We start from the raw sequence: 57671 nt of genomic DNA on the forward strand, positions 1-57671 counted from the left end.
ACGGCCAGGCGATCAGCCTCGACGGCAAGCGCCTGGACAACAGCAACGGCCAGCTGACCAGCCGCGCGAAACTGCGCATGACATTGACCGAGGCGCTGCTCAACGGCAACGGTGCCCGGTTGACCAGTGGCGGCGACCTGCTGCTCACCGCCGCCGAAGTGCACAACGGCGCTGGCAAGCTGATCAGCCAGGGGTTGCTCACGCTCAACGCCGACCTGCTGGACAACCAGCGTGGCGGCAACCTGGCCAGCCAGCAGAACCTGGTGCTGCGCCTGAAGGGCGACCTGCTCAACGGCGAGGACGGGCTGGTGTTCAGCGAGCGCGGGGGGCTCGATATCCAGGCCCAGGGCCTGGGCAACCAGGCGGGTACGCTCAAGAGCCAGGGCACCATCAAGGTGACTTTGGACGATGCGCTGGACAACGCCGCTGGGCGTATCGAAAGCCTGCAAGGTGACCTCGACCTGAATGCCGCCCGCCTGGGCAACAGTGCTGGCGGCACGCTCAGCGCCGCCAAGGGCAAGCTCACCGGCGTGATCCGTGGCAGCTTCGACAACCAGAGCGGTGTCGCCCAGGCACAGTCGCTGTCCATCGAGGCCACGGGCGGGGTGAACAACCAGCGCGGCTACCTGTCAGCGCTTGAAGGCGACAGCCGCATCGTCACCACCGACTTCGACAACCGTGGCGGCGGCCTGTACGCGGCCGGCCTGCTCAAGCTCGAAGGCCAGCAACTGCAGAACCAGGGCGCGGCCCCAGGGCAGGGCGGCAAGATCGGTGCCGGGCGTTTCGATTTCAGCCTGGCCGGCACACTGTTCAACGGCTTCGGCCAACTGGAGAGCGAAAGCGACCTGCTGCTGCGCGCCGCGCAGATCGACAACCGCAATGGCAGCCTGCGGGCACTCGGCAAGACCGGCACCAGCCGCTTCATCGTCACCGGCAGCCTGCTCAACGACAACGGCGTGCTGGCCAGCGCCAACCAGGACCTCGACCTGCAGATCGGTGGCCTGAGCAACAGCGGCGGGCAATTGCTGCACACCGGCCAGGGCACGTTCGGCCTGGCCTCGGACAAGGTCATGCAGGCCGGTGGCCTGCTCCACACCGACGGCTTGCTGAACATCAATGCCGCCAGCTGGACCAACAGCAGCGTCTTGCAGGCGCGGCGCCTGGAGCTGGATATCGGGCGCTTCGTGCAGACCGCCAGCGGCAAGCTGCTGGCCGTGGAAAGCTTCAAGGGCCGTGGCGGCAGCTGGACCAACCATGGCCTGCTGGCCAGCGACGGCAGCCTGCAGCTGGACCTGAGCGGCACCTACGACGGCAATGGCCGCCTGAGCAGCCTGGGCGACCTGGGGCTGACGGCCAACGATGTCGTGCTGTCCAGCGCCGCCAGCCTGGCCGGTGGTGCCAGTACCGGGGTGACGGCCCGCAACCTGCTGAGTAACGCCGGCCGCCTGACCTCACTGGGTGGCCTGACGGTGAATGCCGCCACGCTCGACAACAGTGGCACCCTGGGAGGTGCCGCCACCGTCAAGCTCACGGCCAACAACCTGAGCAACCAGCGCGGCCTGCTGTTCAGCGGCAACGACATGACGTTGCGCGTGGGCAGCTTCACCAACAACTATGGCGACCTCTACAGCCTGGGCGGCCTGGACGTGGCCGGTAACGGCAGCGCCCGCGCCGCATTGCTGGAGAACATTTCCGGCAGCCTCGAAAGCGCTGGCAACATGACGCTGGCCGTCGATGAACTGCTCAACCGCAAGGAACACCTGAACGCCAAGCTGAAACTGGTCGGCGGCAACGTCAATGTCTACTCCGACGACTTCTGCGACGGCAAAGGTTGCGAGTTGTACTTCACCGCGACGGAAACCTGGCAAGACGTCATCGACGCGGACAGCCCCACCGCGTTCATCACCGCCGGCGGCAAGCTGAATTTCACCGGCAATGCGCTGCGCAACCACTACAGCAGCATCTCCGCTGGCGCCGACATCAACGTCAACACCGGCGTGTTCGAGAACAAGGGCGCCGGTGGCGGCGAACAGCGCAACCTGAGCGCCAGCATGTACACCCGTAATCGCGGGCTGTACAACGCCTTCATCAGCGCCAGGAACCAGTTCAACCAGAACCCTGGCTCCCTGACCCTCGACCAGGTGATGGCGGCGGCGGGGTATCCGAGGGAAAGCATCTACAACGTCATCGACAACCGCACACCGATCGCAGGTGCGGTGGTCGCCCCTGCGGTGGTCCAGTCGGCCGGCGCCGTGACCATCAACGCCACCCAGCGCATCGACAACAGCGTGGTGCGTGCTTACCAGGCCGGCGCGGGTAGCCTCCAGGGGCGCGGTAACGCCAACGCCGACCCACGCCAGGCCCAGACCCAGGTGCGCGCGCTCAATCCGCAACTGCCACCGGACCTGGCCCAACGCCAGGTCAATCCGGTCACGCTGCCGAGCTTCAGCTTGCCCCAAGGCAGCAATGGCCTGTTCCGCATCAGCAGCCAGGCCGGGCAGTCCGCGGCCAGCGCCGGCGCCCTGGCGGCGGTTGGTGATCGCACCCAGGCCGGCAGCGGCATCTTCATCGCCCCGCTGGCGGGGGCCGCCAGCGCCGACGGCAGCCAAGCGCAACCCCTCGCAGTCGACGGCACGACTGCGGCGCCGGGCGCACAAGGCAATGCCGGTGTCGGGCTGACGGGCCTGGCCAGTGGTGTGCGCCTGGTCCAGGGCGTGCCCGAGCGCAGCGCGCCGAGCGTCGCCCACAAGTACCTGGTGGAAACCAACCCGGTGCTGACCGACCTCAAGCAGTTCCTCAGTTCCGACTACCTGCTGGGCGAGCTCGACGTCAAGCCGGACCAGGCCATCAAGCGCCTCGGCGACGGCCTGTACGAGCAGCGCCTGATCCGCGAGGCCGTGGTCGCGCGCACCGGCCAGCGCTTCATCGACGGCATGACCAGCGATGAAACCCTGTTCCGCTACCTGATGGACAACGCCATCGCCAGCAAGGACCAGTTGTCGCTGCGCGTGGGCGTGTCGCTCAGCGCCGAGCAGGTGGCGGCGCTGACCCACGACATCGTGTGGATGGAAGAGGTGGAGGTCAACGGCGAGAAAGTCCTCGCCCCGGTGCTGTACCTGGCCCACGCCAACGGCCGCCTGGCGCCCAATGGCGCGCTGATCCAGGGCCGCGACGTCAACCTCATCAGCGGTGGCGAGCTGGTCAACGTCGGCACCCTGCGCGCCACCAACAACCTTGCCGTCAGCGCCACCCACATCGGCAACAGCGGGCTGATGGAGGCCGGCGGTCGCCTGGACATGCTGGCCACCGACTCGATCCGCAACGCCCAGGGCGGCGTCATCGCTGGCCGCGAGGTGAGCCTGACCGCGCTGACCGGCGATGTGATCAACGAACGCAGCGTCACCCGCCTGGAAGGCCGCGCCGGTGGCGAGCACGTGACCAAGGACCTGGTCGATGCCGCCGCGCGCATCGAGGCGGCGAACGACCTGACGATCACGGCTGGGCGGGATATTGGTAATGTCGGCGGCACGATCAAGGCTGGCCGCAACATCGAACTGGATGCCGGCCGTGACCTGTACATCGCCAGCCAGGAAGGGATCGACAGCCACGAGTATCAACGTCGCCGTGTCAGCGGCTACGACACCGCGATCACCCAATACGGCAGTGAGGTGACGGCCGGAGGCAACCTCACCGCTACTGCCGGCCAGGATCTGAGCATCGTCGCCAGTGAGATCGAGGCTCGCCGCGACCTGGCCCTGCAGGCCGGCCGTGATGTGACGCTGGCCGCCGCAGCCAACGAGGAGCACAGCTACTCGAAAGGCAAGAAAGGCAATACCAAAACCACCCGCCAGGAAGATGAAGTCGAGCAGCAGTCCGCCGTGGTGAAGGCCGGTGGCGACCTGAACATCGATGCCGGGCGCGACCTGCGCCTGGTGGCGAGCAAGGCCAGTGCCGGCGACGAAGCCTACCTGGTGGCAGGTGACAAGCTGGAACTGCTGGCCGCCAATGACAGCCAGTACTCGCTGTACGACATGAGCAAGAAGGGTGGCTGGGGCAGCAAGCAGACTCAGCGCGACGAAGTGACCGACGTCAAAGCAATTGGCAGTGAGGTTACCAGCGGTGGCGACCTTACCCTCAAGAGTGGCGGCGACCAGTTGTACCAAGGGGCGAAGCTGGCCTCTGGAAATGACCTGACCCTTGATAGCGGTGGCTCGGTGACCTTCGAGGCGGTCAAAGACATGCATCAGGAGAGTCACGAGAAGTCCAAGTCCAATGCTGGTTGGTTCAGCATGCAGGGCAAGGGCAGCACTGATGAAACTGTGCGTCAAAGCGAGTTGGCGGCCAAAGGCGATCTGGTGATCAATGCCGTTGGCAAGATTCATGTGGATGTACGCCAGGTCAATCAGCAGACGGTGAGTGAATCCATCGATGCCATGGTCAAGGCCGATCCGAAGCTGGCCTGGCTCAAGCAGGTAGAAGCCCAGGGCGGTGTGGACTGGCGTCAGGTCAAAGAAATCCACGACTCGTTCAAGTACAGCAATTCGGGGCTGGGACCGGCTGCCCAACTGGTCATCGCGATTGTCATGGCGGCAGTAGTGGGGCCTGCGGCTGCAGCCTGGGCAGGCGGTGGTGCCACGGGGGCCGCCGTAGGGGCCATTGCCACAGGTGCCTCGACCAACGCTTCGGTAAGCGTCGTTAACAACCGAGGCAATCTCGGGGCGGTGTTCAAGGATGTGACATCGTCCGAGGCAATGAAGGGTTATGTCATCTCTGGTGTGACAGCTGGGTTGACGGCTGCTTACTTCGATGGTTGGACAGGCACCAAAACCGATGTTGCCACAGGCAAAGTCATTGGACCGAAACTCTACACCCTTAAAGGCATAGGTCAGTTCGCGGCCAATCAAACGCTGCAGAACGGCACATCCATGTTGCTGGGCAAGGCGCTTGGACAGGGTGGCAGTGCCAGCGATGCACTGAAAGGGGCGCTGTTCAATACCCTGGCTGCGGCCAGCTTCAACGCGGTTGGCGACTACACGCATCAATTCGGTATCGAGAACGGTAGCCTATCCAAGATCGCGATCCATGCGATGGTCGGAGGCTTGCTCTCCAAGGCTACGGGAGGCGATTTCAAGACTGGTGCGTTGGCGGCAGGTGCCAACGAGGCGTTGGTTGTACAGCTCGACAAGCTCGCTGGTGGCAACGAAAGCTTGTTGACCATGAGTTCGCAGATCGTCGGTGTGCTGGCTGCGGCCAGTCAGCAGGATGCCGATGCCGCCTCAATGAACAAGGCAGCGTGGGTCGCAAAAAATGGCACACAGTACAATTTCCTGGGTGACCATTCGGCCAAGCAACGCGACGAGGCACGCGACAACTTCCGCAAGGAAGGCGGGCTGAATGCTGCACGTGAGCTGGTCAAGCTTGAGGGTGCAGACCAGCGCAGTGACAAGTTGCTGGAAGTGTACAAGCGTGATCCGTCGTTACTTTCAAAGGATGATCTGGTCGAACTCACCGCTTACCTGCAGGTGTATGCCTTCGAAAGAATGAATGCCAAAGGCCCGGCCGCTGCCCAGGCCAGTCTGACCAGCCTGCTCGGCGGTGAACAGGTTCAGGGATATGGCTATCCTTATGCGGGCAGCAGTCAGGACAAGCTCGCCTGGGCCGATGCGCAGCGCAGTCAAATGGGGTTTGTTGAAAACCTGGCGTGGACGCGCGACCGCAGTGGTGACGAGCAGACCTATCTGGATGCCAAGGGTACTCTGCGTATCGGGGACGAGCAGCAAGGGCTGGCCAATCTTGGCGATCCGGCCATCTACTTCCTGACGGGGTCCATCGGCAGCACAATCAGGGCTGTTGCTGCGACTAACGGGGCGCTGCAATTTACCCAGGGTACCAAGCAGGCATTCGAAGGGGATGGTTGGAATGCTGCTGGTAATCTGGTTGCTGGTTTGCTGGGTATGGCCACGCTGGGGGCTGGTGTCAAGGGCGGGGCAGGGTCTGTCGTAACAAGTGACCCTGGTTCAATCAAGCCAGTGGTTTCGAGTACAACCAGGAAAGACCCGGTCCCACCGGTGCAACCGAATACGGGGAAATACCTGGAGGATTTCACTCCTTCACCAACCCCAATGGAATTGCTTCAGCAGCAAGCAGGAGCGCAATTCAGCACGGCCTACATCCGCTTTGACCACATTCTCGATGGCGGAGTAAACACGTTGAGGAGCGGTGAGCGAGTAGGAACCGGAGGGCATTATTTAAGGTCTCCTAATGTAACGGTTACCCGTATCACTGGCGAGGCGGATGAATTTGGGGTTTCAAAAGGGTATGTTTCGATACGTGACCCTCAGACGAACAGTTGGGCAAACAAAAAAGCTGAGACGACATTCTTCCCTGAATCTTGGAGCAAGCGGCAAGTGCAAACAGAAATTGAGGGCGCGTTTAGAAACTCAACACCGATCGCGGGTAGTGAGCGCTGGCGTGGGATCTCACCTAGCGGTGTAAGAATAGAGGGCTATTACGGTAAGCCCGATGGCACCGGGGCAACAGCATGGCCTGTGTGCGGGAAAGATAGAAAGTTATGAATGTAGGTATTATTTATCCGAGTTGGTCGAGCTTTGGTTTTTATGATCTGTCGGCCAATGAGCCTGATGCCAAGGTTAAAAATGAGCGACCTCCTTTCGGTGTGCGTGAGATTGTGGGGTGGTTGAGTGATGACGTCAGTGGGAGTGCCAGTGCAAAAGCACTGATCACTCGGCTAGCGGCGTGTGAGCTTCGTGGTCAACCTGAGTACTTGGGGTTCGGTAATGCACACCATATGGCATATGCGGCAGGTCATTTCTATCTGGAGTGTGAATACAGCGAGGGACATCAGGTGTTAATGACCCTTGAGCAAGCCGTTTCCGTATTGAACGAGTATGTGGGCTTTTTACACGCTGGCGTTCGGAATAAAGAGGTTCCGCCTCAGCCGTTCATGGTTGAATACCTCGCCGAAGGGGAGGAATCTTATACGCGCTTTGAAGCGTTAGGTGGTCGTTTGGGGTTTTCGGTGGAGGAAGTTAAAGAGATGAGTCGGGTTGAGCGGCAAGAAAATAAACGGAGAGTATTGGTCGATAAATCTCGTGCCTCCAAGAAGTCGTGAGTGGGTCCGCTGGTTGAGAGCTTTAGGACGGGATGAATGATTCAGTATGAAGATGCCTTGAAGGTGGTGTTGGCGTACCTGCCTGAATTTTATATTCCTGTGGAGACGCAGTTGTGGCTGGAAGATAAGCATGAAAGTGGGTGGGGTGGTTGTCTCTTGTGGTTGGTTGGTGATCATCGATTATAAGCTATATATTGTTCCGGAGGATTGCCTGGAAAATTATGAAGTATCTGATAGATTTGAGGTTTCCAGTCCGGAATTAATTTTTTCTGTTGAAGATAAAATACTTCCATTGGGTGGGGGTAAAAGCTTTATTTTCCATAGGGCTGAATTTTCCGGCGTGATTTTGAATGTCAGTCCGGTGCGGATTGAATTGACTGAATTGGCGGTGCAGGAAAGAGGGGGTGATCTTGTTTCTATATGTCTTGATCCTGCAAGCGTCGCTGGCTATAAGGGGAGGTATGAAAGCTTTGTTTCGAAGGGGCGTCGCAATCCTTCAGGTGAGTGGCTAGATTTACTATAGATAGTAGTAGGGCTGAGGCTTGTTATTTGTAAGATATTTATTTCGATTTTTTGTTGAGGTCTGTCTGAAAGGGGAGCAGGTGGATTGCACATTGAAAGGCTTCCTGGCTAGGCGTCGTTCCGAAATTTGCTAGAGGGCAAGTTGTTGGGATTGATGCGGAGTGATTGTTGTTTGAAGGTGTAAGTTGTTTTAAGGGTTCGATAGTTTGCGTGTTTGTGTAGAGGCTGTGCTCGGGGATTCCATTGATCGTATTGAAGTTGAAATGGTTGCCGCCTAGGGAGAGGGGTCTTGATGAAATCTTCCGATTTTTATTGCGCCGGTAGCGGCAAGAAAATTCTCATGGATTCCGTGCGAAGGAAATGTTCGTGATTATCAAGGAAAATGCGATAGGAAATCAGGGCGGGTTGTGGGTTTTTCGAGGTGTGCCGTACACCGGGCGGGTGTTGACGTTCGCAAATGGTAAGTTGGTTGAAGGAAGGGTGTATGAGGATGGTTGCTATGTAGATGTCATTCGTAGCGATTTTTTTCTTGAGAGGGGGCGCGACGGTATCGAAATCGAGCGCGACTATACGGGGGAGCAATTTTACTGGGAGGGCAGGGTCTATGATGGATTTTGCTATGAGTTCATCGGCGATATTTGTGTCAGCGAGCGCTTGTATGAGTTTGGTTGGGTGATTGAGGAAGTCACGTATTTTTCAGATGGCCAACTGCATACCGTCGAGGTCGGGGAAGAGGTTCCACAGAGCTATGAGTGGTTCGAAGGCGGTGGACTGAAGGCGATGACGGCTCATCAAAATAATATTTTTATGCTCTCCTTGAAGTTTTCGTTGGAAGGGTTGGAGCGTTTGACTTTGATGGGTGACTATTTCGGCAATTTACCGAAAGTTGCCGAGCACATTAGGTTTCCTGTGTTGCGTGACAAAATAGAAATCGCCACGCTGCGGTGTGCTGGTCAGGTTTCACTCAATGGGAGTGGGATTGATGATGGTGTGGTCGATTATCTTTTCCGTGGCGAGAATGAACGGCGTATCCAAAAATTGGAGTTTGATGGTGTCAACTGCTCATCTGCGCTGCTGCAGTGCTTAAAGCGCCTTGAGCAGTTAAACGATTTGAAAGTTGTTGCGGCTGAGCGCGGGTTTGATTGTTGGCGTGATGGGTGTGCACAATTGCAGATGCTTCGCCCTGGTTGTGATGTGTATCTCAATGGAAAGGTATTGCTCCCACAGGCGTAGCCCCCATGACGTGCAGACATGAGAAATTGTCATGGAAAAAGTTTTTACGTTTGCGGAAATGACAGGGCTTGAAAAGTTTGAGACTTGGCGAACCGGCTGGCAGGAGCCTGAGTCTATTGACATATTTTCTTATGTCGGGGATGTCGTGAGTCCAGAAGATTGCTTGATTTTTTGCAAATGGCTTTTCCCGGATTTCGTTGTATTTGAGGATTCGGTGATACTGGCCATGAAGTTTGACGAGGCCGCGTTTCACGTATGGCTTGATCACTGTTCAGGCGATAAATCTGGCGTTGAAAGGATGTTGAATCATACTCATCTGTACGATGTATTTTCCGGGTGTGGATCTTCGGTCAATGAGGCGGTTTTCGAGCAACTGTCCAAGGTGCTGGCCATGTCCTGGCGAATGGTATTGAAGGATCGATTCCCTGATAGAACGTTTCAGGTGGAGGCCATCAACTCCGACCAAGAGTATGGCCCAGTGGTCGTGTTTCTTCAGGTACGAGTATCGGGCGAGTAGGTACGCATAGCGTCATCAGCTCGGAGTGGCGCCAAGGACTCAATTCTGAGTGCTGTGAATGATTGAATTATTCGGCGCTGCATTGGGCGAACCGATGAGCAAGCTGTTTTGCTCATGAAACTGCCTACCGTAGCGATCCGCCAGTCGTGTTGTTTCCGGTAGCCGGTAGTTGGGCGTCGCTTTCAAAACCCATTGGCAGGCCGTTGCCAATGAGATCCGATGGCCAATCGAAACAAACACAGGTTTGATGTTGTGCTGGGTTCGGAGCGCGGCGCCGATGATCTCGGGCCCATCGATCAAGTCTGATCTCGCCCCCCGCTCGGCGGCGGGCGTGGTGTACTCGCCGATATAGCGGCTCTTTCCACAGCCAATGGTGGGGATATCGAAAAGTACACCCAGGTGTGAGGCCAGGCCAAGCCGACGAGGATGCGCTATACCCTGGCCATCGCAGATGATCAGGTCTGGCTGGTTTTCTACCGTGGATAACAGTTTTATTATCGATGGCAGTTCGCGGAAGGAAAACAGCCCAGGGACATAGGGGAATGTGCTCGTGTCTTCCCAGGCACGTGCTTCGATGATCTCCAGCGTTTCAGCGTCCAGCACGACAATTGTGGCGATCAGGGTGTCGTTGTTTTTGTGGTAGGCCACATCTATTCCGGCAATGCGAGAAATAGCCCCCAGTTGATCTGTTTTGATGACTTGCTTCGCTAACGCTTGTTGAAGCGTGATGGCGTCGCTCGGGCTGATATCCCAGCGGTGCTGTATGACGGGATGCATGAGGATTGCCCTTGCTGATGTCCTGGCCTTACTGGACCCATGCCAGAGGTGCATCAGATTATGGCACTCGAAACGCGCTCAACATAGGCACACCTTCAACCTCCTCGCCGTCAGTGTTACTTAAGTCGGCAGCGCCAGGCCGGCGGGGTGGGCAGTAGATTGACGCCAGAATGATGGCGAATTAATATCGCGCCTCCCTGGCCACCCTGCGCCAATGACGACCCTTTCCGTACGCAAGGAAGACCCTGTGATCAAGACCCTGTTCAAAGCTGCCGCCGTCCTTTCCGTCGCCCTGCTGTACGGTTGCGCCTCGGCCCCTTCGGTGGACAAGATGCAGGCGGAAGTCGCGCATTACACGCTGCCCAAGGCCGCGGTAGCCGACAAGGGCCTGGTCTATGTGGTCCGCCCCAGCACCACCGGGATGATGGTGCGCTTCAATGTCTTCCTCGATGACAAGGAAGCCGACTCGGAAATGGGCTACAACCGTGGCAACCAGTACATCTACTTCTACGTGACGCCGGGCAAGCACGTGATCAGCTCCAAGGCCGAGAACTGGGCTGACATGACGGTCAACGTGAAGGCGGGTGAAGTCATCTACCTCAAGCAGGAAGTTGAAATGGGCCTGGTCATGGCGCGCAACAACCTCAAGGTGCTGAGCGATCTCGAAGGTCGCTACCTGGTCAAGGACGCGTCGCTGGGCACCATCGCCAAAGAGAGCAAGTAAGCGTTCCCGTCCCGCAAGGTGACTGGCAATTCAACAAGGGCGACCCTCGGGTCGCCCTTGTTGCTTGCGCGCTATCGTCATCCAGGCGGCCAGTTGCGGCACAAGCGGTTAGAATGTCGGTTTTGCCTGACCCAAGCCGACCATGACCCCGACCATCGCCACCCTCGAGCAGCACCTGCTCGCCGCCCTCGATCCCGCACCCCAGGAAACCCGCCGCCTGTTTCATGGCCGTGGCCGTTGCTGGCCGGGGCTGGAACAGATCACCGTCGACTGGTTGGATGGCGTGCTGCTGGTGGCGCTGTTCCGCGAGCCGCCCGAGGGCCAGCTGGCTGAGCTGGAGGAAATGCTCAAGGCCCTGGCGCAACGCCCGCAGTGGGCAGGCCAGGCCATTCTCCTGCAACACCGCTACTTGCCCGACAGCCCCGGCCAATGGCTGCTGGGCGAGCCCTGCCAGCAGCGCGAGGTGGTCGAGGATGGGCTTGCGTACCTGCTCGACCTCGGCGTGCGGCAGAACAACGGCCTGTTCCTCGACATGCGTTATGGGCGTCGCTGGGTGCGCGAGCAGGCGGCGGGCAAGCGGGTGCTCAACCTGTTCGCCTATACCTGCGGTTTCTCCGTGGCGGCGATCGCCGGCGGCGCCGAGCAGGTGGTCAACCTGGACATGGCCAAGTCGGCATTGTCCCGTGGCCGCGACAACCACAGGCTCAACGGCCATGACGCTTCGCGGGTCGCCTACCTGGGGCATGAGCTGTTCAAGTCGTGGGGCAAGGTACGCAAGTATGGGCCGTACGACCTGATCATCATCGACCCGCCGACCTTTCAGCGCGGCAGCTTCGTGCTGACCCAGGACTACGGCAAGATCCTGCGGCGGTTGCCGGAGTTGTTGAGCGAGGGTGGGACGGTGCTGGCCTGTGTCAACGACCCGGGGATCGGGCCGCAGTTCCTGATCGATGGCATGGCCGAGCAAGCGCCGGAACTGGCGTTTGTCGAACGGCTGGAGAACCCGCCAGAATTTCCGGATGCCGACCCCGAGGGTGGGTTGAAGGCATTGGTGTTTCGTTCGCAGGCTTGAAATGCTGTTCGCCAGCAAGCTGGCTCCTACAAGAGGTTGCTTGGGCCTGCAGGGGCCGGCTTGCTGGCGAAGGCGTTTACTTGTTGGTGTAGATCTGGTCGAACACGCCACCGTCGTTGAAGTGGGTCTTCTGCACGGTGCGCCAGTCACCGAAAGTCTTCTCCACCGACAGGAAGTCGACTTTCGGGAAGCGGTCGGTGTACTTGGCCAGCACTGCGGCGTCACGTGGGCGCAGGTAGTTGTTGGCGGCGATCTCCTGGGCCTCCGGCGACCACAGGTACTTCAGGTACTCCTCGGCCACGGCCTGGGTGCCTTTCTTCGCCACCACCTTGTCGACCACGCTCACTGGCGGTTCGGCTTCGGCCGACACGCTCGGGTAGATCACTTCGAACTGGTCGCGGCCGAACTCGCGGGCGATCATCTCGGCTTCGTTCTCGAAGGTCACCAGCACATCACCAATCTGGTTGGTCATGAAGGTGGTGGTGGCGGCGCGGCCACCGGTGTCGAGCACCGGCGCCTGCTTGAACAGCTTGCCGACGAAGTCGCGGGCCTTGCTTTCGTCACCGCCTTGCTTGAGCACGTAGCCCCAGGCCGAGAGGTAGGTGTAGCGGCCGTTACCCGAGGTCTTGGGGTTGGGCACGATCACCTGCACGCCGTCCTTGAGCAGGTCTGGCCAGTCCTTCAGCGCTTTCGGGTTGCCCTTGCGCACGATGAACACGGTGGCCGAGGTGAACGGCGCGCTGTTGTTCGGCAGGCGCGTCACCCAGTTGTCCGGCACCAGCTTGCCGTTGTCGGCCAGGGCGTTGATGTCGGTGGCCATGTTCATGGTGATCACGTCGGCCGGCAGGCCATCGATCACCGCGCGCGCCTGCTTGCTCGAGCCGCCGAAGGACATCTGCACATTGACCTTCTCGTTGTGCTCTTTATCCCAGTGCTTCTGGAACGCCGGGTTGTAGTCCTTGTAGAAGTCGCGCATCACGTCGTAGGAGACGTTGAGCAGGGTGGGAGCGGCCTGGGCGAGGTTGCCCAGGGCCAGGCCTGCGGCGAGCAGCGAGGCGCTGAAAAGTTTTTTCACTGGGGGCATTCCTTGTTCTGGTTCAAAGGGTTGGCGATTTGCCAGCGACTATAGCGGGTGGCTTTGCGCGGGTTAAAGAACAAAACGGTCTTTGGTTATGTCGTTGTCGGTGCAGGCCCTATCGCGGCTGAAGCCGCTCCTGCACATTTGCGCAGAACCTGTAGGAGCGGCTTCAGCCGCGATGGCGTCAGCACCGTCACCTTCACTGCTTGGGGAACAACGCATTGCCACACCGCGAACAGAACGCCGCGCCATGCTCATGGTGATGCTTGGCGCAGGTCGGGCAGTCGTGCTGCAGCTGTTCGCCGCGCAGGGCATTGGCCAGTTCGGCGGTGAAGATGCCGGTGGGCACGGCAATGATCGAATAACCAGTGATCATCACCAGCGACGACAGCACCTGCCCCAGCGGCGTCTTCGGCACGATATCGCCGAAGCCCACGGTGGTCAGGGTGACGATGGCCCAGTAAATGCCCTTGGGGATGCTGGTAAAGCCATGCTCCGGCCCTTCGATCACATACATCAGTGTGCCGAACACGGTGACCAGGGTCGACACGCTGACCAGGAACACGATGATCTTCTGCTTGCTGCCCTGCAGCGCCGCCAGCAGGTAGTGGGCCTGCTTCAGGTAGGGGCTGAGCTTGAGCACGCGGAAGATCCGCAGCATGCGGATCACGCGGATGATCAGCAAGTACTGGGCGTCGCTGTAGTACAGGGCGAGGATGCCCGGCACGATCGCCAGCAGGTCGACCAGCCCGTAGAAGCTGAAGGCGTAGCGCAGCGGCTTGGGCGAGCAGTACAGGCGGGTGATGTACTCGGCGAGAAAGATGGCCGTGAAGCCCCATTCGATACCCGCCAGCAGTCCGGCGTAGTTGCGGTGCACGTCGTCGATGCTGTCGAGGATCACCGTGACCAGGCTGGCCAGGATGATCAGCAGAAGGATCTTGTCGAAGCGTCTTCCAGCAACGGTGTCGGTCTGGAAGACGATGACGTAGAGCCGCTCGCGCAAGCTCGAAGGGTTGTCCATGGGCGCGTTCCATTATGCGAATGGGCAGAGCCTAGGGGCTGTGTTTCAGCTGTGCAAGCGAGGCGCGTTGCGGCGCTGGTTGAGTTGCAGCAGGTGGTTGCCCAGGTGCATCAGCCAGCAGGCGGTCACGAACGGCGCGGTCAGCCCGGCGATGGGCAGCAAGCTGAACAACGGTTGCAGCAGCAGCGCGCAGGCGATCGCCAGCAGGGTCATCCAAGGTTTCTCACCCTGGCGGCTGAAGGCCAGGGCCGCCAGCGCCGCGTTGAAGCCATACAGGCCCAACCAGGCGCCCTGTGCTTCACCGGCCAGCAGCGCGACGCCACCGCCGATTGCCGAGCCGATCACCGCCCAGGTGGCGGCATACGGGTTGGCGAAGTACATGCCGATGACGATCAGCAGGCCGGCCATGGGCTTGTCCAGCAGGAAGATCTGGCCCACGCCACGCAGCAGGGCATACACCGGATCGGCCTCGACGTAGCCGTTGGCCGAGGGTGTCGCCATCAGCAGGGTGGCCCAACCCAGCAGTACGAAGGGGGCGGTGTAGGCGACCAGCAGCTTGCCGCCGCGCTTGCGCCATTGGTGGGTGAGCATGCTCGACAGGCCGCCGGCGGCGATGATCAGCGGCGGCAGGATCGCCGACCAGGGCAACACGGCGCTGATCAGCAGGCCGATCAGCACGCCGTTGTAGCAGTACAGCCCGGCCTGGCGATCAGCGCGGTCGTAGCCACGGCGCTGGGCGGTGAGCAGGCCGGCCAGGGCACCGAGCAGGGCGCCGCCGACCAGGTCGGGGGCGGTCAGCAGGATGGCCAGCAGGCAGCACAGGCCGCACAGGGGGTTGCGCAGCAGCAGCACCTGGCTGAAGCCGTTGAGCAGCGCCGTGGCCCAGTCGGGGCACGGGTTGACGAAATTCTTGGTGTACATGGGCAGTCAATGAAGTTGAGGGGGAAGCGGTGGGCCTCTTCGGGCCTCGGTTTGTCCGCAATGGTTGCCAGTGTTGCTATCCCTGTGGGAGCGGGTTTACCCGCGAATGCGATGTTGAATCTACCGACGCATTCGCGGGTAAACCCGCTCCCACAGCAAAAACGAGATGGCTTTAGACCAACGTCTCGATCCGCAGCGTATTAGTCGAACCTGGCTTGCCGAAAGGCACACCGGCGGTGATCAGCAGCGTGTCGCCACGGCTGGCCATGCCTTGCGCCTGGGCGATCTCCAGTGCGGTGGAGACCACCTCGTCGACCTGGCGCAGGCGGTCGTTGACCACCGAGTGCACGCCCCAGGTCACGCTCAGGCGGCGGGCGGTGTTCAGGTTCGGCGTCAGGTTGAGGATCGGCGCCCGTGGCCGCTCGCGGGCGGCGCGCAGGGTCGAGGCCCCCGACTCGCTGTAATTGACCAGCACCGCCACCGGCAGGATGCCGCTGATACGGCGGATCGCACAGCTGATGGCGTCGGACACGGTCGCCTCGGCCTTGGGCCGGCCGACGTCGAGCTGGGCTTGGTAGTCCGGGCCGTTCTCCACCTGGCGGATGATCTTGCTCATCATCTGCACCGCCTCCAGCGGGTAGTCGCCCGAAGCCGTTTCGGCCGACAGCATCACTGCGTCCGCGCCTTCGGCCACGGCGTTGGCCACGTCGGTGACTTCGGCGCGGGTCGGGGCCGGGGAGAAACGCATCGACTCGAGCATCTGGGTGGCCACCACCACGGGTTTGCCCAGCTGGCGGCAGGTGCCGATGATACGTTTCTGGATCTGCGGCACGCTCTCGGCCGGCACTTCAACGCCCAGATCGCCACGGGCGACCATGATCGCGTCGGACAGCTCGGCGATAGCTTGCAGTTGCTCGACCGCCGAGGGTTTCTCGATCTTGGCCATCAGGTAGGCACGGTCGCCGATCAACTGGCGGGCCTCGGTGATGTCTTCGGGGCGCTGCACGAACGACAGGGCCACCCAGTCCACGCCCAGTTCCAGGCCGAAGGCCAGGTCGCGGCGGTCCTTCTCGGTGAGCGGGGAGAGGTCCAGCACCGCCTGGGGCACGTTGACCCCCTTGCGGTCGGACAGTTCGCCGCCGGCCAGCACTTCGGTGTCGATGGCGTCGCTGTGCTTGGCGGTCACCCGCAGGCGCAGCTTGCCGTCGTCCAGCAGCAGGTCCATGCCGGGTTCCAGCGCGGCGATGATCTCCGGGTGCGGCAGGTTGACCCGACGGCTGTCGCCCGGGGTCTGGTCCAGGTCCAGGCGCAAGGCCTGGCCGCGTTGCAGCTGCACCTTGCCTTCGGCGAAGCGGCCTACCCGCAGTTTCGGGCCCTGCAGGTCCATGAGGATACCCAGCGGATAGTTGAGCTGCTGCTCGACTTCGCGGATCCACTGGTAGCGCAGGGCGTGGTCGGTGTGTTCGCCGTGGCTGAAGTTGAGGCGGAAGATGTTCACCCCGGCTTCGACCAACTGGCGGATGTCATCGATGCCTTTGATCGCAGGCCCGAGGGTGGCGAGGATTTTGACTTTTTTATCAGGCGTCATGATTGCGGGGTCTCGAGGATCAGGATGGCGCGGAAGTCGTTGACGTTGGTGCGGGTCGGCTCGGTGACGATCAGCGCATCGAGCGCCTCGAAGTAGCCGTAGCCGTTGTTGTCGTCCAGCTCGTCGCTGGCCGACAGGCCCAGGGCCTCGGCGCGGGCGTAGCTGTCCGGGGTCATGAAGGCGCCGGCGTTGTCTTCGGACCCATCGATGCCGTCGGTATCGCCGGCCAGGGCATACACGCCCGGCAGGCCCTTGAGGCTTTCGGTGAGGCTGAGCAGGAACTCGGCGTTGCGCCCGCCACGGCCGTTGCCGCGCACGGTGACGGTGGTCTCGCCACCGGACAGGATCACGCAGGGCGCCTTCAGCGGCTGGCCATGCAGCACGATCTGGCGGGCGATGCCGGCATGCACCTTCGCCACCTCGCGGGACTCACCCTCCAGGTCACCGAGGATCAGCGGGCTGAAACCGGCCTGGCGGGCTTTCACCGCCGCGGCCTCCAGCGACTGCTGGGGCTTGGCAATGAGCTGGAAGTGGCTGCGGGCGAGAGCGGGGTCGTCGGCCTTGACGGTTTCCGAGGCTGGGTTGTTCAGCCAGTCGATGACCGCCTTCGGTGCTTCGATGCCGTAGCGCTTGAGGATCGCCAGTGCTTCGGCCGAGGTGCTCGGGTCGGCCACGGTGGGGCCGGAGGCGATGACCGTGGCGAGGTCGCCCGGCACGTCGGAAATCGCATAGGTGTACACCGTGGCCGGCCAGCAGGCCTTGGCCAGGCGACCGCCCTTGATTGCCGAGAGGTGCTTGCGCACGCAGTTCATCTCGCCGATGGTGGCGCCGGACTTGAGCAGGGCCTTGTTGATCTGCTGCTTGTCGGCCAGGGTCAGGCCTTCGGCGGGCAGTGCCAGCAGTGCGGAACCACCACCGGAAAGCAGGAAGATGACGCGGTCGTCTTCGCTCAGGTTGCTGACCAGCGCCAGCACGCGCTTGGCCACGGCGAGGCCTGCGGCATCGGGGACCGGGTGGGCGGCTTCGACCACCTCGATCTTCTGGCAGCTGGCGCCATGGCCGTAGCGGGTGACCACCAGGCCGGAGACTTCACCTTGCCAGCACTTCTCGACCACTTCGGCCATGGCCGCAGCGGCCTTGCCGGCGCCGATGACGATGACCCGGCCGCTGCGGTCGGCGGGCAGGCAGGGTTCCAGGACCTGGCGGGGGTGGGCGGCGGCGATGGCTGTGTCGAACAGTTCGCGCAGGAGTTCTTGTGGATCGACCGACATGGCAGGCTCCCAAAATTCTTGTTGTTCTGCAGAATCGAAAACGCCCCTGGAACTGCCTCCGTGCAGGCCGAACCAGGGGCGGGTGTTGCTCGGTGCCACCTCATGGACCTGTGGTTGCAGGTTCATCGGTGTTGGCCGCATCGCGGATGAATCCGCTCCTACAGGCCATTCATTGCGTTCGGATCAACCTGTAGGAGCGGATTCATCCGCGAAGGGCCGGTACAGGTTTACTTGTCGTCGCGGATCGAGAAGTTGGCCATGTGCTCCAGGCCCTTGATCAGCGCCGAGTGGTCCCAGTTGCCACCGCCCAGTGCCACGCAGGTGCTGAACACTTGCTGGGCGTTGGAGGTGTTGGGCAAGTTGATGCCCAGTTCCTTGGCGCCCTGCAGGGCCAGGTTCAGGTCCTTCTGGTGCAGGTTGATGCGGAAGCCCGGGTCGAAGGTGCCCTTGATCATGCGCTCGGCGTGCACTTCGAGGATCTTCGACGAGGCGAAGCCGCCCATCAGCGCTTCGCGCACCTTGGCTGGATCTGCGCCGTTCTTGGCGGCGAACAGCAGGGCTTCGCCGACGGCCTGGATGTTCAGGGCGACGATGATCTGGTTGGCGACCTTGGCGGTCTGGCCATCGCCGTTGCCACCGACGCGGGTGATGTTCTTGCCCATGGCTTCGAACAGCGGCAGGGCACGTTCGAAGGCTTTCGGGCAGCCACCGACCATTATGCTCAGGGTCGCGGCCTTGGCACCGACTTCACCACCAGAGACTGGGGCGTCCAGGTAGGCGGCGCCGGTGGCCTTGATCTTCTCGGCGAAGGCCTTGGTGGCAGTCGGGGAGATCGAGCTCATGTCGATCACTACCTTGTTCGGGCCGACGCCCTCGACGACACCGTTCTCACCGAACAGGACGCTTTCGACCTGCGGGGTGTCCGGCACCATGACGATGATGAATTCAGCTTCCTGGGCCACTTCCTTCGGGTTGGCCAGGGCCACGGCGCCGGCGGCGATCAGGTCGGCCGGGGCGGCGTCGTGGTGGGTGGATACGAAGATGCTGTGACCTGCTTTTTGCAGGTTCTGGGCCATGGGCTTGCCCATGATGCCGGTGCCGAGGAAACCGATTTTAGCCATGAGAGTTCTGCCTCTTTGTATTTGTATGAACAGGCGACCTGGCCCCTGTAGGAGCGGCCTTGTGCCGCGAAAGGGGCGCGCAGCGGCCCCACGATCTCAATCACGCCGGAAAATTGCCGGGGCTGCTGCGCAGCCCTTTCGCGGCTCAAGGCCGCTCCTACAATGGTCCTGCGTGCGTCTCAAATTGCGTTATGGGTCTTCAACCAGCCCAGGCCAGCTTCAGTGGTGGTCTTGGGCTTGTACTCCGCGCCCACCCAGCCCTGGTAGCCGATGCGGTCCAGGTGCTCGAACAGGAAGCGGTAGTTGATCTCGCCGGTGCCCGGCTCGTGGCGGCCCGGGTTGTCGGCCAGCTGCACGTGGTTGATCAGCTTCAGGTTGGTTTCCAGGGTGCGGGCCAGGTCACCTTCCATGATCTGCATGTGGTAGATGTCGTACTGCAGGAACAGGTTGTCGCTGCCCACCTCGGCCTGGATCTCCAGGGCCTGCTGGGTGGTGTTCAGGTAGAAGCCGGGGATGTCGCGGGTGTTGATCATTTCCATGACCAGGCGGATCCCGGCGGCCTTGAGCTTGTCAGCGGCGTAGCGCAGGTTCTCGACGAAGGTCTTGCGCACAGTGGCGCAGTCCAGGCCCTCGGGGCGAATACCGGCCAGGGCGTTGACCTGGGTGTTGCCCAGCACCTTGGCGTACGCGATGGCCTTGTCGACGCCGGCGCGGAACTCTTCGACGCGATCCGGGTGGCAGGTGATGCCGCGCTCACCTTTCGACCAGTCACCCGCAGGCAGGTTGAACAGCACTTGCGTCAGGCCGTGGGCATCGAGCTGCTGCTTGATTTCATTGGCGCTGAAATCGTACGGGAAGAGGTATTCGACACCGCTGAAGCCGGCGTCGGCGGCGGCCTTGAAGCGGGCCAGGAAGTCCTGCTCGGTGAACAGCATGGACAGGTTGGCGGCGAAGCGAGGCATAAGTCGTCTCCTTGCGTTGAAGACCCCCGCGCAAGGCGCGGGGGCGTCAGGCGATCAGTCCAGCAGCGAGATGGCGGTTGGCGCGTCGTTGCCCACCAGGGCGAGGTCTTCGAACTCGTTGACCGCGTTGATCTCGGTGCCCATGGAAATGTTGGTCACGCGCTCGAGAATCACTTCGACCACCACCGGTACGCGGAACTCTTCAGCCATCTTCTGCGCCTTGAGCAGGGCAGGGGCGATGTCGGCCGGTTCGAACACGCGGATGGCCTTGCAACCCAGGCCCTCGACCACGGCGACGTGGTCGACACCGTAGGTGGCGGCGTCGGTGGCATTGATGTTCTCGAAGGCCAGTTGTACACAGTAATCCATGTCGAAGCCACGCTGGGCCTGGCGGATCAGGCCCAGGTAGGCGTTGTTCACCAGCACGTGGACATACGGCAGGTTGAACTGCGCGCCCACCGCCAGCTCTTCGATCATGAACTGGAAGTCGTAGTCACCGGACAGCGCGACCACCTTGCGCTTCGGATCGGCCTTGACCACACCCAGCGCGGCCGGGATGGTCCAGCCCAACGGGCCGGCCTGGCCGCAGTTGATCCAGTGGCGTGGCTTGTACACGTGCAGGAACTGCGCGCCGGCGATCTGCGACAGGCCGATGGTGCTGACGTAGCAGGTGTCCTTGCCGAACACCTGGTTCATCTCTTCGTACACGCGCTGCGGCTTGACCGGCACGTTGTCGAAGTGGGTCTTGCGTTGCAGGGTGGCCTTGCGCTGCTGGCAGTCTTCCAGCCAGGCCTTGCGGCACTTGAGCAGGCCTGCGGCTTTCCACTCGCGGGCCACTTCGAGGAACACGTCCAGCGCCTTGCCGGCATCGGAGACTATCCCTAAGTCAGGGGTGAACACGCGGCCGATCTGGGTCGGTTCGATGTCCACGTGCACGAACTTGCGGCCTTCGGTGTAGACGTCGACGGAGCCAGTGTGGCGGTTGGCCCAGCGGTTGCCGATACCGAACACCAGGTCGGACTTGAGCAGGGTGGCGTTGCCGTAGCGGTGCGAGGTCTGCAGGCCGACCATGCCGACCATCTGCGCGTGATCGTCCGGGATGGTGCCCCAGCCCATCAGGGTCGGGATCACCGGCACGCCGGTCAGTTCGGCGAATTCGACCAGCTTGTCGCTGGCGTCGGCGTTGATGATGCCGCCACCGGCCACCAGCAGCGGGCGTTCGGCGTCATTGAGCAGGGCCAGGGCTTTTTCAGCTTGTACGCGGGTGGCGGACGGCTTGTGCACCGGCAGCGGCTCGTAGGCGTCGATGTCGAACTCGATCTCAGCCATCTGTACGTCGAACGGCAGGTCGATCAGCACCGGGCCTGGGCGGCCGGTGCGCATTTCATAGAAGGCCTTCTGGAAGGCGTAGGGCACCTGGCCCGGCTCCAGAACGGTGGTCGCCCACTTGGTCACCGGCTTGACGATGTTGGTGATGTCGACAGCCTGGAAGTCTTCCTTGTGCAGACGGGCACGCGGCGCCTGGCCAGTGATGCAGAGGATCGGGATGGAGTCGGCCGAGGCGCTGTACAGGCCGGTGACCATGTCGGTGCCGGCAGGGCCAGAGGTGCCGATGCATACACCGATGTTGCCCGGGTTGGCACGGGTGTAGCCCTCGGCCATGTGCGAGGCGCCTTCGACGTGGCGAGCGAGGACGTGATCGATGCCACCGACTTTCTTCAGGGCCGAGTACAGCGGGTTGATGGCGGCCCCCGGAATGCCGAACGCGGTATCTACACCTTCACGGCGCATGACCAGAACGGCTGCATCGATTGCTCTCATTTTGCTCATGGGTTGTGCCTCATCGATTTTGTAATTGTATACAACTTGCGTTGCGACAGAGTGTATTCATGCTCGGCGCAAAAGGTCAATCCATTTTCGTCGGCGGGATTGACTCATCGGTCATGCCCTGGAAAGGCGGCATTTCGTCGCGGTCGTCACGATTGAGTCAGAAAATTGTATACAAATAGTGTCTTTGTTGTGTTCTATGCTGTCTATCGGTTTTCAACTGCCCTCAGGGCTCTCACAACAAGAAGAGGACCTTTTCATGAACGCATTGACCCTGAAAGTCGCCGTTGGCGTGGTGAATGCCGCGCTGGCCGCAGGCCGCAAGATCAACGCCGCGCCGTTGACGGTGGCGGTGCTGGACGCTGGCGGGCACCTGCTGGCGTTGCAGCGGGAGGACGGCGCCAGCCTGCTGAGGCCGGAAGTCGCCATCGGCAAGGCCTGGGGCGCGGTGGCCCTGGGCAAGGGGTCGCGCCTGCTGGCGCTGGACTCGCAGCAGCGGCCGGCGTTCTACGCCGCGCTGAACGGGGTGGGCGAGCGGCCGGTGGTGCCGGTGCCGGGCGGGGTGTTGATCCGTGACCAGGACGGCAAGGTACTGGGGGCGGTGGGGATCAGCGGGGATACGTCGGATATCGACGAGCAGTGCGCGATCAATGCGATCGAGGAAGTGGGGCTGACGGCGGATGCCGGGGTGGCGGCTTAAGGCTTGAGATGTCGGGGCTGCAAAGCAGCCCCGGCGGATCAATCAGGCCGCCTCGGGCTCGCAGCCTTTCAACACCAGGCGGATGATGGTCTCCGCCGCCGCGTCGTAGTCACTGTCGGCCAGCTTCGCCTTGCCGGTCACCACGGCGATCTGCCAGTCGAAATCAGCGTATGTTTGCGTCGCTGCCCAGATGCTGAACATCAGGTGGTGCGGGTCGACATTGGCGATCTGCCCGCGCTCGATCCAACGCTGGATGCACTCGATGTTGTGCCGGGCCTGCTCGTTGAGCTGCTCGACCTGGCTGGGCGAGAGGTGCGGCGCGCCGTGCATGATCTCGCTGGCGAACACTTTCGAGGCGTGGGGCAGGTCGCGGGAGATGCGGATCTTCGAGCGGATGTACGAACTCAGCACTTCCTTCGGGTCGCCGTCGGCGTTGAACGGCGTCGAGGCCTGCATGATCGGCGCGATGATGCTCTCGAGCACCTCGCGGTAGAGGTTTTCCTTCGACTTGAAGTAGTAGTACACGTTGGGCTTGGGCAGGCCGGCCTTGGCCGCGATATCGCTGGTCTTGGTGGCGGCGAAGCCCTTGTCGGCGAATTCTTCACTGGCCGCGCGCAGGATCAATTCCTTGTTGCGCTCGCGAATGGTGCTCATTGTCGGGGATCTTCCTCGTGTCTGGCCGCCCTCCAAGAGGGATCGCGCATGTTAGCACCGCCCCGGACAAGCGCTCAAGGCAGCGACTTTGCGCTAGAATCCGGGCCTTTCACCCCACTGGATACAGGCAAACATGGCAGGAAGCAGTCTACTGGTACTGATCGACGATATCGCCACGGTACTGGACGATGTCTCGGTAATGACCAAGGTCGCGGCAAAGAAGACCGCGGGGGTGCTGGGCGACGACCTGGCGCTCAATGCCCAGCAGGTCACCGGCGTGCGCGCCGACCGGGAAATTCCGGTGGTCTGGGCGGTGGCCAAGGGCTCGCTGGTGAACAAGGCGATCCTGGTGCCGGCGGCGCTGTTGATCAGTGCCTTCATCCCCTGGGCGGTCGTTCCCCTGCTGATGGTCGGTGGCGCCTACCTGTGCTTCGAAGGTTTCGAGAAGCTGGCGCACAAGTTCCTGCACAGCAAGGAAGAGGACGAGGCGCAGCACGAGGCGCGCAAGGAAGCCCTGGCCGACGCCAATGTCGACTTGGTGGCGTATGAGAAAAGCAAGATCAAGGGCGCGGTGCGCACCGACTTCATCCTGTCCGCCGAGATCATCGCCATTACCCTGGGAATCGTGGCCGACGCGCCGTTGAGCCAGCAGATCGTCGTGCTGTCGGGCATCGCCGTCGTCATGACCATCGGTGTCTATGGCTTGGTGGGCGGTATCGTCAAGCTCGACGACCTTGGGTTGTGGATGACCCAGAAGTCCTCGGGCCTGGCTCGCGCCATCGGTGGCGGCATCCTGCGCGCCGCGCCGTACATGATGAAGGGCCTGTCGGTGGTCGGTACCGCCGCCATGTTCCTGGTCGGCGGCGGCATCCTGGTGCATGGCATCGCGCCGTTGCACCATGCCATCGAAGCGTTCGCCGATGGGCGGGGCGGGGCGCTGACCGGGGCCGTGCTCAACGGTGTCGCCGGTGTGGTGGCCGGAGCCGTTGTGCTGGCCGTGGTCGCGGTGGTGGGCAAGCTCTGGCGGGTCGTGCGACCTGCTCGCTGAGGTTGAAAGGGCGGTTCGCCGGCAAGCCAGCGAACCGCCCTTGAAGCAAAGCCTCAAGGGCTGACAGCGACACCTTTCTCTTCTGGCTTCCACGCCAGCAAACCCTTGCTGAAGCCGTAAGCGGCGCTCTGGTAATAGGCGATCGCCCGGCGTACCAGCGGGTTATCCTCACCCACGTTCGTCTCGCGGCTGTTGCCCAGCGCATCTTCGTGCACGCGCAGGCCGCCACGTGGGCTGAGGATCGCCAGGTCCTTGCCGTCGAACAGCCCCAGGTGCTGGTAATTGCCGATCAACACCCGTGGCGGCAACACGTCGTCACGCAGCAGGTCACGACCGAAGAACGTCGAGGTGTAGCTCAGGTTGAGCAGGCCGAGCAGGGTGGGCGCCAGGTCGATCTGGCTGGCCAGCTTCGGGTTTTCCTGCGGCGCGATCATTTTCGGTGCGTAGATCCACAGCGGAATCTGGTAGTTGTTGACCGGCAGGTCTTCCTTGCCGGCGCTGCCTGCGGTGTGGTCGGCGACAAACACGAACAGGGTGTTGTCGAACCAGGGTTTTTCTTTAGCCTGGCGCAGGAATTGGGCGATGGCGTAGTCGGTGTATTTCACCGCGCCTTCGCGCCCGTCGCCCGAAGGGATGTCGATACGACCGTCGGGGTAGGTGTACGGGCGGTGGTTGGAGGTGGTCATCAGCTGCAGGAAGAACGGCTTCTGCGCGGCGTGATCGGTATCGGCCAGCTTGATCGCCTGGCGATACAAATCCTCGTCGGCCATGCCCCAGGCATTCTTGAAGCTGATTTCGCTCTCGTCGACGCTGCTCTGGTCGACGATGCGGTAGCCGTTGCCGCTGAAGAAGGCGTTCATGTTGTCGAAGTAGCCGCGCCCGCCGTAGACGTACACCGCGTCATAGCCGACCGCCGCCAACTGTTGGCCGAGGCTGGCATAGCCGCTTTCGCGACCGATGCGCTTGACGATCGAGCGGCCGGGGGTGGGCGGGATCGACAGGGTGATGGCTTCCAGGCCGCGGTCGGTGCGGGTGCCGGTGGCGTAGAAGTTGTTGAAGTACAGGCTTTGGGTGCGCAGTGCATCGAGGTTGGGCGTGAGGTTCTCCGGGTGGCCGTTGCTGCCCATGTACTTGGCGCTGAAGCTCTCGATGGTCACCAGGATGATGTTTGGCTTGCGCAGTTCTCCGCTGGCGCTGATGTGGCGGCGGATGTCCTGGGCCTCGCGGGGCTCGAAGCGGGCATTGCTGGCGGCCAGTTCCTGGTGCATTTGTGCACCGACTGCATCCGCGCCAAGGCTGGCGTAGAACTGGGTGTAGTCCAGTTCGTTGTTGCGGAAGGCGGCGAAGAACTGGTACGGGCCGTTGCTGGCCAGCTCGCGCTGGTAGGCGTTGCCGCCCTGGCCGCGGGGGAACTGCTGGTCGATCACCAGCACCGCCATAACGCCCAGACCCGCCAGCACGCAGAGGCCCGCCAGGCGCTGGCGGCCGGTGATCGCGGGGGCTGCGAGGGCACGGGTCAGCGGCCTGCGCAGCAGCAGGGTGAGCAGCAGCGCCGCCACCGCCAGGCTGCCCAGCAGCGTGGGCAGGGGGTAGGACTCGCGAATGTTGTCCAGGACTTCCTTGGAGTACACCAGGTAGTCCACGGCGATGAAGTTGAAGCGTACGCCGAACTCGTCCCAGAACAGCCACTCGGCCGCCGCGACGAACAGCATCAGGAACAGACTCGCCGCCAGCACGCCCTGTAGCAGCCAGCGGTGGGTGCGGGTGCGCCACAGGGGTGTCGGGCACAGTGCCAGGTACAACCCCAGCGGGAGCGCGGCATAGTTCAGAAAGCTCAGGTCATACAGCGCGCCGCTGAGGAAGACCGACAGGTAGCTGCCGCTGAACTCATCGACATGGGTTGCCAGCAGGACCACACGGGTCAACAGAAAGATGCCGAACCAGGTCGAGCAGAGTAATAGCAGGAAACGCCAGGGAGCGGCGAGCGGGGTACGCATGAAATTGGCCTATGTCCATATTGGGTGCAGGAAGACAAGCAGACTAGCTGAGCAGTTGCAAAAAAAATGTCAAAAATAGGCGGGTCGTGTAGGGATATCGACTTTAATTGTGCGGGCTTTTTAAATGCGATCCGTATCGGGGAGGTCATCATGTTCGGTCAAGTTCTGACCTACGACGTTTATCATCTTGCGTTGTATCTGCTCACGGCGCTGGCCTGGGGGCTGCTGGGCATGCGGTTTGTGCTTCGCGACACGACTGTGACGGGCTTGTTCAAGTGCTGCGCGATGTTTGGGGTGGCCGTGGCGATCAAGGCGGTGATGCTGATGCTCGATATCTGGCGAGTGCTCGAACACCATCAGGTAGAGGTGCTGTTGATGGTGCTGGGTGGGTTTTTGCCTGGTGCCTTGCTGTTGATCTGGAAGACAAGTTCTACGCTGGGTAGGAAGTTTCCTACTTAGTTGTAGGTTGATTCTTGCATTTTTGAAAGAAACAGCGCCTATTTGAAAAGGCGCTGTTTCGTTTCACGATCAGAAGTGAACTTTGACCAGCAAGCTCGCGGTGTTCTGGTCGGTGGTGAAACCATCGCTGTCCTTGATGCCGTACTTGTTCTTCCAGTAGTCGTACTCGATACCCACGTACAACTGCTTCTCGCCCAGGTGCAGGGCCTTGCCCAGGTCGTACTTGATCTGCGGGTTGAAGTGCAGGTTGGCCTGGTAGGTGCCACGACGGTTCTCGTCGTTGTCCACCACCCAGTCCATGAAGCCGTCGATCAGCACGTCGGACGAACCCACGGGGATGGTGTAGGACCAGACCGGGGTGATCTGCCAGACATTGTCACCTGGGCGGCTGCCGTCGGTGGTGCGCTGGTAGAAGTTCAGCTGGAAGTAGTCGAAGCCGGGGATGGCGAGGTCGAAGCCAGGGCCGATCAGGTAGGACTCGGTGTCACCCTCGCCGAACTCGTAGGTCATCGCTAGCAAAACGTCCTTCACCGGGCCGAACTCGAGTTTCTGGTCGAAGATCTTGCCGAACGACAGGCGCGGGCTGATCTCGCCGTAGTAGGTGTTGGGGCCGTTGTTGGCGTCCTTCTTGCCCTGGTAGAAGATCTTGTCGACGAAGATGAAGTTGTCGCCGTACTTCCACGCGTCGGCGTGTTCGAAGGTGAAGGTTTGCTGGGTCTCGGGGTTGACCTTGAAGTTCTTGCCCCACAGGTAGGTCAGGCTGTTGTTCTGCCATTGCAGCAGGTCACCGGCTTGGCTGGCGCCACAGGCCAGCAGGCCACCGGCGAGGATCAGGCTGTTGATGGTACGCATTGCGTGTGTCGCTCCCTTGATTTGGATCTGTTGTCAGCGCTCGGGCGCCATTCTTGTCTTTTGGGTCAGCTTTTTTCGATTGGCCACAGCTGTTTGGCAAGAGCTGCGCCAACTTTTCCGCGTTGGGCACAACCATCCTGCTCGACGTCTTTCTGAACGGATGAAAAGGGTGTCTCAGGCTGGCAACACGTTGGCCAACCGCCCGAATTCATTGACTGAGCGGTCAGTAAACGCAGGCAGGATCCGTCCTGCCCTGATCGAGGGGGCGCGCAGATTACTGGCTTGCGCGCCGTACCTCAAGTGCTCCGTCCTGGAGCACGGTGCTGCAAAGTTGGGCGTTCGGTCAGGTTATCAGAAATGCACTTTGATCAGTGCACTGGCGACGCTCTGATTGCTGTCCAGGTTGCCGCGGCTGTCGATGCCGTACTTGTCCTTCCAGTAGCTGTACTCGAAGCCCACATAGAGTTGCTTGGCGCCTAGGTTCAGGGCCTTGCCCAGGTCGTACTTGACCTGTGGGTTGAAGTGCAGGTTGGCGTGGTAGGTGCCGCGGCGGGTCTGGTCGTTGTCGGTGACCCAATCCATGTAACCGTCGATCAGGATGTCCGACCTGCCCACAGGTATGGTGTACGACCAGCCGGGGGTGATTTGCCAGACGTTGTCGCCCGGGCGGCTGCCCTCGGTGTTGCGCACATAGAAGTTCAGGGTGAAGTAGTTGAAGCCGGGGATGTCCAGGTCGAAGCCGGGGCCGATCAGGTAGGCCTCGTTGTCGCCCTCGCCACGCTCGTAGGTCATGGCCAGCAGCACGTCCTTGACCGGGCCGAAGGCCAGCTTGCGCTCGAAGATCTTGCCGAACGACAGGCGCGGGCTGAATTCACCGTAGTAGGTGGTGACGCCTTTGCCGGGGTCGGCCTTGCCGTTGTAGAAAATCTTGTCGACGAACAGGAAGGTGTCGCCGTACTTCCACTTGTTGGCGTGTTCGAAGGTGACGGTCTGCTGGATATCGGGGTTGATCTTGAAATCCTTGCCGTACAGGTAGGTCAGGCTTTCGCCGTGCCATTGCAGCCATTCGCCAGCGTGGCAGGGGAGGGTGGCCAGCAGGCTGCTGCCCAGCAGAACGGACGTGGTGATGCGCTTCATGTTGTGGTTCCCGGACTTATTGTTTTTGTTTGGGGCTTTTTCGGCGCGCAGGCGCCCCGGGCGGCCCATTCCGGCGGGCCGACGGTCAAGCGGTTGCAGCGTGTCTGAAGTGGGGCGGCACATGAATGCCGCCCCGGTCACTCAATGCGGGTGACAGGCCTCGTTGTGCACGGCGCGCTCGGCGCCACCGAGGATGTTGAACAGCAGGTTCAGCACCAGGGCGCTGAGGGTGGCCATGGCGATGCCACTGTGGGTGATGGGTTCCATCCACTGCGGCATCTGCGCGAAGAACTCCGGGCGGACCACGGGGATCAGGCCGAAGCCGACGCTGACCGCGACCAGCAGTTGGTTGCGCCGGTCGGAGATGTCCGCCTCCTGGAGGATCTTGATCCCGGTGGCGGTGACCATGCCGAACATGGCGATGGACGCGCCGCCCAGTACCGCAGGCGGGATCGAGGCGATCAGGAAGGCCGCCTTGGGCAGCAGGCTGAGCAGGATCAGCAGGGCGCCGGCCATCACCGTGACGTAGCGGCAGCGTACCCCGGTCATCTGCACCAGGCCGATGTTCTGAGCGAACGAGGAGTGGGTGAAGGTGTTGAAGAAACCGGCGATGAACGACGCGCCGGCATCGCACAGCAGGCCGCGGCGCAGCATCCCTGGCGTTACTTCACGGTCGGTCACCTTGCCCAGGGCGAGGAACATGCCGGTGGACTCGACGAAGATGATCACCACCACCAGGCACATCGACAGGATCGGCGCCAGGCTGAAGGTCGGCATCCCAAAGTGCAGCGGGGTGACCACCTGCAACCACGGCGCCTCGCTCAGGCCTGACAGGTCGACCATGCCGATGGAACCGGCGAGCACATAGCCCAGGCCCATGCCCACCAGCACCGACACATTGACCCAGAAGCCGCGCATGAAACGGTTGATCAGCAGGATCACCGCCAGCACCAGGCCGGCCACCATCAGGTAGATCGGCGCGCCGAAGGCTTGCGCCTCATGGCCGCCACCGGCCCAGTTGACCGCCACCGGGAACAGCGACAAGCCAATGGAGGTGATGACCGTGCCGGTCACCAGTGGCGGGAAGAAACGCACGACCTTGGACATGAACGGCGCGATCAGCATGCCGAAGAACCCGGCCGCGATGGTCGCGCCGAAGATCCCCTGCAAACCGACACCTGGCATACCGGCCATGGCCACCATGCTGCCGACCGCCGCGAAACTGGCGCCCATCATGACCGGCATGCGGATGCCCACGGGGCCGATACCGAAGGATTGGATGATGGTGGCAACGCCGGCGACCAGCAGGTCGGCGTTGATCAGGAAGGCGACTTCTTCGCGGGACAAGCCCGCCGCCTGGCCGATGATCAGGGGTACCGCGATGGCGCCACCGTACATCAGCAGAACGTGTTGCAGACCCACCAGGATCAGTTGGAGCAAGGGCAGGGGCTGTCGCGGCGGCGCAACGGGGATGTACGCCTTGCGTGACTCGGACATGCAGCACCTCGAGTTTTGTTTTTATTCTCGGATCCAAGCGCCCGATACCACGCGGCAGGTCCCCGGGTGATATCGAACGCTCGATGCTTGCTTGTTGCTTGGAGCTTGAAACAGAGGCCGGGGTTGCCGGCCTCATCGCGGCACAAGGCCGCTCCTGCAGTCTTGAAACGGGGTGTCGCGATCAGTTGACCCGCGCGCCAGCGGCGATCCAGTCGCCGACCAGCTTGCGTTCTTCAACGGTCATCTGGGTGATGTTGCCCAGCGGCATGATCTGGCTGGCGACGGCCTGCGCCTGGATGCGCGCGGCCTGGGCCTGGATCTGCTGCGGGGTGTCGAACATCACGCCGGCCGGGGCGGCGCTGAACAGTGGGCTGGTCGGCTTGGCCGAGTGGCACACGGTGCAGCGTTCCTGGATCACGCCGTGGATCTTGTCAAAGTTGCCGGTGGCCGCTTGGGCCGTGGCCTGGGCCGGTTGCGCGGCAGGTGCCTCGGCAGGCTTGGCGGCTTCCTCGGCGCGCAGTTCGGCAGCCGTCTTGCCACCCACGGCGGTCGCCGGCAGCGGTTGGTACTCGACCTTCGCGGCGGCCTGCTCAGGAGCGGTCGGCAGCGGTTTCGGGCCGGTCACGTAGGCCAGGCAGATCATCGCCAGGGCGCCGACAGGCAGGGTCCAGGCGTACTTGTTGCTGTCATGGCGGGTGTTGAAGTAGTGACGGATCAGTACCGCGGCCACCGCGATCCCGGCCAGGATCAGCCAGTTGTACTGGCTGCCGTAGGTGCTCGGGAAGTGGTTGCTGATCATGATGAACAGCACCGGCAGGGTGAAGTAGTTGTTGTGGCGCGAACGCAGCAGGCCCTTGGCCGGCAGTACCGGGTCCGGGGTCTGGTTGTTCTCGATGGCCGCCACCAGCTGGCGCTGGGCCGGCATGATGATGCGGAACACGTTACCCACCATGATGGTGCCGATGATCGCGCCGGTGTGCAGGTACGCGCCGCGGCCGCTGAACACCAGGCTGAAGCCCCAGCAGGCAGCGATGATCAGCACGAACAGCACGGCGCCGAGCAGGGCAGGCTTCTTGCCCAGGGGCGAATCGCAGAGGAAGTCGTAGATGAACCAGCCTGCGATCAGCGAGCCGATACCGATAGCCACGCCCTCGGCACCACTCAGGGTGCTGCCCGGTGCCAGCAGGTAAAGCGCAGGGTTCCAGTAGAACACCACGCACAGCAGGGCGATCCCGGACATCCAGGTGAAGTAGGCCTCCCATTTGAACCAGTGCAGGTTCTCGGGCATTTTCGGGGGTGCCAGCTTGTATTTTTCCAGGTGGTAGATGCCGCCACCGTGGATGGCCCAGAGATCACCCGACAACCCATCGCGCGGGTTGCTGCGGTTCAGGTGGTTCTCCAGCCAGACAAAATAGAACGATGCACCGATCCAGGCGACGCCGGTGATCATGTGAACCCAGCGAATGCTCAGGTTCAGCCATTCGTGAAGGTGTGCTTCCACAGTATTTACCTCTCGCCGGTCACCCCATCGATGACCGACCCTTTCTTATTGGTGGGGATTGAGGATCAACATCTGTTCCTCGGGGAAGTAATGCTCATCGCAGTTGTTGCCGGAGCCACTGCGATCAACCACCAGGAAATCATCCCGCTTTTCGATCGTCAGCACCGGGTGGTGCCAGACGCCGCGATGGTAATTGACGCCCTGCCTGCCATTACTGCGGAAGGCACGGACCAAGCCTGATACAGGTGCATCGCCAACTGGCGCGACCACGATCAGAAAGGGGTTGCCGAGCAGCGGGATGAAAGCCTGGCTGCCCAGCGGATGGCGTTCCAGCATGCGCACGGTCAGCGGCATCTCCAGCGCGTCGGCGCGGAAGATGCTGATGATCGCCTTGTCTTCAGGCTCGGCGGTCTCGACCGTGGCGAGCTTGTGGAAGCGCATGGTCGAGCCGTTGTTGATCATGAAGTGGTCGCTGCCGTCGGTTTCGATCACGTCACCGAACGGGGCGAAGGCTTCTTTGGTCAGGGGCTCGATCATCAGGGTGCGCATGCGGTTATCTCTTCTATGTTCGTTGTTCTTGAAATAGGGTGGGCCGTCTTGCCTCGGCAGGCCCTGGGTGTCAGGCACTCGGGCCAGGCCGGGCGACAACCCTCAAAGCTGCAGCAGGCGGAACAGGGCGATCAGGTTGATCTGCGCCAGGGCTTCCTTGAATTCGGCATCCTTGTCGTTGTGGATGCGTTTTTCGAAGGCGGCGAGGATCTGGTGCCGGTTGCTGCCTTTCACCGCCATGATGAACGGGAACTGGAACTTGGCCTTGTAGGTATCGTTCAGCTCGGTGAAGCGGGCGAACTCCTCAGTGGTGCACTGGTGGATGCCGGCACCGGCTTGCTCGTGGGTGCTCGACTCGGTCAACTCGCCCTGGATGGCGGCCTTGCCGGCGAGGTCCGGGTGCGCGTTGATCAGTGCCAGCTGATCCGCCTGGTTGGCGCTGAGCAGGATGTCGCTCATGCGCTGGTGCAGCGCCTCGATATCGTCCAGCTCGGCCAGTTGCCCCAGGTCATAGGCTTTTTCGGCGACCCACGGCGAGTGCTCGTAGATGTCGGCGAAGGCCTCGACGAAGGCGGTGCGGTCCAGGGTGGAGGGCTTGAGGGTGTTGAAGGCGGTCATCAGGCGTTCTCTTTCTTGTACGGGTGGGTGGCGTGCCAGTGGCGGGCGATATCCACGCGACGGGCGAACCAGACCTGCTCGTGGCTCTTGGCGTAGTCGACGAAGCGCTTGAGCGCGGCCAGGCGCGCCGGGCGGCCGACCAGGCGGCAGTGCAGGCCGATCGAGAGCATTTTCGGGGCGTCGGCACCTTCGGCGTAGAGCACGTCGAAGGCGTCTTTGAGGTATTGGTAGAACTGCTCGCCGCAGTTGAAGCCCTGTACCTGGGTGAAGCGCATGTCGTTGGTGTCCAGGGTGTAGGGGATCACCAGGTGCGGTTTGCCGGTCGGGTTGTTGGGTTCCCAGTAGGGCAGGTCGTCGTCGTAGGTGTCGCTGTCGTAGAGGAAGCCACCTTCCTCCATCACCAGGCGCCGGGTGTTCGGGCCGGTGCGGCCGGTGTACCAGCCCACTGGGCGTTCGCCGGTGATCTCGGTGAGGATGCGGATGGCCTCGAGCATGTGCTCGCGCTCCTGCGCCTCGTCCATGTTCTGGTAGTCGATCCAGCGGTAGCCGTGGCTGCAGATCTCGTGGCCGGCCTGTGCCATGGCACGGATCACGTCGGGGTGGCGCTGGGCGGCCATGGCCACGGCGAAGATGGTCAGCGGCACGCCGCTGTCCTTGAACAGCTTGAGCAGGCGCCAGACGCCGGCGCGGCTGCCGTACTCGTAGAGCGACTCCATGCTCATGTTGCGCTGGCCCTGGAGTGGCTGGGCGGCGACCATTTCGGAGAGGAAGGCTTCGGATTCCTTGTCGCCGTGCAGGATGTTGCGCTCGCCACCTTCCTCGTAGTTGAGCACGAAGGACAGCGCAATGCGGGCATTCCCCGGCCATTGCGGATGAGGTGGGTTGTTGCCGTAACCGATCAGGTCGCGAGGGTAGTCAGCGCTCACTGCAGTCTTCCTTCTTGTACGTTAATGCGGGTGGTGGGCGGAGCCGCGTCGGGATGTCGCACCACCGGATGGGCTGATTGTATACAACTTCTCAATTCTTTTGTAAGCCTGTTTTTCCGCATTTCTTCCCATTTGTCGCCTTGGAATGGCTTGCAAGAAACTTGCCCGATTGGTCAGTTAATGACAGGGGCGTCGTTACCCGGCCTGAGTTCAAGATGGGTGGGCTTTATATAGGAGGGTGGGCGGAGCTAGGTGGGCGGTCAGGCGGGATGGCTGAAAAAATTGTGTACAATTTATCGCTAAACTGTCTTAATGGCGCCATTCCCGCACGCCGTTGGCCTTGCCGCCCGGTAAGTGCCGTGTATTTTTTGCCCACGCATACGACAAGAGGCGATTAGCAAATGGGACGTTTGACCACACACGTACTGGATGCCGCTCACGGCTGCCCGGGCAGCTCGATCAAGGTCGAGCTGTACCGCGTCGAAGGCCAGCAGCTGGAGCTGGTGAACACTGCCCTGACCAACAGCGATGGCCGCGTCGACGCGCCACTGTTGCAGGGTGACGATTATCGTACCGGCGTGTACCAGCTGCAGTTCAGCGCAGGGGACTACTACCGTGCCCGCGGCGTGAAGCTGCCGGATACCGCGTTCCTCGACGTCGTCGTGCTGCGCTTTGGCATCGACCAGAACCAGGAGCACTACCACGTGCCGCTGCTGATCTCGCCGTACAGTTACTCGACCTATCGTGGAAGCTAGTTGGTCGCTAGATGAATCTTCGTAGGTCCTTGCCCGCTCTCACACTGGCGGGCTTTTTTTTGCCTGGGTGTTTGGCTTTTCAAGGTGTTCGACGTTAGAGGTCCAGTGTCTATGAGATCGAGCGCCGCCCGCGCGGCGCATCGCGGATGAATCCGCTCCCACATCTGTTGCAACGTGCCGCACCTGCCAGGCTATGGTTGCCAGCCTTGGCGCAATGCCTGAGACAGGTGGGGTGGCAGAAGCACCAGCCGGAATTGCGCGTCGTACAAACAGGGCGAACAACCATGGCCTATCGGTCATGGTCACGTTGCAACGAATGTAGGAGCGGATTCATCCGCGATGCGCCGCGCGGGCGGCGCTCGATCTCAATACCGCTGCTACTCTCCCGGCGAACACCTTGAAAGCACCGCGCTTCACCAGAAACCTCTTCCGGGTACCCAGCGCCCTACAATCCAAGTAAAGTGCCGCCCCCGCCGTACCCGCAGAAGGAACCGAAGCCATGACCACCCCCCTTGATATCGCCGTCGTCGGCGCCACCGGCACTGTCGGTGAAACCCTCGTGCAGATCCTCGAGGAGCTGGCGTTCCCGGTGGCGACCCTGCACCTGCTGGCCAGCATGGAATCAGCCGGCAGCAATGTCATGTTCGCCGGCAAGAAGCTGCGTGTGCGCGAAGTGGACAGTTTCGATTTCACCCAGGTAAAGCTGGTGTTCTTCGCCGCCAGCCCGGCCGTCAGCCGCAGCTTCGCGCCCAAGGCGCAAGCAGCCGGTTGCGCCGTCATCGATCTGTCGGGTGCATTGGATGGCGCTCAGGCCGTGGTTCCCGAGGCGAATGGCGAGCGGGTGGCGGGTCTGGCGATGCCTGCGCTGATCACCAGCCCCAGCTCGGGTGCCGTGGCCCTGGCCGTGGCATTGGCACCGCTGAAGGCATTGCTCGATATCGAGCGGGTACAGGTCAATGCCTGCCTGGCCGTGTCGGCGCAGGGCCGGGAGGCGGTCAGCGAACTGGCACGCCAGACCGCCGAGCTGCTTAACGCGCGGCCATTGGAGCCACGTTTCTTTGATCGCCAGGTGGCCTTCAATGTGTTGCCCCAGGTGGGCGCACCCGACGAGCAGGGCCACACGACTGTCGAGCGACGCCTGGTCACGGAGCTGCATCAGCTGCTGGGCATGCCGCAACTGAAGATTTCCGTGACCTGCATTCAAGTCCCGGTGTTTTTCGGCGATAGCTTCAGTGTGGCGGTACAGAGCCGTCGTCCGGTCGATCTGGACGCGGTCAACGCCGCGCTGGAGACGGCCGACGGCCTCGAACTGGTCGAGCCAGGCGATTATCCGACCCCGGTGGGTGACGCAGTGGGCCAAGACGTGGTCTATGTTGGTCGTGTACGCCGTGGCGTCGACGAGGATGAGCAGCTCAACCTCTGGCTGACCACCGACAATGTGCGCAAGGGCGCGGCGCTGAACGCCGTGCAGGTGGCGCAATTGTTGATTAAACACATGGCGTAAAAGATACTGCGAGCAATTTTGTCCTACACCGCGACTGGGTTTTCGGGACCGTTCATACAAGGGAAGAGTTCATGCTTCGAATTCGCAAACTGGTTCTGGCCATCGCGGCAGCCTCGGCGCTGTCGTCCGGCGTGGCAAATGCCCTGGGGTTGGGGGAGCTGACCCTCAAGTCGGCGCAGAACCAGCCGCTGGATGCCGAGATCGAACTGCTCGATGTGCGCGACCTGACCGCCGCGGAAATGGCGCCCAGCCTGGCCTCGCCGGAAGACTTCGCCAAGGCCGGGGTGCCGCTGCCGGCGTACCTCGAAGACCTCACCTTCACGCCGGTGCTCACGCCCAACGGCAAGAGTGTGCTACGGGTTACCTCGAGCAAGCCGCTGCCGGAGCCAGTGGTCAAGTTCCTGGTCCAGGTCATGTGGCCGCAGGGGCGCTTGCTGCGCGACTACAGTGTGCTGCTCGACCAGGCCCAAGCCCAGGGTAGCCAGCCGACCCAGGCCAACATCAACCCGGCCGTGAGTGCGGGCAGCTACACCACCAAGCGCCGCGACACCCTCTGGCAGATCGCTGCGCGCAACACCCATGGCGGCTCGGTCCAGCAGACCATGCTGGCTATTCAGGCGTTGAACCCCGATGCTTTCATCGGCAACAACATCAACCAGCTCAAGATCGGCCAGGTCCTGCGCCTGCCCGACCAGCAGCAGATCCAGAACATTCCCCGGCCCGAGGCCAACCGCGAAGTCGCCGAGCAGTACGCTGCCTGGCGCGAAGGGCGGCGCCTGGGGCCGCGTGCCCGCCAACTGGATGCCACCCGTCGTGGCGAGGCTGGCGCGGCGCCTGCGCGTATTGCCCAGGGCGACAACCTGCGTCTGGTATCCCCAGGCGGCAAGGGTGCTGCCGGTGACGCCAAGGCGATCAACGACAAACTGGCCGTTGCCCAGGAAAGCCTGGATACCAGTCGTCGTGACAACGATGAGCTCAAGAGCCGGATGGTCGACCTGCAGAGCCAGCTGGACAAGCTGCAGCGTCTGATCCAGCTGAAGAACGACCAGTTGGCACGCCTCGAGGCGCAGGGCGCGGCGCAGCCTGAGCCGCCCGCCGCCTTGCCTGGCGAGCCAGCCCCGGCCCAGCCGGCGGTAACCGCCCAGCTGACCCCGGCCGAGCCAGTAGTCGCCCCGGCACCTGCCGCGGTCGACACCGCGCCGGCGCCAGAGCCAGCCACCGAAGCCCCTGTCGCAGAAGAGCCGGGCATGCTCGACCAGTTGCTGGGCAACCCGCTGTTGCTGGGGCTGGTTGCTGGTTCCGCGTTCCTGGTCTTGCTGTTGCTGCTGCTGCTCCTGGCGCGCAAGCGCAAGGCCCAGCAGGAAGCCGAGAAGCACCTGCGCATGGCCCGGGCGTTGTCCGAGGAAGGCGAGCGTGGCCCGGACCTGGACCTGCCGCCAAGCAGTTTCGAAGGGCTGGACGTTTCGGCGCCCAGCGTAACCCTGTCGCCTGCCGTCGTGGCCGCCTCGGCCGCTGCCGCCACCGCAGCGGAGAAGCCGCTGCCGGTGGTCGCCGCCGAGCCGGTCCAGGATCCGCGTGCTGCGTTGTTCGCCGAGGTCGATGAAAGCATTGCCCGTGGCCGCCTCAACCATGCCGCCGATCTGCTCGAGGCTGCCGTGGCGTCCGAGCCGCAGCGCAGTGACCTGCGCCTGAAATTGATGGAAGTCTATGCCCGCCAGGGTGACCAGACCGCGTTCGTCGACCAGGAGCGCAAGCTGGCGCCCAGCGACGCCAGCCAGGCCGAGGTCGCCTCGCTCAAGGAGCGTTACCCCGGCATGCTGGGGGTTGCGGCCGTGGCCGCAGGCGCCGCTGGCGCGGCAGCATTGGCCGCAGAACTGGACGAGCAATATGTTCAGGAACTGCTGCAGGACCAGGAGCCGGCAGCGCCCGTGGCAGAGGTCGAGCCAGAGCCACAGGTTGAGCCTGCTCCGGAGCCTGAGCCGGCTGCGTCGCTCGAGCCCGAGTTGGAATCCGAACTGTCCCAGGCGCCCGAACAGGATGACCTTGATAGCGCCTTCGACCTGAGCCTGGGCGACGATCTGCCGGCCGACGAGCCATTCGACCTGCCGGTGCTGGACGACACCGCACCGCTGGAAGCCGCGCTCGAAGCTGAAACGGCACCGGTGGCCGAGACCGATGCCGACGATGACTTCGAAGCGTTGCTGGCACAGGCCCAGGCACAGTCGGAGCCAGAGCCGCAGAGCGTCGACGACCTCGCCGAGTTCGACCTCGACGTCGGTGAGCCTGCCGCCCCGGCCAGCACCGAGGAAGCGCCGGTGGACGTGGCGGCCGAACTGGCGGCCTTCGACGCTATTCCAGAATTCGACCCGATCTCCGAGTTGGAGCTGCCGGACGACTTCGACCTGTCGCTGTCCCTGGACGACGATTCGCCGGCGGCGAAGAACTTCGCTTCGGAGCTGGATGACGTCAACGCCGAGCTCGACAAGCTGTCGCAGAACCTCGAGTCGCCGTCGCTGGAGCCGCAGTTCACTGCCGAGGACGCGGCCCAGGAGCCTGAGCCGCTGGATGACCTGGACTTCGACTTCTTCTCCGGCGCTGACGAAGTGGCCACCAAGCTCGACCTGGCACGCGCCTACATCGACATGGGTGACCACCAGGGCGCCCGCGACATCCTCGACGAGGTGGTCAAGGATGGCGATGACAGCCAGCGCCAGGAAGCTAGCGAGATGCTCTCGCGCCTGGTCTGACGCAGCGTTACACATCGCGGGGCAAGCCCGCTCCCGCTGCTCTCTTTCGGAGGTAAGCGTGGGAGCGGGCTTGCCCCGCGATCATTTCGGCCCTTGCGTGGTTTGCCGGTATACTGCCCGCCTTTCGTTTCATCATCAGGTTTTCCGCTCTTGGATATCATCGACACCGCCGCCGCCGAATCGGCGGCCGAAGGCTACACCCGCATCGCCCTGGGCGTGGAATACAAGGGCTCGCGCTACCGCGGCTGGCAGCGCCAGGCCAGCGGCGTGCCCAGTGTTCAGCAGGCCCTGGAGCAAGCGCTGTCGAAGGTGGCCAACGAGCCGATCTCGGTGGTATGCGCGGGGCGCACCGATGCCGGCGTGCACGGTTGCGGGCAGATCGTGCACTTCGACACCCGCGCGGTGCGCGACGAGCGCGCCTGGACCCTGGGCACCAACTTCAACCTGCCCCACGACATCAGTGTGGTCTGGTCCGCGCCCATGCCGGCGCATTTTCATGCCCGCTTCAAGGCCACGGCACGGCGCTACCGCTATGTGATCTACAACGATCCGATCCGCCCGGCGCATCTGGCTGAGGAAGTAACCTGGAACCACCGGCCACTGGATGTGGCGCGCATGGCCGAAGCTGCGCAGTATTTGCTCGGCACCCATGACTTCAGCGCCTTCCGCGCCAGCCAGTGCCAGGCCAAGTCGCCGATCAAGCATATCCACCACCTGCGCGTCACTCGCCACGGCCAGATGATCGTGCTGGATGTGCGCGCCACCGCCTTCCTGCATCACATGGTGCGCAACATCGCCGGCGTGCTGATGACCATCGGTGCCGGCGAGCGGCCGGTGGAGTGGGCGCGCGAGGTGCTGGAGGGGCGAAACCGCCGGGAGGGCGGGGTGACGGCCCACCCGTACGGCCTGTACCTGGTCCAGGTGGAGTACCCGCAAGAGTACGTGTTGCCGCAGCGTTACATCGGCCCACACTTTCTTACCGGCTACGAGGCCCTGGCAGACTGACGGGCCAAAAGTCATTTGCTAACATCGGGCCTTTCACCGATCACTCAAGGTTCGCCCTCCATGAGCAACGTGCGCAGCAAGATCTGCGGGATTACCCGCTTAGAGGACGCCCTGGCGGCCGTCGAGGCCGGTGCCGATGCCATCGGCTTCGTCTTCTATGCGAAGAGCCCGCGCGCGGTGGATGTGCGCCAGGCCCGGGCAATCATCTCGCAGCTGCCACCGTTCGTGACCACCGTGGGGCTGTTCGTCAATGCCAGCCGTTGCGAGCTCAACGAGATCCTCGAAGTGGTTCCGCTGGACCTGCTACAGTTCCACGGCGATGAAACCCCGGCCGACTGCGAGGGGTATCACCGGCCCTGGATCAAGGCCCTGCGCGTGCGCCCTGGTGACGATCTGCAGGCCGCCTGCAAACACTACGCTGGTGCCAGCGGCATCCTGCTGGACGCCTATGTACCGGGCGTGCCGGGAGGAACCGGAGAGTCCTTCGACTGGTCTTTGATTCCGCAGCACCTGAGCAAACCGATCATCCTTGCCGGTGGCCTGTCGGCCGACAACGTCGCCGAGGCCATCCGCCAGGTACGCCCGTATGCGGTGGATGTCAGCGGCGGTGTCGAGCTGCAGAAGGGCATCAAGGACGCCGCGAAGATCAACGCCTTCATGCGCGCGGTGAAACAGGCGTGAGGGCGGATGTGACGGCTGGCCGCGCGCCATCGTCCATAGCTTTCGCAGCCCGATGCTGCCAGGCCATGAGGCCGGCCCAGGCATCGGCGTAAAAATTGGAGATGGGGCGGTGCGTGGCGAATCCATGGCCGGCCCATCGTCGTTTGACAGCAGAATTTGAGCTCAAGGGCAGGGGTGGGGCCGGTAATTCCAGGCCCGCCGCCCGCCGATACTGGAGAGAGAAAGCATGAGCAACTGGTTGGTAGACAAACTGATCCCTTCGATCATGCGTTCCGAGGTGAAGAAGAGCTCGGTGCCCGAAGGCCTGTGGCACAAGTGCCCGTCCTGCGAAGCCGTGCTGTACCGCCCGGAGCTGGAAAAGACCCTCGACGTCTGCCCCAAGTGCAACCACCACATGCGCATCGGCGCACGTGCGCGTATCGACATCTTCCTCGACAAGGACGGTCGCGCTGAGCTTGGCGCCGACCTGGAGCCGGTCGACCGCCTGAAATTCCGTGACGGCAAGAAGTACAAGGACCGCCTGACCGCCGCGCAGAAGCAGACCGGCGAGAAAGACGCGCTGATCTCCATGAGCGGCAACCTGATGGGCCTGCCGGTCGTGGTCAGCGCCTTCGAGTTCTCCTTCATGGGTGGCTCGATGGGCGCCATCGTCGGTGAGCGCTTCGTGCGCGCCGCCAACTACGCCCTGGAAAACCGTTGCCCGATGATCTGCTTCTCCGCCTCCGGCGGTGCGCGCATGCAGGAAGCGCTGATCTCGCTGATGCAGATGGCCAAGACCTCCGCGGTGCTGGCGCGCCTGCGCGAAGAAGGCATTCCGTTCATCTCGGTGCTGACCGACCCGGTCTACGGCGGTGTTTCCGCCAGCCTGGCGATGCTCGGCGACGTGATCGTCGGTGAACCCAAGGCGCTGATCGGCTTCGCTGGCCCGCGCGTGATCGAGCAGACCGTGCGCGAGAAGCTGCCGGAAGGCTTCCAGCGCAGCGAGTTCCTGCTGGAGCACGGCGCCATCGACCTGATCATCTCCCGTGAAGAACTGCGTCCGCGCCTGGCTCGCCTGTTGGCGCAGATGACTGGCCAGCCCACGCCGGAAGCCGCCAAAGAAGTCGCTGCGGTCGCGTGATGAGCCAGCGTTCCCTGGGCGACTGGCTCGCCTACCTCGAACAGCTGCACCCTTCGGCCATCGACATGGGGCTGGAGCGCTCGCAGCAGGTGCTTGCGCGCCTGGGCCTGGGCAAACTGGCGCCTCGCGTGGTGACGGTCACCGGCACCAATGGCAAGGGTTCGACCTGCGCTTTCGTGGCTACGCTGTTGCGCGCCCAGGGGCTCAAGGTGGGGGTGTACAGCTCTCCGCACCTGCTGCGCTACAACGAGCGCGTGCTCATCGATGGCATCGAGGCTGGCGATGAGCAGTTGTGCGAGGCTTTCACCGCTGTCGAGGCAGCGCGTGGCGATGTTTCGCTGACCTATTTCGAGATGGGCACCCTCGCGGCGTTCTGGCTGTTCAAACAGTCCGAACTGGATGCCGTGGTGCTCGAAGTCGGCCTGGGCGGTCGGCTGGATGCGGTCAACCTGGTGGATGCCGACGTTTCATTGGTCACCAGTATCGGTGTCGACCATGTCGACTACCTGGGTGATACCCGTGAGTCGGTCGCCTTCGAAAAGGCCGGCATCTTCCGTCAGGGCAAGCCTGCGTTGTGTGGTGATCTCGACCCGCCGCAACCCTTGCTCGACAAGGTGCGTGAGCTGGCTTGTCCGTTCTTCCTGAGGGGGCGCGATTTCGACCTGGCCAGCACCGACAGCCACTGGCAGTGGCGAGGCAGCCGGCTGGACGGCTCCGTCGTCGAGCTGCGCGACCTGCCGCTGCTCGACCTGCCCATGGAAAACGCGGCGCTCGCCTTGCAGGCCTTCCTCCTCATGGATGTGCACTGGGATGAGGCGCGGGTGCGCCAGGCGTTGCTGGATACTCGCATCACCGGGCGTCTCGACAGGCGAGCGTTGCACTTCAACGGCAAGCGCATAGAGCTTTTGCTGGATGTCGGCCATAACCCGCATGCTGCCGAGTACCTGGCGCGTCGTCTGGCGACGCGGCCGCTCAAAGGTCGGCGCCTGGCGGTATTTGGCTTGCTTGCAGACAAGGACCTGGACGGTGTGCTTGCGTCGTTGCGAGGGCTGGTCGATGAATGGGCGGTGGCTCCGCTGGCCACTGCGCGCAGCCGTCCGGCAGCAGAACTGGCCGGCGCCTTGACGAACCTCGGTGCGCCAGTGAAGTCTTACGCCAGCGTCGATGCTGCCCTGGAGGGGCAGTGCGCCCAGGCGACGGCAGATGATCAGATCCTGCTGTTCGGTTCGTTTTTCTGCGTCGGCGAGGCTCTGGCCTGGCTTGAGCGGCAAGCCCTCGAGGATGGAGTAGATGGCAGTGCTGGATAAAGGGATGAAGCAGCGCATGGTCGGTGCGCTGGTGCTGGTGGCGCTGGCGGTGATCTTCCTGCCGATGCTGTTCACCCGTGAGGACGAGATGCGCCAGGTGCGTGTCGAGGCGCCGGAGGCGCCGGCCATGCCAAGCCTGCCCCAGGTGCAGGTCGAGCCTGTGGCGGTGCCTGAGCCGCAACCATTGCCGGACCCAGGCGAGCAACCGCCGGTGGTGGTCAATGAGTCCGCGGTGCCGGTGACTGCGCCAAGCCAGCCGATCGCGCCCGCGCCCGCCGTGCAGCCAGTACAGCCCAAGCCGCAGGCGCCGGTGCCGGCTCCTGCGGCGCCGAAGGTCGAGCCCCGCCCGGCGCCAGCGCCGACAGTGGCGCCTGCCGCCCCTGTGGCCAAGCCTGTAGCGCCATCGAAGATCGATGCCAACGGCCTGCCGGTGAGCTGGTCGATCCAGCTGGCCAGTCTGTCGAATCGGGCTGGGGCCGAAAGCCTGCAGAAGACCCTTCGTAGCCAGGGCTACAACGCCTACATCCGTTCGGCGGATGGCATGAACCGGGTATTCGTCGGGCCGTTGATCGAGCGTGCTGAGGCCGAGCGCCTGCGTGATGTGATCAATCGCCAGCAAAACCTCAAGGGCATCGTGGTGCGCTTCCAGCCAGAGCGCGGTTAGCCGCTGTAGCCCCCATTGATCTGATGCAACCTCTGTAGGGGCGTCTTTAGCCGCGATCACCCGCGCAGCGGGTGCCTGGCACCGCGCTGTCTGCTTCGCGGCTAAAGCCGCTCCTACAGAAAGTGCGGGATTTCAAACCCGCAAAGCTGTCCCCTGAGTCAGCCTGCAGCCCTTCAAACTCCTGACATTCCGCTTACCCCAAGCCCTTCGCTCTGGTAAAATGCGCCGCCTCAAACGTCGGCAGGCAGCACCGTGGCATTTACCTGGGTTGATTGGGCGATCATCGCGATCGTCGCCATTTCCTCACTGATCAGTCTCAAGCGCGGCTTCGTCAAGGAGGCCTTGTCCCTGCTCATCTGGATTGTCGCCGGCGCGGTGGCCTGGATGTTCGGCGGCTCGCTCTCGCAGTATCTGGAAAGCTACATCCAGACCCCGTCCGCGCGGGTCATTGCCGGCTGTGCCATTCTTTTCGTCGCCACGCTGCTGGTCGGGGCGATGCTCAACTTCCTCATCGGCGAGCTGATTCGCGTGACCGGGTTGTCCGGCACCGATCGCTTCCTCGGCATGGCCTTTGGCGCCGCGCGCGGGGGCTTGCTGGTGGTGGTGGCCGTCGGGCTGCTCAGCCTGGGGCCGGTGCAACAGGATCCGTGGTGGCAGGAATCACGCCTGATACCACAATTTCTATTGGTAGCCGACTGGTCGAAGAACCTCATACTCGGGTTCGGCGGCCAGTGGATGTCCAGTGGGGTCAGCGCACCCGTTGACCTTCCGTTCAAGGAGCAGCTGCTCGGGCCGAGCAAGCCCTGAGCGCTCTTCACTCAAGTTTCATCAAAGTAGGGGTTGCGTCGCATGTGTGGCATCGTCGGTATCGTCGGTAAGTCGAACGTCAATCAGGCGCTGTATGACGCGCTTACGGTCCTCCAGCACCGCGGCCAGGACGCTGCCGGTATCGTGACCAGCCATGACGGCCGGTTGTTCCTGCGCAAGGATAACGGCCTGGTGCGCGACGTCTTCCAGCAGCGCCACATGCAGCGCCTGGTCGGCAGCATCGGCATCGGTCACGTGCGCTACCCGACCGCCGGCAGTTCCACCTCGGCCGAGGCCCAGCCGTTCTACGTCAACTCGCCCTACGGCATCACCCTGGCGCACAACGGCAACCTGACCAACGTCGAGCAGTTGGCCAAGGAGATCTACGAGTCCGACCTGCGCCACGTCAACACCAACTCCGACTCCGAAGTGCTGCTGAACGTGTTCGCCCACGAGTTGGCCGTGCGCGGCAAGCTGCAACCGACCGAAGAGGACGTGTTCGCCGCTGTCTCCCACGTGCACAGCCGCTGTGTCGGTGGTTATGCCGTGGTCGCGATGATCACCGGCTATGGCATCGTCGGCTTCCGCGACCCCAACGGCATCCGCCCGGTGGTCTTCGGCCAGCGTCACACCGACGAAGGCGTCGAGTACATGATCGCCTCGGAAAGCGTGGCCCTGGACGTGCTCGGCTTCACCCTGATCCGCGACCTGGCGCCGGGCGAAGCGGTGTACATCACCGAAGAAGGCCAGATGTTCACCAAACAGTGCGCCGAGAACCCGAAACTGCAGCCGTGCATCTTCGAGCATGTGTACCTGGCCCGCCCGGATTCGATCATCGACGGCGTCTCGGTGTACAAGGCGCGCCTGCGCATGGGCGAGAAGCTGGCCGAGAAGATCCAGCGCGAGCGCCCGGACCACGATATCGACGTGGTCATCCCGATCCCAGACACCAGCCGCACCGCGGCGCTGGAACTGGCCAACCACCTGGGCGTCAAGTTCCGCGAAGGCTTCGTCAAGAACCGCTATATCGGCCGTACCTTCATCATGCCCGGCCAGGCTGCGCGCAAGAAATCGGTACGCCAGAAGCTCAACGCCATCGAGCTGGAATTCCGCGGCAAGAACGTGATGCTGGTGGACGACTCGATCGTGCGCGGCACCACCTGCAAGCAGATCATCCAGATGGCCCGCGAAGCCGGGGCCAAGAACGTCTACTTCTGCTCCGCGGCACCTGCGGTACGCTACCCCAACGTCTACGGCATCGACATGCCGAGCGCTCACGAACTGATCGCCCACAACCGTACCACCGAACAGGTGGCCGAGTTGATCGGCGCCGACTGGCTGATCTACCAGGACCTGCCGGACCTGATCGAATCGGTCGGTGGCGGCAAGATCAAGATCGAGCACTTCGATTGCGCGGTGTTCAACGGTGAGTACGTCACCGGCGACATCGACGAAGCCTACCTCGATCGCATCGAGCAGGCCCGTAACGACCTGGCCAAGGTGAAGACCCAGGCCGTCAGCGCGATCATCGACCTCTACAACAACTGATTTGGGAGCGACGGCATGACCGAACAATGGGATGCCGGTCGACTGGACAGTGACCTCGAGGGTGTCGGTTTCGACACCCTGGCGGTGCGCGCCGGTCAGAACCGCACGCCGGAGGCCGAGCACAGCGAAGCGCTGTTCCTGACCTCCAGCTATGTCTTCCGCACGGCTGCCGATGCCGCTGCGCGCTTTGCTGGCGAAACACCGGGCAACGTCTATTCGCGCTATACCAACCCGACCGTGCGCGCCTTCGAGGAGCGCCTGGCTGCAATGGAGGGTGCCGAGCAGGCCGTGGCCACCTCCACCGGCATGTCGGCGTTGCTCGCCGTGGTGATGTCGCTGTGCAGTGCCGGTGACCATGTGCTGGTGTCGCAAAGTGTATTCGGCTCGACCATCAGTCTGTTCGAGAAGTACTTCAAGCGTTTCGGTGTGCAGGTGGACTATGTGCCGCTGGCCGACCTGGGCGGCTGGGAGCAGGCCATCAGGACCAACACCAAGCTGCTGGTCGTCGAGTCGCCGTCCAACCCGCTGGCCGAGCTGGTGGATATCCCGGCGTTGGCCGAGATCGCCCATGCCCGTGGCGCCATGCTGGTGGTGGACAACTGCTTCAGCACGCCGGCATTGCAGCAACCGCTCAAGCTCGGTGCCGACATCGTGTTCCACTCGGCGACCAAATTCATCGACGGCCAGGGCCGTTGCATGGGCGGTGTGGTGGCGGGGCGCAGCGAACAGATGAAGGAAGTGGTGGGTTTCCTGCGCACCGCTGGCCCGACCCTGAGCCCGTTCAACGCCTGGGTCTTCACCAAGGGCCTGGAAACCCTCAAGTTGCGCATGCGTGCGCATTGCCAGAGCGCCCAGGCGCTGGCCGAGTGGCTGGAGCGCCAGGACGGTGTGGAGAAGGTTCACTACGCCGGCTTGCCGAGCCATCCGCAGCACGAGCTGGCCAAGCGCCAGATGAGTGGCTTCGGTGCGGTGGTCAGCTTCGAGGTCAAGGGGGGCAAGGAGGGCGCCTGGCGCTTCATCGACGCCACTCGCGTCATCTCGATCACCACCAACCTGGGCGACAGCAAGACCACCATCGCCCACCCCGCAACCACCTCCCACGGTCGCCTGACGCCGCAGGAGCGTGAAGCGGCGGGGATCCGTGACAGCCTCATCCGTGTCGCTGTCGGCCTGGAAGACCTGGCCGACTTGCAAGCGGACCTGGCGCGCGGCCTGGCGGCGCTGTGATCGACTGGAAGGCTGGCGAACCCGACCACAATGGTCGGGTAGCCCTGGTGACCGGTGCCGCCCGCGGCATCGGCCTGGGCATCGCCGCCTGGCTGATCTGCGAAGGCTGGCAGGTGGTGCTCAGCGACCTGGATCGCCAGCGTGGCGCCAAGGTCGCCAAGGCGCTGGGCGACAACGCCTGGTTCATCTGCATGGATGTGGCCGACGAAGCCCAGGTCAGTGCCGGGGTTTCCGAAGTGTTGGGGCAATTTGGTCGGCTGGACGCGCTGGTCAGCAACGCGGCCATCGCCAACCCGCACAACCAGACACTGGAAAGCCTGTCGTTGGCCCAGTGGAACCGTGTGCTGGCGGTCAACCTCAATGGCCCGATGCTGCTGGCCAAGCATTGTGCGCCTTACCTGCGTGCCCACGGTGGCGCCATCGTCAACCTGACCTCCACCCGTGCCCGTCAATCCGAGCCGGATACTGAAGCCTATGCGGCAAGCAAGGGTGGCCTGATGGCGTTGACCCATGCGCTGGCCATGAGCCTGGGGCCGGAGATTCGCGTCAATGCCGTCAGCCCGGGTTGGATCGATGCTCGTGATCCATCGCAGCGACGGGCGGAGCCGTTGAGCGAAGCCGACCATGCCCAGCACCCGGCAGGCAGGGTAGGGACGGTGGAGGATGTCGCGGCATTGGTGGCGTGGTTGCTGTCGCGCCAGGCGGGGTTCGTCACTGGCCAGGAGTTTGTGGTCGATGGCGGCATGACGCGCAAGATGATCTACACCTGAGGCTTGTGCTTGAACTGAGAAGGGGACCGAAAGGTCCCTTTCTTGTTTTTGCCTGTACCGGCCCTTTCGCGGGCAAGCCTACTCCCACAGGTTCACCGCTGGTTTTAAAAGCCGGGCTTATCTGTAGGAGCGGGCTTGCCCGCGAAAGGGCCGGTGCGAACAACCGAAATGCCAGTGGTGAAGCAGAGCGTTTTTCCCCTTTTTGAAAAAAAATTCAATGGGGGTATTGACTTAGCATCGGTACCTGCGTAAATTTCGCGGCCTCAGCGAAGCAAACGCAACAAGCAACATCGCGGGGGTGATTAGCTCAGCCGGGAGAGCATCTGCCTTACAAGCAGAGGGTCGGCGGTTCGATCCCGTCATCACCCACCACTTCCTGAGAACGTTTCTAGTACAGAGTGCTTTGCAAAAGGCACGCTGGCAGAGAGAAACAGGACGCAAGTCCAGCTATGCGCGGCGGTAGTTCAGTCGGTTAGAATACCGGCCTGTCACGCCGGGGGTCGCGGGTTCGAGTCCCGTCCGCCGCGCCATTCTTCTCCAGATGGGTGTTCACACCGGTCTGAGGCCGCAAGGCCAGATCCCAGTTTCAATCAGGCGAAAGCCTGAACGATACGCAGCGGTAGTTCAGTCGGTTAGAATACCGGCCTGTCACGCCGGGGGTCGCGGGTTCGAGTCCCGTCCGCTGCGCCATCTTCGCGTCGAGTCCCTTGAACAGCTCGAAGCAAGACGAAAAGAGAAAGTGCTCTTTTTTCGTTCCTGGTTTTCGCGCCATGAGCGCTTGAAAATCTGGATCCCAGTTTCAATCGGGTGCAAACCCGAATGTTACGCAGCGGTAGTTCAGTCGGTTAGAATACCGGCCTGTCACGCCGGGGGTCGCGGGTTCGAGTCCCGTCCGCTGCGCCATATTCGCCTCGAGGTCCCTTGAACACCTTGAGGCAACAAGAAAGCGACCCTAGGGTCGCTTTTTTCGTTTCTGCCTCATCAGAGGCTACGGGTCATCAAATACACCCAACTGACACACTCTTCACCGATCAATGGTTTCAGCAGGTGATCGATGTGATGCACAATACGCCCCATTCGTTTCTTCCCGGAATTGGCAATGTCTAGATCAACCGTCTATGGCGCGCTCGGGCTGGCCCTTGTGCTGGCGGGCGTTTCCGGCTGCTCCTCGAAAAAAGCCGCTGTCTACGAGCATGAGAACTTCGATGACTCCGGCACTTTTTCGCGCAGCTTCCCGGTCAGTGAGGCAAGTACCTGCGAAGCTGCCAGGCGCGCGCTGCTCAGCCAGGGCTACATCATCACCAGCAGTGACGCCAACCAGGTCGCCGGCAACAAGAGCTTCCAGCAGAATGCCGAAAACCACATGCAGATCAGCTTCAACATCACCTGTGTGCCCGACATGGGCGACAAGCAGCGTTCGACCATGTTCGCCAACGCCCTGCAGGACCGCTACACCCTGAAGAAATCCAACACCTCCGCCAGCCTGGGTGTGGGTGTGCTGGGCTCGGTGTCGATGCCGATCGGCTCCACCGACGACTCGATGGTCAAGGTCGCCAGCGAAACGGTGACCGCGTCGCAGTTCTACGACCGCTACTTCGCGTTGGTGGAAAGCTACTTGCCCAAACCCAAGGCCGCGAAGAAGGCCGAGGCAGCGGTCGAGCCGGCCAAGGTGGAAAAACCAGCTGCCGAGCTGGGCTTGCCGGAGCCTGCGCCGACCGCCCTGGCGCCCGCAACGGTGCCGGAGCCGGCAGCACCTGCCCAGCCGTCTGCGCCGGTGACAACCAGCGAAGCCCCGGTGACCCCCGTAGTGGATAGCCAAGGCTCCCAGCCGGTCGCGCCCCCGGTGGAGGCAGCTCCCATCCAGGTGCAGCAAGCACCGGGCGCCGAACAGGCGCCAGCACCGTTGTGACAGGGGTCATGCACTGTTACAGCTTGCGCGGGTAATGTTCCGTGCGCCTGCTACGTTTACTTGTCACGGGGATGTAACCATTCCTTCATCTGACCGACCTAGATTGACGGCAGACCCGCGAATGATAAGTGAAGAGGAAGCAGGCTGATGGACGACTACCAGGAAGAACTTCTCGAATTCCAGGCTTATGAGCTGGACACGCCAGAGCCTGCGGACGACGCCACAGAGCTCTAGCCCGCCTGCCGCTGAAGGCGGCGAAACTCTCCCGGTGTAAGGCCCGTCCAGCGCTTGAACGCTCGCTGGAAGGCCTCCGCCGAAGCAAACCCCAATAGATAGGCGATTTCGCCAAAGGCCAGTTCCGTGTCACGGATATAGGTCTCGGCAAGGTCCTGTCGTGTGTCGTTGAGCAGGTTGCGAAAGCGCGTGCCTTCCTCGGCCAACTTGCGCCGTAAGGTCCAGGTGGGCAGTTGCAGGTGCCGCGCCACTTCCTCCAGGTCTGGCTCGCGTCCACCGTTGAGCAAAGGGCCCAGCAGGTGGGTGATGCGTTCGCCCAGGCTGCGTACTCGGGTACGCAGGGCCAGTTCCGCTTCACACAGTTGCAACAGGTGTTGCCAGGTGCTCGGGCAATGGTGCGGGTTGGCCAGGGCAAGCGTGGCCTGGCCCAGGCGCAACTGATTGGCCGGGGCGTCGAACACTACCGTGCCACTGCACAAGCTTTGGTATTGCGCAGCGTAAGTGGGCGACTCGAATTCGATCTCCAGCCGCTCGGCTTGCACCGGGCGCTGCACAAGGGCGCTCAGCTGCGCCAGCCAGCCGGCCAGCAACGAGTCGACCACGAAGCGGTTGTAGGTGTTGTAGGGGCTGATGGAATAGAAGCGCAGCCAGGCCCCCTGATTGTCCTCGTGAAAGCTCGACTGGCCACGGTAGTTGGCGGCATACAGCGGCTCGAAGCGCAGCAGTGTGCGGGCAGCCTCGCCGAGCGTGGGGGCCTGGGCGGCGGTTACTCCCGCGAGCCCGGCCTGGGCCAAGTGGCTCAGGCGGCCCATGCGCAGGCCCAGTGCCGGTTCGCCGCTCATCGCGATGGCGGCATGGCCCAGATGCATGTAGCGCGGGATCGACAATCGCGCGCCTGGTTCGGCCAGGCGCTGGGTATCGAGCCCGTAGCGCAGCAGGAGGGGGTGCGGATCATGGCCGAGTTGCATCAGTGCCTGAGCCAGCGGTTGGACGAATCCTACCGACAGTTCACCCAGGCGCACGCGGGGGCGGGGCATGTTGTCACAACCACAGGTTCAGCAGGCGTGCACCATGGCTGGCGCTGCCCGCCCAGAGGACGCCGGCCTGGCTGGCGAAGCCCTGGCCATCGCCACTGAGCTCCCAGAACTGGCCGCGCAGGAACACGCTCATGCTGGTGACGCCATTGCTGGCGGCTTGGGTCAGTTGTTGCCACGCGGCCTGTTCGCTGACCTGGCCGCGCCGCAGCGGCAATTGCGCCGCAGCAGGCTGGTGGCGGTTGCCACGCCAGGGGGCTTGCCACTGTTGCTGGCCACTGAGGAATACCGGGTTGGCAATCAACTGCACCGACTGCTCGGCCAATTGCCGGTGGTTGGCGGGGTACCAGCTGTCGCTGCCCACCAGCACGCCCAGGCGGCCGGCGGGGGTCTGCAAGACGTGCAGCGGATGCTGGCGGCCATTATGGATGTAGCGTCGGGTTTCGCTGTCCGGGTACTGCTGGTGCTGTGGTTGCCCCAGCACGCCGCCATCGCTGCCGAAGACCACACTGGTGTTGAACAATGGGCCGTCACCTGTGTGCAACCGGCCGTTTTCGACATAGGGGGCCGGGAGAACGATTGAACCGGCTACCAGGGTGACGCCGAACTCCCGCGCCAGGCCGCCGAACAGTTGTTGGTAGTCGTTGGCCATCTGCGCTGCCTTCATGCGCAGGTGGGCATCGCTGCGGCGGTCGTTACCGCTGGCTGAAAGCAGCGCCAGGCCGTAGCGCAGCGGGTTGCTCAGCTCGAGCCATTGCCAGGCTTCGCGACGGTGGGTGACCTGGTACAGCTCGTTCTTTTCACCTCGGGCCCAGAGCCAGGTGCCGATGTGTTCAGGCAGTACCACCACGGTCCGGGCGTTGACCAGCCCCCTGCCGCGGGCCTGGTCCAGGTAGGCGGACAGTTTGCGGTGCAGGCGTTCGAGGTTCTGGTAGTCGCCCGGGTACAGCAGTGGCTCGACACCCAGCAGGTTGCCCTGGCCCCCAGGCACGCCCTGGTCGAGCGCCAGTTCGATGCGCAGGTCGGAAAGGTAGTGACCTTCCGGACGCTGCGAGGTCCAGAAGCCGTAGCCGAACAGCGTGGCGATGACAACCAGTGTCAGGGCGCTGGCAAGCAGTTTTCCCATGGAGCGGTTCTGCGCAATAAGGAATGAGGTGCCCTAGGGTAAGCCTGCTGTGCAGCAGGATCAATAAGTTGTCAGTTTCGATCATTGAGCGTGTTCAAACGCCTGTTTAATGTCGGCGTCAGACAAGCGACGGGCCCCGCCGGACTGGAAGAGGCGCCCGCATTCCGTGATCCCGCCAACTGTGGAGCCCCTCCATGGCAAACGCCCGTTACCCACACCTGCTGGCCCCCCTCGACCTGGGTTTCACCACTTTGCGCAATCGCACCCTGATGGGTTCGATGCACACCGGACTTGAAGAGCGTCCGGGCGGTTTCGAGCGTATGGCGGCGTATTTCGCCGAGCGTGCCCGTGGTGGTGTCGGGCTGATGGTCACAGGGGGGATCGCGCCGAACGATGAAGGCGGCGTCTACTCCGGCGCGGCCAAGCTGAGTACTGAGGAAGAGTCTGACAAGCACCGTATCGTCACCGAGGCAGTGCATGCCGCAGGGGGCAAGATCTGCCTGCAGATCCTCCACGCCGGGCGCTATGCCTACAGCCCGAAACAGGTAGCGCCAAGCGCCATCCAGGCGCCGATCAACCCGTTCAAGCCCAAGGAACTGGACGAGGAGGGCATCGAGAAGCAGATCCGTGACTTCGTCACCTGCGCCAGCCTCGCCCAGCGTGCTGGGTACGACGGCGTCGAGATCATGGGTTCGGAAGGCTACTTCATCAACCAGTTCCTCGCTGCCCACACCAACCACCGCACCGACCGTTGGGGCGGCAGCTACGAGAACCGCATGCGCCTGGCGGTGGAGATCGTGCGTCGGGTGCGTGAAGCGGTAGGGCCGAACTTCATCATCATCTTCCGCCTGTCGATGCTCGACCTGGTCGAGGGCGGCAGCAGCTGGGACGAGATCGAGCTGCTGGCCAAGGCCATCGAGCAGGCCGGCGCGACCCTGATCAACACCGGCATCGGCTGGCACGAAGCGCGCATCCCGACCATCGCCACCAAGGTGCCGCGTGCGGCGTTCAGCAAGGTCACCGCCAAGCTGCGCGGCGCGGTGAAGATCCCGCTGATCACCACCAATCGCATCAACACGCCGGAGGTGGCCGAGGCGGTGCTGGCCGAGGGCGATGCCGACATGGTGTCCATGGCCCGGCCGTTCCTGGCCGACCCGGACTTCGTCAACAAGGCGGCCGAAGGCCGCGCCGACGAGATCAACACCTGCATCGGCTGCAACCAGGCCTGTCTGGACCACACCTTCGGCGGCAAGCTGACCAGTTGCCTGGTCAACCCGCGTGCCTGCCATGAAACCGAGCTCAACTATGTGCCGGTGCGCGCTGTGAAGCGCATCGCCGTGGTCGGCGCCGGCCCGGCTGGCCTGGCGGCTGCCACGGTGGCCGCCGAGCGCGGTCACGAGGTGACCCTGTTCGACGCGGGCAGCGAGATCGGCGGGCAGTTCAACGTGGCCAAGCGTGTGCCGGGCAAGGAAGAGTTCTTCGAGACCCTGCGTTACTTCCGCAACAAGGTGAAGAGCACCGGCGTCGACCTGCGCCTGAACACCCGGGTCGATGTGGCAGCGCTGGTGGCGGGCGAATACGACGAGATCATCCTGGCCACCGGCATCGCCCCGCGCACCCCGGTGATCCCGGGCATCGACAATGCCAAGGTGCTCAGCTACCTGGATGTGCTGCTGGAGCGCAAGCCGGTGGGTGAGCGGGTGGCGGTGATCGGTGCTGGCGGCATCGGTTTCGATGTGTCCGAGTACCTGGTACACAAGGGCGTGGCCACCAGCCAGGACCGCGAGGCGTTCTGGAAGGAGTGGGGTATCGATACGCAGCTGGAAGCCCGTGGTGGCGTCGCCGGCATCAAGCCTGAACCCCATGCTCCGGCGCGCCAGGTGTACCTGCTGCAGCGCAAGAAGTCGAAGGTTGGTGACGGCCTGGGCAAGACCACCGGCTGGATCCACCGCACCGGCCTGAAGAACAAACACGTACAAATGCTCAACAGCGTCGAGTACCTGAGCGTGGACGATGCCGGGCTGCATGTGCGCATCAATGAGGGCGAGCCGCAGCTGCTGGCGGTGGACAATATCGTCGTCTGCGCCGGCCAGGAGCCGTTGCGCGAGCTGCAGGAAGGGCTGGTGGCGGCCGGGCAGTCGGTGCACCTGATCGGCGGCGCTGACGTGGCGGCCGAACTGGATGCCAAGCGGGCGATCAACCAGGGTTCGCGGTTGGCCGCGCAGTTGTGATTGCTTGGGGCAGCACCTGTCTTGTGGTGACTGCCCTGGCCTGTTCGCTGTAGGAGCGGCTTCAGCCGCGATCACCCGCACAGCGGGTGCCAGGTACCGTGTTGCCTGCATCGCGGCTGAAGCCGCTCCTACAGAGGACTGCGCGCAGCCCGGCACCTGATAGACTCGCGCCATGCCCGAGTTCTCCCTTCCCCAAGCCCCTCTGCAGCGCCTCGCTCTGCCCTGGCTCCAGCACGCCCAGGTCGAGCTCGCCGTCTTGCGCCTGGACCTGATCGACCCGCTGATCAGCGGCAACAAATGGTTCAAGCTGCGCCATCACCTGCTTGAAGCCCGGCAGTCCGACGCACCGGGCTTGATCAGCCTGGGCGGCAACCATTCCAATCACCTCCATGCCCTGGCAGCGGCCGGCAAGCGATTCGGCTTCGCTACCGTTGGCCTGCTGCGTGGGCATGCGCAGGAGACGCCGACAGTAAGGGACCTGAGGGCACTGGGCATGGAGCTGCACTGGCTGGGTTTCGGTGGCTACCGCGCCCGCCATGAGCCTGGTTTCTGGCAGCCCTGGCAAGCCCGCTATCCGGGCTGGCATTGCATTCCCGAAGGCGGTGGCGGGCTGGCGGGCGCTCAGGGTTGCGGGCTGATCGTCGAGCAGTGCAAGGCGCAATTGGCCACGCTGGGCTGGACGGACTATGACGCCTGGTGGCTGGCGGCCGGTACCGGCACCACGCTGGCGGGCTTGGTGCTGGCGGAGGCTGGTGAGCATGAGGTCCATGGCGCACTGGCGGTGCCACGGGATCATGGCGTGCCCGAAGCGGTCGAGGCACTGGCCGGCTTGCAGGGGTACACGCTGCACGAGGCCTGTCGGGGTGGTTTTGCGCGTATCGATGACACGTTGCTGGCATTCATCGAGCAAACCGAGCATCTGACCGGCATGCCATTGGAAGCCCTCTATACCGGCAAGGCGCTATTGGCCCTGCGTGACCAGGCCGAGGCCGGGCGTTTTCGCCCGGGCACCCGCCTGGTCTTCCTGCACACCGGTGGCCTGCAGGGGCGCCGCGGTTACTTGTAGGGCAGCATGCGCAGCAGCGTGTTGTCGCGCCGCACATAGTGGTGGTAGAGCCCGGCCACGGCATGCAGCCCGATCAGCCAGTAGCCCCAGCTGCCGATGCGCTCATGCCAGCCCTTGACGAACTTGGCCAGGTCCGGATCGGGCGCGACGATGGCCGGCAGATCCAGGCCATAGAAGGGGATCGGTTTGTCGGCGGCGCTGAGGATCGCCCAGCCGGCCAGCGGCAGGCCGATCATCATCAGGTACAGCAGCAGGTGCACCAGGTGCGACAGGCCGGTCTGCCAGGCCGGTGGCCTGGGCACGATGGGTGGGGTGGGGCGCGACAGGCGCACGGCCAGGCGCAGCCAGACCAGCACGAACACGGTCAGGCCAAGCATGAAGTGCAGGTCTTTCATCAGGTCGCGCTCGGCACTGCCCTTGGGGAACAGGCCGCGTAGCTCGATGCAGGCGTACACGGCGGCCAGCAGCACCAGCATCAGCCAGTGCAGGGTGATCGACAGCCGCGCGTAGTGGGCCGCGGGGGTGGATGAAACCATGGTGGGTCCTCGTCATCAGGTCGGAAAGGGCGCTCTTGTTGGCGCCTGCCCCTAACTCTAATCGCTGGAATGGAAAATTGTTTGCTTCAGATCTATCTAGCGTGGCCGAAACAGCGGGCTGGGTGGTGGCTTTTAGCCTGCGCCCGATTTCCATCGCACAAGGATCCTGTGTCAATGAAACACCTCATCTCCACCCCTAGGGTCGCGCTGTTCGGCGCCCTGTCCCTGCTGCTCGCCGGCTGCGAGCAAGCTCCGGCGGTCAAGACGCCACCGATTGCCGCCCTGACCATTCCGCTGTGCGTGAATGACGAATGCGCGGTACTGGACCAGAACGGCGCATTCCGTGTCGCGCCGGGCAGCGAGTTCACCCAGCTCTACACCCAGCCCTTCAGCAACGCCTTCATCTTCGGCCGCGGCGATTACTGGCACCTGGCCAGTGGCGATGGTAAGCAGGTGATTCGTGCCGACCTCACCGACTCGCTGTATACCCTGACCCCGGGCCTGTTCGGTTATGACCACAATGGCAAGGTCGGGGTGATGGACGAGCAGGGCAAGGACGTCCAGCCGGCCATTTTCGACAGCGTCTATGTCGGTGGCGACAACGATTTCATCGTCTACGAGATCGGCGAGCTGCGCGGCATCCTCACACCTCAGGGCGAGAAGGTCAGCGAGGCGGTGTTCGACTCGATGTACGTGCGCGAGGATTTCGCCAAGCGCGGCAACTGGGTACTGGCCGAGCGCCAGGGCGAAAACTGGGGCTACAACCTGCAGACCAAGGTACTGCGCAAGCTCGACTTCGACACCATTATCAGCGCGGCCGACGGTCATTTGGTGGTTTCCCGCGAAGGCGCCGCCGGCAAGGGCCTGGCGGACGCCGCCGGCAACCTGGTGATCCCGCTCGAGAAGGGCTGGCTGGGTACGCCGGGCGGTGGCCTGGTGGCCTTCCGTGACAGCTACGAAAAACCGTGCGGTTACCTGGACTACCAGGGCAAGGTGGTGATCGAGGCGCAGTACCAGAGCTGCGAAACCTTCGGCAAGGTGGGCGGCATGGTGCAGTTGCAGCGCACCGAGGAAGACCGTGGCAAGGCCGGCATGATCGGCCATGACGGCAAGTGGCTGATCCAGCCCGAGTACGATTCGGTCGGCGACGCCGGCATGGGCCTGCTCGGCATGAGCGGCCATCGCCCGGGCTTCAACCATATCGGCAAGTTGCAGAACATGTTCCTGGCCACCTACGGGACCATCGACCTGGACCAGGGCAAGGTGGTATTCCCGCCCACCTACCAGCAGATCGGCCTGGTCGCGCCCAATCGCTATGCCTTCTCCGAGCTGAAATCGCCGAAGAAGACCGTGATGTTCATGGGGATGCCGAACGAGACCGCCACCGTGGGCCTGATGGACGAGAAGGGCAAGGTGCTGGTCAAGCCGGAGCAGTTCGTGTCGTTCAAACTGTTGGCTGACGGTCATCACCTGCTGGCGGCCGAGGGCAGCAAGTCGGATGCCGTGCGTGCGCTGTACGATCTGGATGGCAAGCTGCTGGTGCCCGCCAAATGGCAGGACGTGGTGGTCGACGAAGCGCGTGGCGCGATCTTCGCCTATCGGGTCGAGGGCAATGGCGACGACGCGGTACGCACGCTGCGCGCCCTGTATCGCCTGGACGGCAGCGTGGTGTTCGACACCAATCGCCTGCCTTGCG

47 protein-coding genes and 4 tRNA genes (2 of these 51 cut by a window edge) are annotated in these 57671 nt (G+C 62.9%); 30 read left to right on the plus strand and 21 right to left on the minus strand.

Translation table 11 applies throughout. The features are described from left to right. The 5 genes from JYG34_RS26440 to JYG34_RS07970 form a co-directional block, all read left to right on the plus strand. Positions 1–6575, plus strand: the 3' portion of a protein-coding gene (locus JYG34_RS26440; protein WP_213660196.1) for a DUF637 domain-containing protein. 4174 nt of this gene lie to the left of the window's left edge; only the last 6575 of its 10749 coding nucleotides appear in the window; its start codon lies beyond the left edge, outside the window; the stop codon is at positions 6573–6575. Then, entirely contained in the window at positions 6572–7132 is a 561-nt protein-coding gene (locus JYG34_RS07955) for a hypothetical protein (RefSeq protein WP_213660197.1), read from the plus strand. Before JYG34_RS26440 ends, JYG34_RS07955 begins: the two co-directional genes overlap by 4 nt. 130 nt (positions 7133–7262) lie before the next feature. Beyond that, positions 7263–7655: a hypothetical protein gene (locus tag JYG34_RS07960; RefSeq protein ID WP_213660198.1), complete on the plus strand. Its 393-nt coding sequence runs from the start codon at positions 7263–7265 to the stop codon at positions 7653–7655. Between the two features lie 365 nt (positions 7656–8020). After that, positions 8021–8887 (plus strand): hypothetical protein, encoded by an 867-nt coding sequence (locus JYG34_RS07965; protein ID WP_213660199.1) that lies wholly within the window; start codon positions 8021–8023, stop codon positions 8885–8887. 31 nt (positions 8888–8918) lie between these two features. Next, positions 8919–9404 carry a hypothetical protein gene (locus JYG34_RS07970; protein WP_249746227.1) on the plus strand — a complete coding sequence of 162 codons (486 nt, stop codon included), beginning with the start codon at positions 8919–8921 and terminating at the stop codon, positions 9402–9404. 39 nt (positions 9405–9443) lie between these two features. Here the strand turns inward: JYG34_RS07970 and nfi are convergent, their stop codons facing one another. Then, positions 9444–10181, minus strand: a complete 738-nt coding sequence (nfi, locus tag JYG34_RS07975) for a deoxyribonuclease V (protein ID WP_213660200.1) — start codon at positions 10179–10181, stop codon at positions 9444–9446. Positions 10182–10512: 331 nt separating this feature from the next. Here nfi and JYG34_RS07980 point away from each other — a divergent pair, with 331 nt between their 5' ends. Together JYG34_RS07980 and JYG34_RS07985 are read left to right on the plus strand one after the other, a co-directional pair. Further along, positions 10513–10905, plus strand: coding sequence for a DUF2846 domain-containing protein (locus tag JYG34_RS07980; protein WP_213661131.1), 393 nt, complete (start codon positions 10513–10515; stop codon positions 10903–10905). 142 nt (positions 10906–11047) lie between these two features. Beyond that, on the plus strand, positions 11048–11977 hold the full coding sequence (locus tag JYG34_RS07985; protein WP_213660201.1) for a class I SAM-dependent methyltransferase: 930 nt from the start codon (positions 11048–11050) through the stop codon (positions 11975–11977). Positions 11978–12053: 76 nt separating this feature from the next. On the opposite strand, the gene JYG34_RS07990 is transcribed toward JYG34_RS07985, so the two are convergent. The 8 genes from JYG34_RS07990 to gcl all read right to left on the minus strand — a co-directional run bounded on the left by JYG34_RS07990 (position 12054) and on the right by gcl (position 21769). Further along, entirely contained in the window at positions 12054–13052 is a 999-nt protein-coding gene (locus JYG34_RS07990) for a sulfate ABC transporter substrate-binding protein (RefSeq protein WP_213660202.1), read from the minus strand. Positions 13053–13254: 202 nt separating this feature from the next. Continuing rightward, positions 13255–14076 (minus strand): ion transporter, encoded by an 822-nt coding sequence (locus JYG34_RS07995; protein ID WP_213660203.1) that lies wholly within the window; start codon positions 14074–14076, stop codon positions 13255–13257. Positions 14077–14121: 45 nt separating this feature from the next. Next, positions 14122–14997 carry an urea transporter gene (locus JYG34_RS08000; protein ID WP_213660204.1) on the minus strand — a complete coding sequence of 292 codons (876 nt, stop codon included), beginning with the start codon at positions 14995–14997 and terminating at the stop codon, positions 14122–14124. 172 nt (positions 14998–15169) lie between these two features. Continuing rightward, positions 15170–16585 carry a pyruvate kinase gene (gene pyk, locus JYG34_RS08005; protein WP_213660205.1) on the minus strand — a complete coding sequence of 472 codons (1416 nt, stop codon included), beginning with the start codon at positions 16583–16585 and terminating at the stop codon, positions 15170–15172. Beyond that, positions 16582–17856: a glycerate kinase type-2 family protein gene (locus tag JYG34_RS08010; RefSeq protein ID WP_213660206.1), complete on the minus strand. Its 1275-nt coding sequence runs from the start codon at positions 17854–17856 to the stop codon at positions 16582–16584. The genes pyk and JYG34_RS08010 overlap by 4 nt, the downstream gene beginning before the upstream one ends. A gap of 227 nt (positions 17857–18083) precedes the next feature. Continuing rightward, a complete protein-coding gene (locus tag JYG34_RS08015) occupies positions 18084–18977 on the minus strand; it encodes a 2-hydroxy-3-oxopropionate reductase (protein WP_011532931.1) in 894 nt (297 codons plus the stop codon). 179 nt (positions 18978–19156) lie between these two features. Continuing rightward, entirely contained in the window at positions 19157–19939 is a 783-nt protein-coding gene (gene hyi, locus JYG34_RS08020) for a hydroxypyruvate isomerase (RefSeq protein ID WP_213660207.1), read from the minus strand. 54 nt (positions 19940–19993) lie between these two features. After that, a complete protein-coding gene (gcl, locus tag JYG34_RS08025) occupies positions 19994–21769 on the minus strand; it encodes a glyoxylate carboligase (protein ID WP_213660208.1) in 1776 nt (591 codons plus the stop codon). A gap of 256 nt (positions 21770–22025) precedes the next feature. Here gcl and JYG34_RS08030 point away from each other — a divergent pair, with 256 nt between their 5' ends. Continuing rightward, positions 22026–22466 carry a GlcG/HbpS family heme-binding protein gene (locus tag JYG34_RS08030; RefSeq protein WP_213660209.1) on the plus strand — a complete coding sequence of 147 codons (441 nt, stop codon included), beginning with the start codon at positions 22026–22028 and terminating at the stop codon, positions 22464–22466. Between the two features lie 42 nt (positions 22467–22508). Here JYG34_RS08030 and JYG34_RS08035 read toward each other — a convergent pair whose 3' ends face one another. Beyond that, the gene (locus JYG34_RS08035; protein ID WP_011532935.1) at positions 22509–23120 is read right to left on the minus strand and encodes a TetR/AcrR family transcriptional regulator; all 612 of its coding nucleotides are present in this window, start codon (positions 23118–23120) and stop codon (positions 22509–22511) included. Between the two features lie 133 nt (positions 23121–23253). Here JYG34_RS08035 and JYG34_RS08040 point away from each other — a divergent pair, with 133 nt between their 5' ends. Next, positions 23254–24168 (plus strand): DUF808 domain-containing protein, encoded by a 915-nt coding sequence (locus JYG34_RS08040; RefSeq protein ID WP_213660210.1) that lies wholly within the window; start codon positions 23254–23256, stop codon positions 24166–24168. Positions 24169–24221: 53 nt separating this feature from the next. Here JYG34_RS08040 and JYG34_RS08045 read toward each other — a convergent pair whose 3' ends face one another. Beyond that, complete coding sequence (locus JYG34_RS08045; RefSeq protein WP_213660211.1) at positions 24222–26165, minus strand: LTA synthase family protein; 1944 nt, start codon at positions 26163–26165, stop codon at positions 24222–24224. Positions 26166–26315: 150 nt separating this feature from the next. On the opposite strand from JYG34_RS08045, the gene JYG34_RS08050 reads away from it, so the two are divergent. Next, entirely contained in the window at positions 26316–26624 is a 309-nt protein-coding gene (locus JYG34_RS08050) for a hypothetical protein (protein ID WP_213660212.1), read from the plus strand. Positions 26625–26693: 69 nt separating this feature from the next. Here JYG34_RS08050 and JYG34_RS08055 read toward each other — a convergent pair whose 3' ends face one another. The 7 genes from JYG34_RS08055 to puuE form a co-directional block, all read right to left on the minus strand. Further along, positions 26694–27476 carry an outer membrane protein OmpK gene (locus tag JYG34_RS08055; RefSeq protein WP_011532939.1) on the minus strand — a complete coding sequence of 261 codons (783 nt, stop codon included), beginning with the start codon at positions 27474–27476 and terminating at the stop codon, positions 26694–26696. A gap of 351 nt (positions 27477–27827) precedes the next feature. Further along, entirely contained in the window at positions 27828–28613 is a 786-nt protein-coding gene (locus JYG34_RS08060; RefSeq protein WP_213660213.1) for an outer membrane protein OmpK, read from the minus strand. 141 nt (positions 28614–28754) lie between these two features. After that, on the minus strand, positions 28755–30110 hold the full coding sequence (locus tag JYG34_RS08065) for a nucleobase:cation symporter-2 family protein (protein ID WP_213660214.1): 1356 nt from the start codon (positions 30108–30110) through the stop codon (positions 28755–28757). A gap of 181 nt (positions 30111–30291) precedes the next feature. Then, positions 30292–31611, minus strand: a complete 1320-nt coding sequence (locus JYG34_RS08070) for a urate hydroxylase PuuD (protein ID WP_213660215.1) — start codon at positions 31609–31611, stop codon at positions 30292–30294. 45 nt (positions 31612–31656) lie between these two features. Further along, the gene (locus JYG34_RS08075; protein WP_011532943.1) at positions 31657–32160 is read right to left on the minus strand and encodes an ureidoglycolate lyase; all 504 of its coding nucleotides are present in this window, start codon (positions 32158–32160) and stop codon (positions 31657–31659) included. Positions 32161–32262: 102 nt separating this feature from the next. Continuing rightward, positions 32263–32778 (minus strand): 2-oxo-4-hydroxy-4-carboxy-5-ureidoimidazoline decarboxylase, encoded by a 516-nt coding sequence (uraD, locus tag JYG34_RS08080; RefSeq protein WP_213660216.1) that lies wholly within the window; start codon positions 32776–32778, stop codon positions 32263–32265. Then, positions 32778–33704: an allantoinase PuuE gene (puuE, locus tag JYG34_RS08085; RefSeq protein ID WP_213660217.1), complete on the minus strand. Its 927-nt coding sequence runs from the start codon at positions 33702–33704 to the stop codon at positions 32778–32780. The genes uraD and puuE overlap by 1 nt, the downstream gene beginning before the upstream one ends. Before the next feature lie 401 nt (positions 33705–34105). On the opposite strand from puuE, the gene uraH reads away from it, so the two are divergent. The 17 genes from uraH to JYG34_RS08170 all read left to right on the plus strand — a co-directional run bounded on the left by uraH (position 34106) and on the right by JYG34_RS08170 (position 49748). Beyond that, complete coding sequence (gene uraH, locus JYG34_RS08090; protein ID WP_011532946.1) at positions 34106–34459, plus strand: hydroxyisourate hydrolase; 354 nt, start codon at positions 34106–34108, stop codon at positions 34457–34459. A gap of 499 nt (positions 34460–34958) precedes the next feature. Then, complete coding sequence (locus JYG34_RS08095) at positions 34959–35963, plus strand: aspartate-semialdehyde dehydrogenase (protein ID WP_213660218.1); 1005 nt, start codon at positions 34959–34961, stop codon at positions 35961–35963. Positions 35964–36034: 71 nt separating this feature from the next. Beyond that, complete coding sequence (locus JYG34_RS08100; RefSeq protein ID WP_213660219.1) at positions 36035–38710, plus strand: FimV/HubP family polar landmark protein; 2676 nt, start codon at positions 36035–36037, stop codon at positions 38708–38710. Positions 38711–38860: 150 nt separating this feature from the next. Continuing rightward, complete coding sequence (gene truA / locus JYG34_RS08105; protein ID WP_213660220.1) at positions 38861–39715, plus strand: tRNA pseudouridine(38-40) synthase TruA; 855 nt, start codon at positions 38861–38863, stop codon at positions 39713–39715. Between the two features lie 60 nt (positions 39716–39775). Further along, a complete protein-coding gene (locus JYG34_RS08110) occupies positions 39776–40396 on the plus strand; it encodes a phosphoribosylanthranilate isomerase (protein WP_213660221.1) in 621 nt (206 codons plus the stop codon). Positions 40397–40622: 226 nt separating this feature from the next. Beyond that, entirely contained in the window at positions 40623–41516 is an 894-nt protein-coding gene (accD, locus tag JYG34_RS08115; protein ID WP_213660222.1) for an acetyl-CoA carboxylase, carboxyltransferase subunit beta, read from the plus strand. Further along, complete coding sequence (gene folC, locus JYG34_RS08120; RefSeq protein WP_213660223.1) at positions 41516–42823, plus strand: bifunctional tetrahydrofolate synthase/dihydrofolate synthase; 1308 nt, start codon at positions 41516–41518, stop codon at positions 42821–42823. The genes accD and folC overlap by 1 nt, the downstream gene beginning before the upstream one ends. Then, the gene (locus JYG34_RS08125; RefSeq protein WP_213660224.1) at positions 42807–43487 is read left to right on the plus strand and encodes an SPOR domain-containing protein; all 681 of its coding nucleotides are present in this window, start codon (positions 42807–42809) and stop codon (positions 43485–43487) included. Before folC ends, JYG34_RS08125 begins: the two co-directional genes overlap by 17 nt. A gap of 252 nt (positions 43488–43739) precedes the next feature. Beyond that, positions 43740–44294 (plus strand): CvpA family protein, encoded by a 555-nt coding sequence (locus JYG34_RS08130; protein WP_011532954.1) that lies wholly within the window; start codon positions 43740–43742, stop codon positions 44292–44294. Positions 44295–44336: 42 nt separating this feature from the next. After that, positions 44337–45842: an amidophosphoribosyltransferase gene (gene purF / locus JYG34_RS08135; RefSeq protein WP_011532955.1), complete on the plus strand. Its 1506-nt coding sequence runs from the start codon at positions 44337–44339 to the stop codon at positions 45840–45842. A 15-nt stretch (positions 45843–45857) separates the two neighbouring features. Then, complete coding sequence (locus JYG34_RS08140) at positions 45858–47069, plus strand: O-succinylhomoserine sulfhydrylase (protein ID WP_213660225.1); 1212 nt, start codon at positions 45858–45860, stop codon at positions 47067–47069. Continuing rightward, positions 47066–47839: an SDR family oxidoreductase gene (locus JYG34_RS08145; protein WP_213660226.1), complete on the plus strand. Its 774-nt coding sequence runs from the start codon at positions 47066–47068 to the stop codon at positions 47837–47839. The genes JYG34_RS08140 and JYG34_RS08145 overlap by 4 nt, the downstream gene beginning before the upstream one ends. A 296-nt stretch (positions 47840–48135) precedes the next feature. Further along, positions 48136–48211: transfer RNA gene (locus JYG34_RS08150), tRNA-Val, on the plus strand. An 81-nt stretch (positions 48212–48292) separates the two neighbouring features. Continuing rightward, a tRNA-Asp gene (locus JYG34_RS08155) sits at positions 48293–48369 on the plus strand. Between the two features lie 83 nt (positions 48370–48452). Continuing rightward, positions 48453–48529: transfer RNA gene (locus tag JYG34_RS08160), tRNA-Asp, on the plus strand. A gap of 136 nt (positions 48530–48665) precedes the next feature. Then, positions 48666–48742 (plus strand) — tRNA-Asp (locus JYG34_RS08165). A gap of 196 nt (positions 48743–48938) precedes the next feature. Continuing rightward, positions 48939–49748: a DUF2242 domain-containing protein gene (locus tag JYG34_RS08170; protein ID WP_213660227.1), complete on the plus strand. Its 810-nt coding sequence runs from the start codon at positions 48939–48941 to the stop codon at positions 49746–49748. A gap of 230 nt (positions 49749–49978) precedes the next feature. Here JYG34_RS08170 and JYG34_RS08175 read toward each other — a convergent pair whose 3' ends face one another. After that, positions 49979–51019 (minus strand): AraC family transcriptional regulator, encoded by a 1041-nt coding sequence (locus tag JYG34_RS08175; protein ID WP_213660228.1) that lies wholly within the window; start codon positions 51017–51019, stop codon positions 49979–49981. A 4-nt stretch (positions 51020–51023) separates the two neighbouring features. Further along, the gene (locus JYG34_RS08180) at positions 51024–52142 is read right to left on the minus strand and encodes a nitrilase-related carbon-nitrogen hydrolase (RefSeq protein ID WP_213660229.1); all 1119 of its coding nucleotides are present in this window, start codon (positions 52140–52142) and stop codon (positions 51024–51026) included. 194 nt (positions 52143–52336) lie between these two features. Between JYG34_RS08180 and JYG34_RS08185 the strand changes: the two genes are divergently transcribed. Further along, positions 52337–54373, plus strand: a complete 2037-nt coding sequence (locus JYG34_RS08185) for an NADPH-dependent 2,4-dienoyl-CoA reductase (protein WP_213660230.1) — start codon at positions 52337–52339, stop codon at positions 54371–54373. 172 nt (positions 54374–54545) lie between these two features. Beyond that, on the plus strand, positions 54546–55439 hold the full coding sequence (locus JYG34_RS08190) for a 1-aminocyclopropane-1-carboxylate deaminase/D-cysteine desulfhydrase (protein ID WP_213660231.1): 894 nt from the start codon (positions 54546–54548) through the stop codon (positions 55437–55439). Here the strand turns inward: JYG34_RS08190 and JYG34_RS08195 are convergent. Continuing rightward, on the minus strand, positions 55430–55975 hold the full coding sequence (locus JYG34_RS08195) for a cytochrome b (protein WP_213660232.1): 546 nt from the start codon (positions 55973–55975) through the stop codon (positions 55430–55432). The two genes, JYG34_RS08190 and JYG34_RS08195, sit on opposite strands and share 10 nt — an antisense overlap. Before the next feature lie 174 nt (positions 55976–56149). On the opposite strand from JYG34_RS08195, the gene JYG34_RS08200 reads away from it, so the two are divergent. Next, positions 56150–57671, plus strand: partial view of a WG repeat-containing protein gene (locus JYG34_RS08200; RefSeq protein WP_213660233.1) — the 5' portion only. 98 nt of this gene lie beyond the right edge of the window; the window shows 1522 of its 1620 coding nt (coding positions 1–1522); it begins with the start codon at positions 56150–56152; the stop codon falls past the right edge of the window.

The sequence above is a fragment of the Pseudomonas entomophila genome (genome assembly GCF_018417595.1).
Classification (GTDB): domain Bacteria; phylum Pseudomonadota; class Gammaproteobacteria; order Pseudomonadales; family Pseudomonadaceae; genus Aquipseudomonas; species Aquipseudomonas entomophila_C.

Bases quoted from the DNA above. Each gene is read 5' to 3' on its own strand.
- JYG34_RS07955 (WP_213660197.1), top strand. From the start codon at position 6,572: ATGAATGTAGGTATTATTTATCCGAGTTGGTCGAGCTTTGGTTTTTAT.
- JYG34_RS07960 (WP_213660198.1), top strand. From the start codon at position 7,263: ATGAAAGTGGGTGGGGTGGTTGTCTCTTGTGGTTGGTTGGTGATCATC.
- JYG34_RS07970 (WP_249746227.1), top strand. From the start codon at position 8,919: ATGGAAAAAGTTTTTACGTTTGCGGAAATGACAGGGCTTGAAAAGTTT.
- nfi (WP_213660200.1), bottom strand. From the start codon at position 10,181: ATGCATCCCGTCATACAGCACCGCTGGGATATCAGCCCGAGCGACGCC.
- JYG34_RS07980 (WP_213661131.1), top strand. From the start codon at position 10,513: ATGCAGGCGGAAGTCGCGCATTACACGCTGCCCAAGGCCGCGGTAGCC.
- JYG34_RS07985 (WP_213660201.1), top strand. From the start codon at position 11,048: ATGACCCCGACCATCGCCACCCTCGAGCAGCACCTGCTCGCCGCCCTC.
- JYG34_RS07995 (WP_213660203.1), bottom strand. From the start codon at position 14,076: ATGGACAACCCTTCGAGCTTGCGCGAGCGGCTCTACGTCATCGTCTTC.
- JYG34_RS08000 (WP_213660204.1), bottom strand. From the start codon at position 14,997: ATGTACACCAAGAATTTCGTCAACCCGTGCCCCGACTGGGCCACGGCG.
- pyk (WP_213660205.1), bottom strand. From the start codon at position 16,585: ATGACGCCTGATAAAAAAGTCAAAATCCTCGCCACCCTCGGGCCTGCG.
- JYG34_RS08010 (WP_213660206.1), bottom strand. From the start codon at position 17,856: ATGTCGGTCGATCCACAAGAACTCCTGCGCGAACTGTTCGACACAGCC.
- JYG34_RS08015 (WP_011532931.1), bottom strand. From the start codon at position 18,977: ATGGCTAAAATCGGTTTCCTCGGCACCGGCATCATGGGCAAGCCCATG.
- hyi (WP_213660207.1), bottom strand. From the start codon at position 19,939: ATGCCTCGCTTCGCCGCCAACCTGTCCATGCTGTTCACCGAGCAGGAC.
- gcl (WP_213660208.1), bottom strand. From the start codon at position 21,769: ATGAGCAAAATGAGAGCAATCGATGCAGCCGTTCTGGTCATGCGCCGT.
- JYG34_RS08030 (WP_213660209.1), top strand. From the start codon at position 22,026: ATGAACGCATTGACCCTGAAAGTCGCCGTTGGCGTGGTGAATGCCGCG.
- JYG34_RS08035 (WP_011532935.1), bottom strand. From the start codon at position 23,120: ATGAGCACCATTCGCGAGCGCAACAAGGAATTGATCCTGCGCGCGGCC.
- JYG34_RS08040 (WP_213660210.1), top strand. From the start codon at position 23,254: ATGGCAGGAAGCAGTCTACTGGTACTGATCGACGATATCGCCACGGTA.
- JYG34_RS08045 (WP_213660211.1), bottom strand. From the start codon at position 26,165: ATGCGTACCCCGCTCGCCGCTCCCTGGCGTTTCCTGCTATTACTCTGC.
- JYG34_RS08050 (WP_213660212.1), top strand. From the start codon at position 26,316: ATGTTCGGTCAAGTTCTGACCTACGACGTTTATCATCTTGCGTTGTAT.
- JYG34_RS08055 (WP_011532939.1), bottom strand. From the start codon at position 27,476: ATGCGTACCATCAACAGCCTGATCCTCGCCGGTGGCCTGCTGGCCTGT.
- JYG34_RS08060 (WP_213660213.1), bottom strand. From the start codon at position 28,613: ATGAAGCGCATCACCACGTCCGTTCTGCTGGGCAGCAGCCTGCTGGCC.
- JYG34_RS08065 (WP_213660214.1), bottom strand. From the start codon at position 30,110: ATGTCCGAGTCACGCAAGGCGTACATCCCCGTTGCGCCGCCGCGACAG.
- JYG34_RS08075 (WP_011532943.1), bottom strand. From the start codon at position 32,160: ATGCGCACCCTGATGATCGAGCCCCTGACCAAAGAAGCCTTCGCCCCG.
- uraD (WP_213660216.1), bottom strand. From the start codon at position 32,778: ATGACCGCCTTCAACACCCTCAAGCCCTCCACCCTGGACCGCACCGCC.
- uraH (WP_011532946.1), top strand. From the start codon at position 34,106: ATGGGACGTTTGACCACACACGTACTGGATGCCGCTCACGGCTGCCCG.
- JYG34_RS08095 (WP_213660218.1), top strand. From the start codon at position 34,959: ATGACCACCCCCCTTGATATCGCCGTCGTCGGCGCCACCGGCACTGTC.
- JYG34_RS08100 (WP_213660219.1), top strand. From the start codon at position 36,035: ATGCTTCGAATTCGCAAACTGGTTCTGGCCATCGCGGCAGCCTCGGCG.
- JYG34_RS08110 (WP_213660221.1), top strand. From the start codon at position 39,776: ATGAGCAACGTGCGCAGCAAGATCTGCGGGATTACCCGCTTAGAGGAC.
- accD (WP_213660222.1), top strand. From the start codon at position 40,623: ATGAGCAACTGGTTGGTAGACAAACTGATCCCTTCGATCATGCGTTCC.
- folC (WP_213660223.1), top strand. From the start codon at position 41,516: ATGAGCCAGCGTTCCCTGGGCGACTGGCTCGCCTACCTCGAACAGCTG.
- JYG34_RS08125 (WP_213660224.1), top strand. From the start codon at position 42,807: ATGGCAGTGCTGGATAAAGGGATGAAGCAGCGCATGGTCGGTGCGCTG.
- purF (WP_011532955.1), top strand. From the start codon at position 44,337: ATGTGTGGCATCGTCGGTATCGTCGGTAAGTCGAACGTCAATCAGGCG.
- JYG34_RS08140 (WP_213660225.1), top strand. From the start codon at position 45,858: ATGACCGAACAATGGGATGCCGGTCGACTGGACAGTGACCTCGAGGGT.
- JYG34_RS08170 (WP_213660227.1), top strand. From the start codon at position 48,939: ATGTCTAGATCAACCGTCTATGGCGCGCTCGGGCTGGCCCTTGTGCTG.
- JYG34_RS08175 (WP_213660228.1), bottom strand. From the start codon at position 51,019: ATGCCCCGCCCCCGCGTGCGCCTGGGTGAACTGTCGGTAGGATTCGTC.
- JYG34_RS08180 (WP_213660229.1), bottom strand. From the start codon at position 52,142: ATGGGAAAACTGCTTGCCAGCGCCCTGACACTGGTTGTCATCGCCACG.
- JYG34_RS08185 (WP_213660230.1), top strand. From the start codon at position 52,337: ATGGCAAACGCCCGTTACCCACACCTGCTGGCCCCCCTCGACCTGGGT.
- JYG34_RS08190 (WP_213660231.1), top strand. From the start codon at position 54,546: ATGCCCGAGTTCTCCCTTCCCCAAGCCCCTCTGCAGCGCCTCGCTCTG.
- JYG34_RS08195 (WP_213660232.1), bottom strand. From the start codon at position 55,975: ATGGTTTCATCCACCCCCGCGGCCCACTACGCGCGGCTGTCGATCACC.